The 57,355-nt window shown below is 64.7% G+C and carries 47 protein-coding genes, 1 tRNA gene and 1 other RNA gene (2 of these 49 running past the window's edge); 20 read left to right on the top strand and 29 right to left on the bottom strand.

Annotated elements, in window-relative coordinates:
- Together ACEN9F_RS28485 and ACEN9F_RS28480 are read right to left on the bottom strand one after the other, a co-directional pair.
- A protein-coding gene (locus tag ACEN9F_RS28485) for an EamA family transporter (RefSeq protein WP_413425650.1) crosses the window boundary here: on the bottom strand, window positions 1-623 show its 5' portion. It extends 226 nt beyond the left edge of the window; the window shows 623 of its 849 coding nt (coding positions 1-623); the start codon lies at window positions 621-623; its stop codon lies off the left edge, out of view.
- A 1-nt stretch (window position 624) separates the two neighbouring features.
- Entirely contained in the window at window positions 625-4,032 is a 3,408-nt protein-coding gene (locus ACEN9F_RS28480; protein WP_413425648.1) for a DUF748 domain-containing protein, read from the bottom strand.
- Window positions 4,033-4,104: 72 nt separating this feature from the next.
- Here ACEN9F_RS28480 and ACEN9F_RS28475 point away from each other — a divergent pair, with 72 nt between their 5' ends.
- Window positions 4,105-5,307: a serine hydrolase domain-containing protein gene (locus ACEN9F_RS28475; protein WP_413425646.1), complete on the top strand. Its 1,203-nt coding sequence runs from the start codon at window positions 4,105-4,107 to the stop codon at window positions 5,305-5,307.
- Between the two features lie 53 nt (window positions 5,308-5,360).
- Window positions 5,361-5,729 carry a hypothetical protein gene (locus ACEN9F_RS28470; protein ID WP_413425644.1) on the top strand — a complete coding sequence of 123 codons (369 nt, stop codon included), beginning with the start codon at window positions 5,361-5,363 and terminating at the stop codon, window positions 5,727-5,729.
- A gap of 259 nt (window positions 5,730-5,988) precedes the next feature.
- On the opposite strand, the gene paoC is transcribed toward ACEN9F_RS28470, so the two are convergent.
- The 4 genes from paoC to ACEN9F_RS28450 all read right to left on the bottom strand — a co-directional run bounded on the left by paoC (window position 5,989) and on the right by ACEN9F_RS28450 (window position 10,608).
- Window positions 5,989-8,181, bottom strand: a complete 2,193-nt coding sequence (gene paoC, locus ACEN9F_RS28465; protein ID WP_413425642.1) for an aldehyde oxidoreductase molybdenum-binding subunit PaoC — start codon at window positions 8,179-8,181, stop codon at window positions 5,989-5,991.
- A 4-nt stretch (window positions 8,182-8,185) separates the two neighbouring features.
- Window positions 8,186-9,139, bottom strand: a complete 954-nt coding sequence (locus tag ACEN9F_RS28460) for an FAD binding domain-containing protein (protein WP_413425640.1) — start codon at window positions 9,137-9,139, stop codon at window positions 8,186-8,188.
- Window positions 9,136-9,777, bottom strand: a complete 642-nt coding sequence (paoA, locus tag ACEN9F_RS28455; protein ID WP_413425638.1) for an aldehyde dehydrogenase iron-sulfur subunit PaoA — start codon at window positions 9,775-9,777, stop codon at window positions 9,136-9,138. Before paoA ends, ACEN9F_RS28460 begins: the two co-directional genes overlap by 4 nt.
- A gap of 75 nt (window positions 9,778-9,852) precedes the next feature.
- Window positions 9,853-10,608, bottom strand: a complete 756-nt coding sequence (locus ACEN9F_RS28450) for an SDR family oxidoreductase (RefSeq protein WP_413425636.1) — start codon at window positions 10,606-10,608, stop codon at window positions 9,853-9,855.
- Between the two features lie 96 nt (window positions 10,609-10,704).
- On the opposite strand from ACEN9F_RS28450, the gene ACEN9F_RS28445 reads away from it, so the two are divergent.
- Together ACEN9F_RS28445 and ACEN9F_RS28440 are read left to right on the top strand one after the other, a co-directional pair.
- On the top strand, window positions 10,705-11,628 hold the full coding sequence (locus tag ACEN9F_RS28445; protein WP_413425634.1) for an AraC family transcriptional regulator: 924 nt from the start codon (window positions 10,705-10,707) through the stop codon (window positions 11,626-11,628).
- Between the two features lie 42 nt (window positions 11,629-11,670).
- Window positions 11,671-13,686, top strand: coding sequence for a DUF4910 domain-containing protein (locus ACEN9F_RS28440; protein ID WP_413425632.1), 2,016 nt, complete (start codon window positions 11,671-11,673; stop codon window positions 13,684-13,686).
- Here the strand turns inward: ACEN9F_RS28440 and ACEN9F_RS28435 are convergent.
- The gene (locus tag ACEN9F_RS28435; RefSeq protein WP_413425630.1) at window positions 13,673-15,136 is read right to left on the bottom strand and encodes a hypothetical protein; all 1,464 of its coding nucleotides are present in this window, start codon (window positions 15,134-15,136) and stop codon (window positions 13,673-13,675) included. The genes ACEN9F_RS28440 and ACEN9F_RS28435 overlap by 14 nt on opposite strands.
- Window positions 15,137-15,472: 336 nt before the next feature.
- Between ACEN9F_RS28435 and ACEN9F_RS28430 the strand changes: the two genes are divergently transcribed.
- Window positions 15,473-16,558, top strand: coding sequence for a thioredoxin family protein (locus ACEN9F_RS28430; protein WP_413425628.1), 1,086 nt, complete (start codon window positions 15,473-15,475; stop codon window positions 16,556-16,558).
- 177 nt (window positions 16,559-16,735) lie between these two features.
- Here ACEN9F_RS28430 and ACEN9F_RS28425 read toward each other — a convergent pair whose 3' ends face one another.
- The 6 genes from ACEN9F_RS28425 to ACEN9F_RS28400 form a co-directional block, all read right to left on the bottom strand.
- On the bottom strand, window positions 16,736-18,199 hold the full coding sequence (locus ACEN9F_RS28425; RefSeq protein WP_413425626.1) for a carboxylesterase/lipase family protein: 1,464 nt from the start codon (window positions 18,197-18,199) through the stop codon (window positions 16,736-16,738).
- A gap of 365 nt (window positions 18,200-18,564) precedes the next feature.
- Window positions 18,565-18,654 (bottom strand) — tRNA-Ser (locus ACEN9F_RS28420).
- Between the two features lie 50 nt (window positions 18,655-18,704).
- A complete protein-coding gene (locus tag ACEN9F_RS28415; protein WP_413425624.1) occupies window positions 18,705-20,789 on the bottom strand; it encodes a putative bifunctional diguanylate cyclase/phosphodiesterase in 2,085 nt (694 codons plus the stop codon).
- Window positions 20,790-20,792: 3 nt separating this feature from the next.
- Window positions 20,793-21,962 carry an EAL and HDOD domain-containing protein gene (locus ACEN9F_RS28410; protein ID WP_413425622.1) on the bottom strand — a complete coding sequence of 390 codons (1,170 nt, stop codon included), beginning with the start codon at window positions 21,960-21,962 and terminating at the stop codon, window positions 20,793-20,795.
- A 273-nt stretch (window positions 21,963-22,235) separates the two neighbouring features.
- Window positions 22,236-22,853: a response regulator gene (locus ACEN9F_RS28405; protein WP_413425620.1), complete on the bottom strand. Its 618-nt coding sequence runs from the start codon at window positions 22,851-22,853 to the stop codon at window positions 22,236-22,238.
- Between the two features lie 9 nt (window positions 22,854-22,862).
- Complete coding sequence (locus tag ACEN9F_RS28400; protein ID WP_413425618.1) at window positions 22,863-24,224, bottom strand: cache domain-containing protein; 1,362 nt, start codon at window positions 24,222-24,224, stop codon at window positions 22,863-22,865.
- Window positions 24,225-24,487: 263 nt separating this feature from the next.
- Between ACEN9F_RS28400 and ACEN9F_RS28395 the strand changes: the two genes are divergently transcribed.
- From ACEN9F_RS28395 to ACEN9F_RS28365, 7 genes are all read left to right on the top strand, one after another.
- The gene (locus tag ACEN9F_RS28395; RefSeq protein WP_413425616.1) at window positions 24,488-26,569 is read left to right on the top strand and encodes a carbon starvation CstA family protein; all 2,082 of its coding nucleotides are present in this window, start codon (window positions 24,488-24,490) and stop codon (window positions 26,567-26,569) included.
- Entirely contained in the window at window positions 26,569-26,769 is a 201-nt protein-coding gene (locus ACEN9F_RS28390; RefSeq protein ID WP_413425614.1) for a YbdD/YjiX family protein, read from the top strand. Before ACEN9F_RS28395 ends, ACEN9F_RS28390 begins: the two co-directional genes overlap by 1 nt.
- A 114-nt stretch (window positions 26,770-26,883) precedes the next feature.
- Window positions 26,884-27,753: a ThiF family adenylyltransferase gene (locus ACEN9F_RS28385; protein ID WP_413425612.1), complete on the top strand. Its 870-nt coding sequence runs from the start codon at window positions 26,884-26,886 to the stop codon at window positions 27,751-27,753.
- Window positions 27,750-28,850 (top strand): nitroreductase family protein, encoded by a 1,101-nt coding sequence (locus tag ACEN9F_RS28380; protein ID WP_413425610.1) that lies wholly within the window; start codon window positions 27,750-27,752, stop codon window positions 28,848-28,850. Before ACEN9F_RS28385 ends, ACEN9F_RS28380 begins: the two co-directional genes overlap by 4 nt.
- On the top strand, window positions 28,850-29,530 hold the full coding sequence (locus ACEN9F_RS28375; protein WP_413425608.1) for an acyltransferase: 681 nt from the start codon (window positions 28,850-28,852) through the stop codon (window positions 29,528-29,530). Before ACEN9F_RS28380 ends, ACEN9F_RS28375 begins: the two co-directional genes overlap by 1 nt.
- A 145-nt stretch (window positions 29,531-29,675) precedes the next feature.
- Complete coding sequence (locus ACEN9F_RS28370; RefSeq protein ID WP_413425607.1) at window positions 29,676-30,605, top strand: PEP-CTERM sorting domain-containing protein; 930 nt, start codon at window positions 29,676-29,678, stop codon at window positions 30,603-30,605.
- A 228-nt stretch (window positions 30,606-30,833) separates the two neighbouring features.
- On the top strand, window positions 30,834-31,766 hold the full coding sequence (locus ACEN9F_RS28365; protein ID WP_413425605.1) for a PEP-CTERM sorting domain-containing protein: 933 nt from the start codon (window positions 30,834-30,836) through the stop codon (window positions 31,764-31,766).
- Here the strand turns inward: ACEN9F_RS28365 and ACEN9F_RS28360 are convergent.
- On the bottom strand, window positions 31,763-32,968 hold the full coding sequence (locus ACEN9F_RS28360) for a glycosyltransferase (protein WP_413425603.1): 1,206 nt from the start codon (window positions 32,966-32,968) through the stop codon (window positions 31,763-31,765). The genes ACEN9F_RS28365 and ACEN9F_RS28360 overlap by 4 nt on opposite strands.
- A gap of 184 nt (window positions 32,969-33,152) precedes the next feature.
- On the opposite strand from ACEN9F_RS28360, the gene ACEN9F_RS28355 reads away from it, so the two are divergent.
- The 3 genes from ACEN9F_RS28355 to ACEN9F_RS28345 are packed head-to-tail and all read left to right on the top strand — an operon-like array spanning window position 33,153 to window position 38,480.
- Window positions 33,153-36,035, top strand: coding sequence for a response regulator (locus ACEN9F_RS28355; RefSeq protein ID WP_413425601.1), 2,883 nt, complete (start codon window positions 33,153-33,155; stop codon window positions 36,033-36,035).
- A 1-nt stretch (window position 36,036) separates the two neighbouring features.
- The gene (locus ACEN9F_RS28350; RefSeq protein ID WP_413425600.1) at window positions 36,037-38,190 is read left to right on the top strand and encodes a putative bifunctional diguanylate cyclase/phosphodiesterase; all 2,154 of its coding nucleotides are present in this window, start codon (window positions 36,037-36,039) and stop codon (window positions 38,188-38,190) included.
- Window positions 38,191-38,192: 2 nt separating this feature from the next.
- Entirely contained in the window at window positions 38,193-38,480 is a 288-nt protein-coding gene (locus ACEN9F_RS28345; RefSeq protein ID WP_413425598.1) for a hypothetical protein, read from the top strand.
- Window positions 38,481-38,483: 3 nt separating this feature from the next.
- Here the strand turns inward: ACEN9F_RS28345 and ACEN9F_RS28340 are convergent, their stop codons facing one another.
- The 4 genes from ACEN9F_RS28340 to dnaX are packed head-to-tail and all read right to left on the bottom strand — an operon-like array spanning window position 38,484 to window position 43,255.
- Window positions 38,484-39,698, bottom strand: coding sequence for a CaiB/BaiF CoA transferase family protein (locus ACEN9F_RS28340; RefSeq protein ID WP_413425596.1), 1,215 nt, complete (start codon window positions 39,696-39,698; stop codon window positions 38,484-38,486).
- Window positions 39,695-40,285 (bottom strand): recombination mediator RecR, encoded by a 591-nt coding sequence (recR, locus tag ACEN9F_RS28335; protein ID WP_413425595.1) that lies wholly within the window; start codon window positions 40,283-40,285, stop codon window positions 39,695-39,697. Before recR ends, ACEN9F_RS28340 begins: the two co-directional genes overlap by 4 nt.
- 21 nt (window positions 40,286-40,306) lie before the next feature.
- Window positions 40,307-40,633 (bottom strand): YbaB/EbfC family nucleoid-associated protein, encoded by a 327-nt coding sequence (locus ACEN9F_RS28330; RefSeq protein WP_070272932.1) that lies wholly within the window; start codon window positions 40,631-40,633, stop codon window positions 40,307-40,309.
- A gap of 36 nt (window positions 40,634-40,669) precedes the next feature.
- The gene (dnaX, locus tag ACEN9F_RS28325) at window positions 40,670-43,255 is read right to left on the bottom strand and encodes a DNA polymerase III subunit gamma/tau (protein WP_413425592.1); all 2,586 of its coding nucleotides are present in this window, start codon (window positions 43,253-43,255) and stop codon (window positions 40,670-40,672) included.
- Between the two features lie 116 nt (window positions 43,256-43,371).
- Here dnaX and ACEN9F_RS28320 point away from each other — a divergent pair, with 116 nt between their 5' ends.
- Window positions 43,372-44,025, top strand: coding sequence for a hypothetical protein (locus ACEN9F_RS28320; RefSeq protein ID WP_413425590.1), 654 nt, complete (start codon window positions 43,372-43,374; stop codon window positions 44,023-44,025).
- Window positions 44,026-44,066: 41 nt separating this feature from the next.
- On the opposite strand, the gene ffs is transcribed toward ACEN9F_RS28320, so the two are convergent.
- Window positions 44,067-44,165: signal recognition particle sRNA small type (ffs, locus tag ACEN9F_RS28315), an RNA gene on the bottom strand.
- Between the two features lie 15 nt (window positions 44,166-44,180).
- Complete coding sequence (ubiD, locus tag ACEN9F_RS28310; protein ID WP_413425588.1) at window positions 44,181-45,665, bottom strand: 4-hydroxy-3-polyprenylbenzoate decarboxylase; 1,485 nt, start codon at window positions 45,663-45,665, stop codon at window positions 44,181-44,183.
- A gap of 526 nt (window positions 45,666-46,191) precedes the next feature.
- Here ubiD and ACEN9F_RS28305 point away from each other — a divergent pair.
- Window positions 46,192-47,049 carry a transglycosylase SLT domain-containing protein gene (locus ACEN9F_RS28305; protein WP_413427202.1) on the top strand — a complete coding sequence of 286 codons (858 nt, stop codon included), beginning with the start codon at window positions 46,192-46,194 and terminating at the stop codon, window positions 47,047-47,049.
- A 58-nt stretch (window positions 47,050-47,107) separates the two neighbouring features.
- Here ACEN9F_RS28305 and ACEN9F_RS28300 read toward each other — a convergent pair whose 3' ends face one another.
- From ACEN9F_RS28300 to ribBA, 4 genes are all read right to left on the bottom strand, one after another.
- Window positions 47,108-47,704, bottom strand: coding sequence for a hypothetical protein (locus tag ACEN9F_RS28300; RefSeq protein ID WP_413425586.1), 597 nt, complete (start codon window positions 47,702-47,704; stop codon window positions 47,108-47,110).
- 203 nt (window positions 47,705-47,907) lie between these two features.
- A complete protein-coding gene (nusB, locus tag ACEN9F_RS28295) occupies window positions 47,908-48,378 on the bottom strand; it encodes a transcription antitermination factor NusB (RefSeq protein WP_413425584.1) in 471 nt (156 codons plus the stop codon).
- A 32-nt stretch (window positions 48,379-48,410) separates the two neighbouring features.
- Entirely contained in the window at window positions 48,411-48,899 is a 489-nt protein-coding gene (gene ribH / locus ACEN9F_RS28290) for a 6,7-dimethyl-8-ribityllumazine synthase (protein ID WP_413425582.1), read from the bottom strand.
- 27 nt (window positions 48,900-48,926) lie between these two features.
- A complete protein-coding gene (ribBA, locus tag ACEN9F_RS28285; protein ID WP_413425580.1) occupies window positions 48,927-50,036 on the bottom strand; it encodes a bifunctional 3,4-dihydroxy-2-butanone-4-phosphate synthase/GTP cyclohydrolase II in 1,110 nt (369 codons plus the stop codon).
- A gap of 386 nt (window positions 50,037-50,422) precedes the next feature.
- Here ribBA and ACEN9F_RS28280 point away from each other — a divergent pair, with 386 nt between their 5' ends.
- Window positions 50,423-50,797, top strand: coding sequence for a hypothetical protein (locus ACEN9F_RS28280; protein ID WP_413425578.1), 375 nt, complete (start codon window positions 50,423-50,425; stop codon window positions 50,795-50,797).
- Here the strand turns inward: ACEN9F_RS28280 and ACEN9F_RS28275 are convergent.
- Window positions 50,794-51,831 carry an ROK family protein gene (locus ACEN9F_RS28275; protein ID WP_413425577.1) on the bottom strand — a complete coding sequence of 346 codons (1,038 nt, stop codon included), beginning with the start codon at window positions 51,829-51,831 and terminating at the stop codon, window positions 50,794-50,796. The two genes, ACEN9F_RS28280 and ACEN9F_RS28275, sit on opposite strands and share 4 nt — an antisense overlap.
- 181 nt (window positions 51,832-52,012) lie before the next feature.
- On the opposite strand from ACEN9F_RS28275, the gene ACEN9F_RS28270 reads away from it, so the two are divergent.
- Window positions 52,013-52,279 (top strand): SemiSWEET transporter, encoded by a 267-nt coding sequence (locus ACEN9F_RS28270; RefSeq protein ID WP_413425575.1) that lies wholly within the window; start codon window positions 52,013-52,015, stop codon window positions 52,277-52,279.
- Window positions 52,276-53,712, top strand: coding sequence for a mannitol dehydrogenase family protein (locus tag ACEN9F_RS28265; RefSeq protein WP_413425573.1), 1,437 nt, complete (start codon window positions 52,276-52,278; stop codon window positions 53,710-53,712). Before ACEN9F_RS28270 ends, ACEN9F_RS28265 begins: the two co-directional genes overlap by 4 nt.
- A gap of 35 nt (window positions 53,713-53,747) precedes the next feature.
- On the opposite strand, the gene ACEN9F_RS28260 is transcribed toward ACEN9F_RS28265, so the two are convergent.
- The 4 genes from ACEN9F_RS28260 to ribD form a co-directional block, all read right to left on the bottom strand.
- The gene (locus tag ACEN9F_RS28260; RefSeq protein WP_413425571.1) at window positions 53,748-55,187 is read right to left on the bottom strand and encodes a hypothetical protein; all 1,440 of its coding nucleotides are present in this window, start codon (window positions 55,185-55,187) and stop codon (window positions 53,748-53,750) included.
- 53 nt (window positions 55,188-55,240) lie between these two features.
- Window positions 55,241-55,654 (bottom strand): hypothetical protein, encoded by a 414-nt coding sequence (locus ACEN9F_RS28255; protein ID WP_413425570.1) that lies wholly within the window; start codon window positions 55,652-55,654, stop codon window positions 55,241-55,243.
- Between the two features lie 64 nt (window positions 55,655-55,718).
- Window positions 55,719-56,354: a riboflavin synthase gene (locus ACEN9F_RS28250; RefSeq protein ID WP_413425568.1), complete on the bottom strand. Its 636-nt coding sequence runs from the start codon at window positions 56,352-56,354 to the stop codon at window positions 55,719-55,721.
- Window positions 56,355-56,369: 15 nt separating this feature from the next.
- Window positions 56,370-57,355 carry the 3' portion of a bifunctional diaminohydroxyphosphoribosylaminopyrimidine deaminase/5-amino-6-(5-phosphoribosylamino)uracil reductase RibD gene (gene ribD / locus ACEN9F_RS28245; RefSeq protein ID WP_413425566.1) on the bottom strand. The gene runs 130 nt beyond the window's last position, so 986 of the gene's 1,116 nt are visible here — the last part of the coding sequence; its start codon lies off the right edge, out of view; the stop codon is at window positions 56,370-56,372.

The raw sequence follows: 57,355 nt of genomic DNA, 5'->3' as shown, positions 1-57,355 counted from the left end.
ATGTAGTTCGGCGTCAGCAGCACCGCGCCCGAATACCAGGCGCCGACCGGCAGGATGAACAGCGACGCCGCCAGCATGCCCCACGCCACCGACTGCCCGCCATGCATCACCGACACCCGCTTGCCGAACACGATGTACAGCGCCCAGCACACCGCCGCGCCCGCCGCATAGGCGACGCCGATCGGATCGAGCTGTTCCACGCCGCCGTGTATCGGCAGCAGGAAATACAAGCCCACCACCGCCAGCAACACCGCCGCGACATCGCGCGGACGGCGCGACGACAGCACCGCCACCGTCAGCGGCCCCGCCACTTCGATCGCCACCGCGATGCCCAGCGGGATGCGGCTGAAGGAGCGGTAGATCAGCAGATTCATCAGCCCGATCACGCTGCCGTAGACGGCCACGTTGCAGGCCTGCGCCCACGTCAGCCGCGTGCGCCACGGACGAAACACCAGCATCATCAGCAAGGCCGCGAAGCCGACCCGATAGGCCGTCACGCCCTCGACGCCGATCAGCGGGAACAAATGCTTGGCCACCGCCGCGCCCGCGTTGAGCGAGAGCTGGCTGCACAGCAGCGCGAAGCCGGCCAGCAGCGCGCTGTGGCTCTTTTTATCTTCGATCATCTTAGTTGGCCGACAGTCCCAACTTGAGTGCGATCGGCTTGCCTGCGCCGCCGTCGGTCGCCGCCGGTGCGGAGGCCTGGGCGGCGGCCGGCGCCACGCCAGCCTCCTTCAGCGCCGCCATGATCGCGCCGGAGCGCCGCGCGCCCAGCTGCGGCAAGGCATCCGCCGGCAACGGCTGGTTCTGCTCCAGGCGTTCCTGCAGCTTGGCGTAGAAGGCGCTGGCATCCGCCACCTGCGGCTCGCCCTGCACCAGCTTGCCCAGGCGCTGCAGGATCGGCAGCTTCTTCTGCGCGGCGTCATCGCCGCCTGCGCCAACCGGGCCTGCCGCCGCTTCCGCCGCCTTCTTCTGCTTGTCCAGTTCGGGGGCGCCGAAACGCTCGGCGTACAGATCGCGCAGCGCGCCGCGCACCTTGCGCTGGCCGATGTCCAGCGGTCCCGGCTGCTCGCCCGGCGCCAGCTTGATCTCGGCGCGCGTCACCACCACGCGGCGCAACGCCTGCGCGCGCAAGGCGGCGCCATCGGCCGCCTCGTTGTACAGGCCCGGCACCGACAATTTCAGCTGCGGCTTCTTGGCCAGGATCTGCGCCACCTGCTGCAGCTTCTCGCGTTCCGGCGGCAGCACCGTATCGCTGCCGGCGTCGAAATCGATCGACTCCAGCTTGTCGCCGCTGACGCCGAACAGGCTGCCCAGCGCACGGAACGGCGACGTGACGATCTTGGTCATGATGTTGCCGATCGCCTTCCACACGATCGAACCATAGCTGAACTGCGGATCGTTCATATTGCCCGAGACGGGCACGCCGAGGTCGATGCGGCCGTCGCTGTCCTTGAGGATGGCCAGCGCCAGTTCCAGCGGCAGCTTGAGCGCATCCGGACTGTCGATGCGCTCGCCCAGCGTCAGGTTATCGAGCACGATCTTGTTGTTGCCTTCAAGCTGGCTGTTGCGGACCTTGTATTCCAGGTCCAGCGAGATCTTGCCCTGTGCGATCTTGTAGCCCGCGAACTTCATGCTGTATGGCGAGGCCGACACCATGTCCACGTTCTTGAACACCACGTTCAGATCGGTGTTATCGGTCGGCACGAAGGGATTCAATTGGCCGCGTATGCGCGCCAGGCCGAACTCATCGACGCGGCCATCCAGCTCGATCTGGCTGCGCGCGTCGCGCTTGGACGACAGGCCGGTGATGATGCCGCTCAACTCATAAATCTTGGCGCCGAATTGCGGGCGCAGGCTCAGGTCGGTGAAGTCCAGCTTGGCGTTCTGGAAGCGCACGCGGCGCACGCGGATCGGGAACGGCTCGCTGGCGGTGGCTGGCTTGGCCGCAGGCGCGGGGGCAGCAGGCGCGGTGGATGCGGGCTGCTTGACCAGCAGGCGCCCGGCGTTGAAGCTGCGGTCGTTGTCGATGATCAGGATCGCATTCGGCTCGACCACGCGCAGCTCCGCCACGTCCAGCAGATCCGGTGTCAGGCTCAATGCCAGCTTGTCCGCGCGCACGGATTTCCAGTGCGCGAAGTGATCGTTGTCCTCTTCGTTCAGCGCCAGCTCGGCGACCTCGAACGAGCCGTCATAGCGCAAGGCGGGATTGGCCTTGCCGCCGGCGCCTGTGCGCAGGCGTCCTTGCGCGGAGATGCTGCCGTCGGCGATCTTCAGCTTGACGTACTTGGCCAGCATCGGCTGCACCGGCGAGATCGCCAGCTTGCTCAGTTTCAGTTCGGTGTCCACCGCGCCGGTGGACGGGACCACCTTGCCATTGGCGGTCAGCTGGCCGCCTTCGCGCAGGCGCACGCCGCCCTGGAAGGCCAACGGTTTCTTCAGATCGGTGCCGGCGTCGGTCAGCTTCAGGTTGAAGTCTTGCAGATTGGCCTTGATGCCGGTGCTCGCATCGTCGTAGCGGGCGCCAAACTTGTTCAGCTCGACCGACTTGACGCTGGCCACCCACGGCGCTTCTTCAGCGGCAGGCTTCGCCGCCGGTGCAGTGGCGCTACCGGCGCCGGCTTTCGGCAAGCGGCTCAGGAATAGGAACTGGCCCTTGGCATCGCGCGACAGATCGAGCTGGCCGCCGTCCGCATACAAGCGGTCCAGGGTGGCGCGGCGCGCGGCCAGGTCCAGCGTACCGCCTTCAAAGCCCAGCTGCCCCAGCTTGAACGGCGTCATCGTGCCGCTCGCCAGCGCCAGATTATCCATCGAGAACGACGCATCGGCGATGTTGATCTTGTCGCCGTCCATTTGCGCCTGCAGCTTGAGTTTCACGTTATCCGTGCTGACCTTCAGCGCCGGGCTGACGGTTTCGTCGATAGCATTGAGCGCAAAGCCATCCAGTGCGATCTGCTTGAAAGCGACTTTCCAGCCCCCCTCTTTCGTTGCGGGCTTGGCCGGAACCGGCGCCGCGGTTGCAGCCTTCGCCGGTGCAGGCACCGCCAGGCCGGCCAGATCCAGCTCGCCCTTGGCATCGCGGCGCAAGGCCAGCGCGCCGCCGTTGACATGCAGAGCGCCCACGCTCACGCTGCGCTTGAGCAGATCGACGCCGACATCGCCGACATCGAACTGCTTCAAATTCACAAACGCCTCGGTCGCGCCATCGCGCTTGATGGCCAGGTCGTTCAATGCCAGGCCGGCGCCGGCCAGGCCCGCATCCAGCTTGCCGTCCTTGTAGGAGAATTTGTAGGGCAGCTTGGCCGACAGGCGGCCGCTCGTCACCTCCACCCGCGCGAAGGACTTCAGATAACGCGCCATCCCGGGCAAGGTCACATTCTCCAGCGACAGCTGGCCGTTGCCGGCAATCGGGTTCAGCGAGGCCGCGCCTTTCCAGCGCAGCTTGCCGCCCAGGCCGGCGTCGGCGCTCAGCGTATAGTCGCCGTTTTCATCCGGCAGCGTACTCAGGTTGTTCAGCGAAAAGGTGATCGGCGTATAAGTGTCCTTGTAGCCGGCATGGCGGTCGTCCATATCCACCTTGCCCTGCTCCAGCGCGAAGTGCTCGATCACCAGGCGCGGCATGCCGGAATCGCTATCGTCCTTCTTGCGCTTGTTCAGCGTGTCCATGAAGGCCGCGATATTGAACTTGCCGTCCGGCGCGATCGCCAGCTGCACGGCCGGCGCGGTAATGCGGATCTCGGCAAAGCTCCAGGCGCGGCGGAACAGCGAGCGCCATTGCATCTCGACCGCCAGCCCATCGACGCCGAACAATGGCGCGCCGCTGGCTTCGGTCAGGCGGAAATCTTTCGCCGCCAGCCGCAGCGTGAAGGGGTTGAAGCTGACGTCGCCGATGGTCGCCTTGCGCTCCAGCTCAGTCTCGACGAACTTCGGCAACTGGCTCTTGATCACGCTAGGCAGCAGCCACCCACCGGCCAGTGCATACACGCCCAAGGCGCCCGCAGCACCTATCCCCCATCGCTTCCATCGTATCGTCAAGACTTTCCCCTGATTTGTTATTCATGCCACAGGTGACAGTATAGCAAGTGAAACGAGCTACAATAAATCACCATGCCTCCACTCCCCCTGCTCCGTTGCGCGGCGTTGACCGTCACACTGCTGCTTGGCGCCTGCGCCGCTGCCCCACGCGAGCGGCCGGAACTGGATGCCGAGATGCAGCGCCTGATGGCGGCCGCCAAGGTGCCCGGGCTGGCGCTGGCGGTGATCGAGCGCGGCCAGGTCGTGTACCGGCACGCCTACGGCTATGCGAATCTGGCGGAGCAGGCGCCGCTGCGCACCGACACCATCATGTACGGCGCCTCGCTGACCAAGGCCGCGTTTGCGTACATGGTCATGCAACTGGTGGACGAAAACCTGCTGTCCCTCGATGCCCCGCTGCCTGCGCTGTTGAAGAAACCCCTGCCCGATTATCCCGCCTTTGCAGACTTGAGGATCGACGAGCGCTGGAAGCTGCTGACGCCGCGCATGCTGTTATCCCACACCAGCGGCCTGCTCAACTGGCGCTTCATCAACGAGGATGGCAAGCTGGACTTCAAGTATCCGCCCGGCAGCCGCTACGTCTATTCCGGCGAAGGCTTGCAGATATTGCAGATCGTGGTCGAGGAGCGCACCGGCGTCCCGCTGCAAACGCTGATGCAGCAGCGCGTGTTCGACCGCTTCGGCATGCGCGATACCAGCATGGTGTGGCGCGACGACTTCGCCGGCCGCACCACCACACACTACGGACGCGCCGGCACCGTCATCGCGCACAAGCGCCGCAGCGGCGCCCGCGCCGCCGGATCGATGGACACCACGCTCAACGACTACGCCAGCTTCATGGCCGGCGTGCTGCGTGGCGAGGGACTGTCGAAGGCGGTACGCACGCAGATGCTGTCGCCGCAACTGGCGATCGTATCTCTAAAACAGTTTCCTTCGCATTGGCCGGGCGACACCACCGCATGGCGCGGCATGGGTTTATCGATCGGCCTGGGCTGGCCGCTGTACGACTCGCCGATGGGACCGGCCTTCTTCAAGGAAGGCAATGACGACGGCACGAATAATTTCGCGCTGGGTTTTGTGAACCAGCAGAACGGTATCGTTATGCTCAGCAACAGCTCCAACGCTGAAAGCATGTTCTTCCCGGCAGTGGAATTTATCTACGGCAAGACCTGCCTGCCGTGGTTCTGGATGAATTACATTCCATACGACAAGCCTGAGCTGATGAAACCGGAAGCGCGCGAGCATCCCGTGCTCAGCGCAGGTTGCGGCGGCTAAAGGTTTGAGCGAAATCGGCCGATAACCTCGGTATATTTACCGTAGGAATCATCATGAAGATCGAGTCCACATCGCGCATCGCCGGCAGCTCCAGCACGGTCGAAACCACGACAGCGCGCGCTGTCATCCTCAAGCAAATCAACGCCCTGCAAAAGACCGAGGCGGGCCTTTCCGAAGAGCTCGCCAAGCTGGGAAACGACACCGCCTCGATTGAAGCACGCATCGCCTTGCAACAACAGATCCAGGGCATCGAAGCCCAGATCAAGGCGTTGCAGATAGCGCTGTTGCAAACCGATACCGACCGCAACGTGCAAGTCATCAAGCCAGCCGAGGAAGAGGTCAAGCAGATTCCTGCCGCGCCAACAGCGCAGCAGGATAAGCGCACGGAAACGCTCGGCAGCCTGGTCGATACGATGGCTTGAAGGCCTAGGCCTCAGGCATGCCCCGCAAGTGTTCTATGTCGGAAACCGCGTGTCGCCACGCGATCTCGGTATCAACAACGGGTACGGTTTGAAGGTCAAGATGTATATCCTTGAGCACTTTATTGCCCAAGGAAATCCTGTAATGCAATGCCGTATATTCGACATCGTAGGTTTTTTTGAGACCTTGCCGACGAGTGTAGGTGTCATGGGAAGCAGGCATGATATCCCCCTTACAAAGTGTCAGTACAGGATAGCACAATCACACCGCAGGCATTTTTGCCAGCAGCTTATCGAGCGTGACCGGATAGTCGCGCACGCGCACGCCGGTGGCGTTGTAGACGGCATTGGCGATCGCCGCCGCCACGCCGCAGATGCCCAGCTCGCCCACACCCTTGGCTTTCATCGGTGAAGAGACCGGATCGTTTTCCTCAAGGAAGATCACCTCCTGGTGCGGAATGTCGGCGTGCACCGGCACCTCGTAGCTGGCCAGGTCGTGGTTGACGAAGAAGCCTGTGCGCTTGTCGATCACCAGATCCTCCATCAAGGCCGCGCCGACGCCCATCGTCATCGCGCCGATCACCTGGCTGCGCGCCGACTTGGGATTGAGGATGCGGCCCGCCGCGCACACGGCCAGCATGCGCCGCACGCGCGTCTCGCCGGTGGCGGCATCGACGCCGACCTCGACGAAGTGCGCGCCAAAGGTCGATTGCTGGAATTTCTTGTCCAGGTCGCCGTACTCCATCACATCCTCGGCAACCAGATCGCCGCCCTCGGCCGCCTTGCGCAAGACCTGCGAGCGGCCACCGGCGCGCACCGTGCCATCGACGAATTCCGCCTCGGCCGGATTCACGCCCAGCTTCTGCGCCACCGCCTCGCGCAGCTTGACGCAGGCCGCGTACACGCCCGCGGTCGAACTGTTGGCGCCCCACTGCCCGCCGGAACCGGCCGACACCGGAAAGTCCGAATCGCCCAGCTTCACCACCACCTGGTCCAGCGTCACGCCCATCATCTCGGCGGCGGTCTGCGCGATGATGGTGTAGGTGCCGGTGCCGATGTCGGTCATATCGGTTTCGACCGTGACGATGCCCTTGCCGTCCAGCCGCACGCGCGCCGCCGACTTCTGCACCAGGTTGTTGCGGAACGCCGCCGCCATGCCCATGCCGACCAGCCAGCGGCCGTCGCGCATCTTGGCGGGCTGCGGACTGCGCGTGCTCCAGCCAAACTTGTCGGCACCGGTGCGCAGGCACTCGACCAGCCGGCGCTGCGAAAATTTTCGTTCGCGCTTGGATGGATCCACCGTCGTGTCGTTGATGATGCGGAAGGTGACCGGATCGATCTTCAGCTTCTCGGCCATCTCGTCCATCGCGATCTCCAGCGCCATCAGGCCCGGCGCCTCGCCCGGCGCGCGCATCGCGTTTCCCTCGGGCAGATCGAGCACGGCCAGCCGCATCTTCGTCATGCGGTTGGGGCCCGCGTACAACAGCTTGGTCTGCTGCACCGCCGTCTCCGGGCCGCCGCCGGGCAGGTCGCCCGACCAGCTCTCATGGCCGATGGCGCTGATCTTGCCCTCCCTGCTGGCGCCGATGCGGATACGTTGTATCGTCGCCGGCCGGTGTGTGGTGTTGTTGATCATCATGGGACGCGCCAGCGCCACCTTGACCGGGCGCTGCGCCGCCTTCGCGCCCAGCGCTGCCAGCAACGCTTCCGAGCGCAGGAACAGCTTGCCGCCGAAACCGCCGCCGATATACGGCGACACCAGCCTCACGTTCTCCTTGGAGATACCTAGCGTCTTGGCCACGTCGCCACGGCTCCAGTCCACCATCTGGTTCGCGGTCCACAGCGTGACCTTTTCGCCATCCCAGGCCGCGATGGTGGCATGCGGCTCCATCATCGCGTGCGACTGGTCGGGCGTGGTGTAGCTGGCGTCCAGCCGCACCGGCGACGCTGCGAATGCGCCGGCGAAGTCGCCGACCTTGCTGTCCTTGTTATCCTTTTCGGATGGCACCTTGGCCGTATCCTTGGCGCGCGCCAGGTCGTAAGCGCCCTTTTGTTTGTCGTACTTGACGTGCACCAGCGCCGCGGCGGCCCGCGCCTGCTCGAAGGTCTCCGCCACCACCAGGCCTATCGCTTGATGGTAGTGCTGGATCTCCGGCCCGCCGAGCAGCTTGGCGGTATTGAAGTTCCCCTTGCCCAGCTTGCCCGCGTTCTCCGCCGTGACAATGGCCAGCACGCCGGGCGCGCGTTTGGCTTCGCTCACATCCATGGAGACGATGCGTCCCTTGGCGATGGCGGCGCCGATCACATAGCCGTAGGCTGGGTTCGGGGTCTGGTGTTCGTAGGCATACGGCGCGGTGCCGGTGGTCTTGAGCGGGCCGTCGATCCGGTCCGTGGCGCGGCCGACGACCTTGAGCTGATCGATGGGATTGGTGGTGGCGGGCGTAGTGAATTTCATGGGATCAGCCTTTCTTCGCTTCGGCCAGCACCGACACCAGCGTGCGCTGCACCAGCGGTATCTTGAACGCGCTCTCGGCGCTCGGTTTGGCGCCGGCCAGCAACTGCTCCGCCACCGCCTTGGCGCCCTGCGGCATGCTGGCGTCGGCCGCCGGCATGCGCCACGGCTTGTGCGCGACGCCACCCAACGCGACGCGCCCGCTGCCGTCCGCCTGCACGATGGCGGCCACCGAGATCAGCGCGAACGCATAGGACGCACGGTCGCGCACCTTGCGGTACACATGCGTGCCGCCGAACGGCTTGGGCAGGGTCACGCCGGTGATCAGTTCGCCCGGTGCCAGCGCGGTCTCGATATGCGGCGTGCTGCCCGGCAGGCGGTGGAAGTCGGCGATGGGAATGGTGCGCGTCGAGCCATCGGGACGCACGGTCTCCACGCCGGCGTCCAGCAGTTGCATGGCCACCGCCATATCGCTGGGATGCGTGGCGATACACGCCTCGCTGGCGCCAAGGATGGCGTGATTGCGGCTGTAGCCGCCGATGGCCGAACAACCGCTGCCAGGCTGCCGCTTGTTGCACGGCTGATTGGTATCGTAGAAGTATGGACAGCGCGTGCGCTGCAGCAGGTTGCCCGCCGTGGTCGCCTTGTTGCGCAACTGCGCCGACGCCCCGGCCAGCAAGGCGCGCGACAGCACCGCATAGTCGCGCCGCACGCGCTCGTTGGCGGCCAGGTCGGTGTTGCGCACCAGCGCGCCGATGCGCAAGCCGCCTTGCGAGGTTTGCTCGATCTTGTCGAGCTCCAGGCCGTTCACGTCGATCAAGTGGGTGGGGGTCTCGATCTCCAGCTTCATCAGGTCCAGCAGGTTGGTACCGCCGGCGATGAACCTGGCGCCCGGCGTGCGCGCCGCAGCGGTGGCGGCTTCGGCGGGCGTCTTCGCGCGCTGGTAAGTGAAGGCTCTCATGCCGCCCTCCCCGCCACTTCGGTGATGGCATCGATGATGTTGGAGTAGGCGCCACAGCGGCAGATGTTGCCGCTCATGCGCTCACGCAGTTCCTCGGCGCTTACCAGCGGGCGCGCGTTCAGGTCCGCGCTCACATGGCTGGGAATGCCTTGCTTGATTTCATCCAGCGCCGCCACGGCGGAACAGATCTGCCCCGGCGTACAGTAGCCGCACTGGTAGCCGTCATGCTTGACGAAGGCGGCCTGCATCGCATGCAGCTTGGTCGGCGTGCCGAGGCCTTCGATGGTGGTGATCTTGGCGCCGTCATGCATCACCGCAAGAGTCAGGCAGGAATTGATGCGCCGGCCATCGACGATGACGGTGCAGGCGCCGCACTGGCCGTGGTCGCAGCCTTTCTTGGTGCCGGTCAGATGCAGATGTTCACGCAGGGCATCGAGCAGCGTGGTGCGCGTGTCGACCTCCAGCGCGTGCTGCTTGCCGTTGACTTGAAAGGAAAATTTGTTGATGGATGGCGGCGGACTGGCGCCTGCCGGCACCTGTGCTTCCGCCGTCAGCGGCACTGCCGCCGACGTGGCGGACAGCGCGCCCGCGATTAACAGATTGCGCCGGGTAATGCTGATATCGCTGAGGTCGTTCATCTTGTGCGTATCCTTAGGCTGATATACGTGACAATGAAACATCAACACCGATAGTAGATGCATTACCGCTGAAGGTTAAACACTGTTGGAGCGCCTGGCCGCCAGCGCGACGGCGTCGGCGCCGGCCGGAAAATGAAGCTGTCCCGTCTCATCGTTCGCGGCGCGCAGCACCGCTACGGCGACATCGGCCTCGGTGGTGACCGCCGACGGTTGAGTGAATGCGGCGAAGATGGATTGCGCAAATGGCGCATACGCCTCGGGAATCAAACCGTCCATGCGCGAGCCGGTGTTGTTGGTAAAGGCGGTCGTCGGTCCATAGCCCGGCTCGACCAGTTTGACGCGCACGCCGAAGGCCTCCAGCTCGAACGCCAGCGACGCGGTAAAGCCTTCGACCGCGACCTTGCTTGCGGTGTAGGCGGCCACCATCGGCATCGGCGTCAGCGTGGCGCTCGACGTCACATTCACCACCACACCGGATTGGCGTGCGCGGAACTGCGGCAGCACCGCCTGCGTCATCGCCATGGTGCCGAAGGTATTCGTCTCGAACACCTCGCGCACCGTCGCCATCGGCGTGGCCTCGAAGGCGCCAAACAGCCCGATGCCGGCGTTATTGACCAGTACATCGATAGGTCCGCTGGCTTCCAGCACGGCGGCGATGCTTTCGGGCTTGGTCACATCGAGCGCCAGCACGCGCAGCCGGTCGGATGGCTCGAACAAGCCCTCGCGCGGTGTGCGCATGGTGGCGATCACGTTCCAACCCTGCGCATGGAAATGACGCGCGGTCTCCAGGCCGTAGCCGGACGAGCAACCGGTAATCAGTACTGTTTTCATGGTGTTTCCTTGGTGGTTTCGATGGAGTCACTTTAATGGCATTGATCAGGATGATCTATAATCCAATATCCAAATTTAGTTATCAATCGTCCAAACATGATCGATCCACTCACAGCGGTCATCACGCTGCTGCGGCCGCGCACCGTGTTCTCCAAGGAAATCAGCGGCGCCGGGCGTTGGGGTGTGCGCTACTCCGACTTTGGCCAGCCGAGCTTCTGCGCGGTGCTGGAGGGCAGCTGCCTGTTGGCGGTGGACGGCCAGCCGGCGCTCACGCTCGAAGCGGGCGACTTCGTGCTGCTGCCTTCCACGCCCGGATTTACGATGTCCGGCTTCGAACCGGCGACACCGGTACAGATCGATCCCAAGGTGGCGCCCGCGCCGACCGAAGACGTGCGTCACGGCGCGCCCGACGGTCCGCCAGACGTCCGCCTGCTGGGCGGCTACTTCATCTTCGACTCGCCCGATGCGGGATTGCTGGTATCGCTATTGCCGGCGCAAATGCATGTGCGCGGCGCCGAGCGCCTGGCGCTGCTGGTGAAGATGGTCGGCGAGGAATCGAGCGGGCAGCAGGCCGGCCGCGACCTGGTGCTCACGCGCCTGGTGGAAGTGCTGCTGATTGAAGCATTGCGCTGGACCTCGGCGACGGACTCCCCGCCCGGCCTGCTGCGCGGCCTGGCGGACGCGCGGCTGGCGGCGGCGATGCGTCACATGCACGGCGATCCCGCGCATGGCTGGACGGTCGAGCAACTGGCGAAGAAGGCGGCGTTGTCGCGCTCCGCATTCTATGAACGCTTCACCGAAGCAGTGGGACTGCCGCCGATGGAATATCTGCTCGCCTGGCGCATGGCAGTGGCGAAGGACTTGCTGCGCAGTCAGGACATAGGGCTCACCGAAGTCGCCGAGCGCGTCGGCTATGGCTCGGCCAGCGCCTTCAGCACGGCGTTCAGCCGCCACGTCGGCCTGCCGCCCGGCCGCTACGCCCGCGCCGACGCCATCGTTGCATCAGGCGCAATGCTGTGACAGTATGGCCTGATTAGCCACCTCATCGGTCAGGAGCCACACTTGTCCAAGCATTCGTCCTTGCTCGTCATATTGCTTGCCGTTTCGACGGCCGGCGCCGCGGAACGCCACATCCCCTTCTGGCCGGACGCCGTGCCCGCCGCCATCCACGCCGAGATCGACGGTCAGGCCGCGCTGGAGACCGTGCGCACGCTGGGCCGCTACCACCGCGTGCACGGCTCGCCCGGCTACGCGGCGGCGGCCAAGTGGGTGCAGGAACAGGCGCAGGCGGCCGGCATGCGCGACGCGGTGGTCGAACATTTTCCGTCGGATGGCAAGACCAGGTACGCGCACTTCCGCAGCTATCTCGGCTGGGACGCCAAGTCGGCGCAGCTGGATGAAATAGGCCCGAACAGCCGGCCCGTGGCCCGCTTCCCGGAGCTGCCGGTGGCGCTGGCCGATTACAGCCAGAACGCCGACGTCAAGGCGGAACTGGTTAGCGTCGGCAGCGGCGCGTCCGCCGCCGACTATCAGGGCCTGGATGTCAAAGGAAAACTGGTGCTGGCCAGCGGCCCGCTGCCGCTGGTGCACAAGCAGGCGGTCGAGGAACGTGGCGCGCTCGGCATCCTGTCCGACTATCCAAACCAGACCACCGCGTGGTCCGGCGACGACCAGGATCTGGTGCGCTGGGGCCACCTGTCGCCGTACCAAACCAAGAACAGCTTTGCCTTCATGCTGTCCAAACGCCAGGCCAACGCCTACCGCGCACGCCTGGCCGCAGCCGAGAAGATCAGCATGCACGCCGTGGTCCACGCGCAGATGACGCCAGCCTCGCTGGACGTGGTCAGCGCCACCATCCCCGGCAGCGATCCATCCGCAGGCGAAGTCGTGCTGACGGCGCACCTGTGCCACCAATCGGCCGGCGCCAACGACAACGCCTCCGGCAGCGCCGCCATCCTGCAAGTGGCGCGCACGCTCAACCGGGCGATTCAATCCGGCGCCATCGCGCGGCCGCGCCTCACCATCCGCTTCCTGTGGACGCCGGAGATCGCGGGATCGCAAGCGTGGCTGGCCAGCCATCCCGAGCTGAAGGGCAAGATCGTCGGCGGCATCCATATGGACATGGTCGGCGCGCTGCTCGGCACCACGCACAGCACCTTCCACCTGTCGCGCACCGCGCAGACGCTGCCGCATGTGCTCAACGATATCGGCAAGGCCTTCTTCGACGAAGTGACCAAGGCTTCCGCGCAGTATGCGGAACGCGGCGGCGATCCCTACGCCGGCTTCGCCACGCCGGGCGGCTCACGCGACGTCTTCATCGGCGACATGCGGCCGATGGAACTGGGCAGCGATCATGAAGTGTTCCAGTCGTCCGGCTGGGGTGTGCCGATGCTGTACTTCCACGACTGGCCGGACGTCACCATCCACACCAGCAAGGACCAGCCGGAGAATCTCGACGCCACCAAGCTGGGGCGCGTGACGTATCTGGGCGCGGGCATCGCCTACACGCTGGCCGCGCTGCCCGACGCCGAGGCCCCGCGCCTGCTGACCATGGCGCGCTACGACGGCGAGCAGGAACTGGCGCAGGCACGCCTGCGCATGGCGCTCAGCGACAATCCGCGCGACGGCGCATTGGCCGTGCGCGAAACACTGACGATGAATCGCACCAAACTACAAACAGTGGCTCGACGTTGGCCCGCCACGAACGCAGCCGCCAACACGCTAACCGATCAGTTGAAAGCCCATGGCGTGACGCTGCCTGCATCGACAACCGTCGACGCGCGCGTGCCGGTGCCCGCACCCACCGTGCGCGGCCCGCTCGGCATCTACTACTACGACCACGTCAGCGCCACGTTGGCAGAGCGAGACAAAGACGAAGCATCCCTGCCGGCGATGCCCGAGTTCCGCGAAGGAGACGCGGACCTGATGTTATACGAAGCGATGAACCTGGCCGATGGCAAACGCTCGATCACCGACATCCGCGACATCATCACCGGCCGCTACATGCCCATACCGCAAGCGCTGATCGCCGCCCATTTCGAGCGGCTGGCAAGCGTGGGGATCATCACCTGGCGATAATGACAGGCAGTCCGTGGTGGGCCAGCACTTCCCGCAAATGCGCATAACGGTCTGGCGAACTTCCAAGCAGTTTCGCCAGACTGGAAATAACAGGCTCCGATGACAAGTACGCCAATTGCCCGGCATCGGGCTGCTCATACCAACGTCCCGACGTCTGCATCCATTCTTTCAAAGAACGATCCAACCTCAGGTTGATTGATTCCTCAACACTACGTTGCAGACTTAAGCGCGCGATGCAATCCAGCCAGATCCATTTTTTGCTTTCAGCAAACAGCAGCAGCAACTCAACATCCCCAAGTTCCTCCAGCCTGCTCTGAATCGTTGTGAACGGCATGTAAGCCCCGTGCTTGCGAACCAGCTGTAAAGCGAACCTTCGAATACCAGGCGCCGCATCGGCCAAAGCTCGGCTGGCCACAAGGTCCTTGTCATGTTCCGCCAACTTTGCCCACGCGGCCAGCGCAGCCAGGCGTATCGAGATGCGGTCGCTATCCAGGAAGGACTGGACTAGTCCGACATCATCCTTGTGACGCAGACTTGCCAGCGCAGACAGCGAGATACGCACTACCTTCGTCACATGGCATTGCTGCTGGAGAATATTGCGATAGTGTGCGCGCAAGTCAAAATCCAGCGGAGCAAGGTAGCTCATTGCAACCGAGCGTACCGACGCTTGGACGTCGCTCAAAGCATCTATCGCGATCGCCAAACGCAACTCGTCCTCCATTGCCAATAACGCTCTGATTGCAATGGTCCTGACCGACCCGAAGTGCGATCTGGCCGCCATGCGATACTGCGCACCTTGTTTTTCACGCGGTAGTCTCGCACAAAGTTCAGCGGCATGGTTCGCGAGGACGATGTCGTCATTCCGACTCAAGATCAGCTCGATCAACGCTGTCGCTTCGAGCAGTTCGTACCTGTCGAGGATCTGCACGCACGCGCGGGCAACTTTCACATCAGGACCTTGCGCCGCCGCGACTAATTCACCGGCGGCGACAGTTTGGATCAACGCGAGCTCAAATTGCTTCATCCATTCGCCGTGATTGACTCGTCCTGCACTGTGCAATCGCAGTATAGGCGGCAGCACAGATAATAACTGCGGAGCGGAGACGAATGGCAACAGCGTCATCAACGCTTGTCTTGCCAGATCGCGGATTTGCGGTACCCAGTCGTTGAGACGATCGACGACTAGCGGCAGCGATTCTGGCCATGCCAGTTCGACACACCGTCGGAGCGCCGCTTCGCGCACGTAACCTGAGTAGTGGCGACAGCCCTCCTCCAAATCGCTTACTGTATCCGCATTACGGGCAATCCAGATTGCGGGTGCCAGATAGCTTGGGGTCGTATCTGTTGGCGGCTCACCGGCCGCGGGAAGGGAGCTCTCCGCTGTACGCACTGCGGAATTGACGTGGACCGGTGTTTTTGCCTTACCGAATAATGCTCTGAAAATATTCATATAAAAAGCTACTAGCTCCCAGGTCTTTACTCAACGATTTTCTTGTTAATCTTTCTGCATCATACCCAGAAGCTTGGCAGATTGCGATAGTCCGTTGGCGATGGCCGAGTCCGTGACGGAGACGCTAATCTGATCTCGTACGAAGGGATGAACCCGGCCAGCTTGAATCGTTTGCTGGCGATAGCTAACTGCATATCGATAAAATTCTCTTCCGATTTAATCGGATTCGATGTAATATTAATCGCATACGCTTAAATAGCCTCCTAAAACAGGTGGCTTTCGGTTAAAAACGACAATCTATCGTGGGTCTCGACAATGAATACACGCACTCCAACAATGAACACACGCCGCTGGTCGATCATCGCTGCCCTTACCGCCGCCGCTAGCGCGCTAGCCATGCTGGCCGTCGCAGGCACGAATGCGGCGTCGGCGGAACCGGCGCCGATCCGCAGCAGCTTGCCGGTCGAAGGCCGGATGGCAGGCTTCAATGGCGCGACGACCTGGCTCAATTCGGCGCCGCTGTCGCCGCAGCAATTACGCGGCAAAGTCGTGCTGGTCGATTTCTGGACCTACTCGTGCATCAACTGTATCCGCACGGTGCCCCATATCCGCGCCTGGGCGGCAAAGTACCGCGACCAGGGCCTGGTGGTGGTCGGCGTGCACACGCCTGAGTTCAAGTTCGAGGAAGACCTGGTCAACATCAACGCCGCCGTCGGCCGCTTCCAGATCGACTATCCGGTCGCAGTCGACAGCAATCAGAAAATCTGGCAGGCGTGGGGCAACCGTTACTGGCCGGCGCTGTACCTGGTCGATGCCAACGGCAAGATTCGCCATCACCAGTTCGGCGAGGGCGGATACGACACCATGGAGCGGGCGATTCAATCGCTGCTGGCGGAAGCGGGCCTCGGCGCGGCCGATGGCAAGCTGGTCAATCCAGCGGCGAACGGCGAGCAGATGGCGCCCGACCTGGCGAGCGTGGGATCGGATGAGGCGTACGTGGGCTACAGCAAGGCATCCGGTTTCCGCTCGACGCCGAAGCTGCTCGAAGACCGTCCGCAGACTTATGCGGTCGACCAGTTGGGCCTGAACCAGTGGGGCCTGTCCGGCCGCTGGGTGGTCGGTGCGGAGAGCGCCGTACCCGACGAGCCAGGCGCCGCGCTGGTGCATCAGTTCAGCGCGCGCGACCTGCACCTGGTGATGGGGCCCGGCACGCCCGGCGGCAAGGTCAGGATCAAAGTCACGCTCGACGGCCGCGCTCCCGGCGCCGACCATGGCGCCGACATCGATGCCGATGGCAACGGCGTGGTCGATGCGACCCGCTTGTATCAATTGGTGCGCCAGGCCGGTAGGGTAAAACAGCGGCGCTTCGAGGTGCGCTTCCTGGACAAGGGCGCGCAAACCTTCGCGTTCACTTTCGGTTGATCCGGCTTGCCCGGCATCGCGCTGGGCATTTTCGATCCTCTCAATGCGCCCTAGGCCTTTAACATGGCGCCCAATTGCTGCTTCGTTTTTCAGCGTGCTGGCAACTGAATCCCTTGTCCACTGGCGTTAGTCCCTGCGATGCGCCGGCCGCAGCTGTCGGGATGCTTTCGCGCTCCGCTAACGCCCCTTGGCGCTGGAGATAACGTCCAGGCGCGCGCGGCGCGGATCCGGCCCCGCCGCCGAACCGGCGACGCCAAAATCCATCAGCGGTTCGTCCGGCCCATTGAACGACGCCCAGCCCGGATCGCCCTGCTTCATGAAGCGCACCCAGGCGCCATGGACCGCAGCGCCGACGGCCTTGTCCTCCGTACTAGCCGCCGCGTCCAGATTGTCGAAGACGTAGGCTATTTCCGATGCATGCGGCGCGCCGGGCAGCGTCGCCCGGTCCTTGCTGGCGACATAGGAGAAGCGATAGCTCCACGATGGCCGATGCTGCCGCGCATAGTAGCGTGCCGCTTCCACATAGCCGCTGTCGGACAGTATCTGCACCAGCGTCTCGGCGGCGCCGACGTGCTCCAGGTCGTACACGATCCGGGCGGCGGCGGCTTGGGCCGGGTAGGCTTGGAGCAGCCGGGACAGCTCGGCTTCGGCGGCCTGGCTGCCATAGAACTCCGGCGGATAAGGCGCCTCTTCCCGGCTGTTGGCGCCGGACAGATAGGGAACCTGGGCTTCGCGCCCCTGCTTGAACACCTGCCCAGGCTGTTCGCGCAAGGTACGCCCGTCCAGCATCACGGAACCGAACAAGCCGTCGCGCACCTCGCGGCCCAGCGCGTCATATCCCAGCTGCCCCACGATGGCGGAGGCCGGCAAAGCGCGCAGCTCCGCCAGATCGCGGGCGCCGACGGAAGCGGCGAAACGTTGCCCGGCCGCGATGGCATCGGCCAGCGGCGACATCTGGCCTTCCCCGCCCGATTCGGCAATGGCGGCGGCAAACAAGCCCCGCGCCTCCGGCATGGTCATGAGGGCAGTCACGGCCATGGCGCCGGAGGACTCGCCGAAGATTGTCACCCGCCCGGGATCGCCGCCGAAGCTGGCGATGTTGTCGCGTACCCAGCGCAAGGCGGCCACCATGTCCATATAGCCGAAATTGCCGCCTTTGCCTTCCAGTTCATCATAGGCAAAAAAGCCCAGCCGGCCGATGCGGTAGTTGATCGAGACCAGGATCACGCCGTCGCGTGCGAAATTGGCGCCGTCGTACCCGCGCTGCCGGCTGCCGCCGGCAATCCCGGCGCCGCCATGGATCCACACGGCGACCGGCAGCTTGCCGTCGGCGCGGGCCGGCGTCCATAGGTTGAGGGACAGGCAATCTTCCGACTGCGGCTGAATGGGCTCCGCCTGGGGACACGCGGGGCCGAAGTCATCCGCCTTGCGCGCCGCCTTCCACGGCTGCACGGGCGCGGGCGGCTGCCAGCGCAGGTGGCCGGTGGGCGAGGCGGCATATGGAATGCCTTTGAAGCTGAGGATGCCATCCTGTTCCAGGCCCTGCACCGGGCCGGCCAGCGTCTGACGCAGCGGGGCTGCCGCCGCCAGGGGAATAACGCAGCAGAGCATGGCCAATATGAGCGACTTGCTTGTGGTCATTTTAGCTTAACGGGAATGTTGTTCTAAAGATGCATTACACACCGATTGCACAGCAATGCATATCAATTAGATGAATCAGCCGGAGCTTTTTCCACGCAGGCTCGGGGCAGGTCCAAAACATGGACACGAGTTAAGCCGTTGATGGATCGAATGGATGAGGAACGCGCGCCTTCGGCGCTCGAGGCTGTGCGCTGCGCGCACAGCAGTTGGGCGATTCGGAGCGGGATGGCCCTGCAGGGCCATGCCCTTCGAATCTCACACGCAGGGCGCGCAGGCGCCCTGCTCGCTTCCGCCAAGAAATAAAAAAACCGCCAGCCTGAACGCGCTCAAGATCGCGCTCAGTGCTGGCAGTTTTTTGTATTTCTTGGCGGAAGCGGTGAGATTCGAACTCACGAACAGTTTAACCCATCGCCAGTTTTCAAGACTGGTGCCTTCAACCACTCGGCCACGCTTCCTAAGTTGTGCAGCATTATACAGATTTCACCCCTGATCGGGGCTAAAACCCTCAAGCGGCCCGGCTGGCCTGCCCCGGCAACCAGTTCTCGCGCAGCGCCAGCTCGAACGCTTCCGCATCCAGCGGCTTGGAGAACAGATACCCCTGCACCTCGTCGCAGCCCGAATTCTTCAGGAACGCCAGTTGCTCGACCGTCTCCACGCCCTCGGCGATCACCTTGTGCTTGAGCTGCTGGGCGATGCTGATGATGGTGTTGGCAATCGCGCAATCATTGGCGTCGCCAGGGATGCCGATCGTGAACGAGCGGTCGATCTTCAAGGTGTCGATCGGGAAGCGCTTCAGGTACGACAAGCTCGAATACCCGGTGCCGAAATCATCCAGCGACAAGGTCACGCCGGTGGCCGTGATGCGGTCCATGATGCCGATCACGCGGTCGATGTTGTGCATCAGCGTGCTTTCGGTGATTTCCAGCTCCAGCCACGAAGGTTCCAGCCCGTAGCGCTTGAGCGTCTCGGTGACCCGCCCCGGCAAGGTCGAGGTGAATTCGCGCGCCGAGACGTTGACCGCCAGCCGGATCGGCGGCAACCCCGCGTCCTTCCACACCTGCGCCTGTGCGCAGGCCGCTTCCAGCACCCATTCGCCGACCTGCACCACCAACCCGGTGGCTTCGGCCAGCGGGATGAATTCGGCCGGCGGCACCAGGCCCCGCTCCGGGTGACGCCAGCGCACCAGCGCTTCGGCGCCGATGATCTTGCCACTGGCGATGGCGTACTTGGGCTGGTAGTGCAGCAGCAACTCGCCGTTGCCGAGCGCGTGGCGCAGCCCCGATTCGATGCGCATGCGCTCCTGCATGCCCTGGTTCATGTCCTGGCTGTAGAAGGCGACGTGATCGCCTTCCGCCCCGCCCTCCTGCTTGGCGCGGTACATGGCGATGTCGGCCAGGCGCAGCAGCGTTTCGGCGTCGTGGCCGTCCTGCGGGTAGACGCTGATGCCGATGCTGCCGCCCACGCGCAAATCGTGGCCGTCGATGACGATCGGCGTGTTGAGCGTGGCCAGCAGTTTTTGCGCGACCATGCTGGCTTCGAAATGCTGGCCGATGTCGAACAGGCCGACCGCGAATTCGTCGCCGCCCAGCCGCGCCACCAGGTCCTGGTCGCGCAGCACGGTGCGGAAGCGGCGCGCGACTTCGACCAGCAGTTCGTCGCCGATCTTGCGGCCCAAGGTGTCGTTGATCAGCTTGAAGCGGTTGAGGTCGATGAACAGGATGCAGCCGTGCTCTTTGTTGCGCTGCGCGACCATCAGCGCCTGGTCGACCAGCTTGGTCAGCAGGCTGCGGTTCGGCAGGCTGGTCAGCGCGTCGTAGTAGGCCAGGTGGTGGATGCGCTCCTCCGCCATCTTGCGTTCGGTGATGTCGGTCAGGTAAGCGATCAGGCCGACCGAGCGGTCGTTGATGTCGCACAGCGGCGATAGCGACAGGCTGGCCCAGAACACTTCGCCGGATTTTTTCTTGCGCCGCACTTCCATCAGCCGCCCGCCCTGCTCCAGGAAGTGGTCGTCGAAGCTCATGTCTTCGTCGTCGTACAGGAACAGGATGTTGCGCCCCACCGCTTCGACCGCGCTGTAGCCGAACAGCCGTTCCGCGCCCTTGTTCCAGCTGATGATGAAGCCGTTCATGTCCATCGTCAGCACGGATTCGTGGATCTGGTCGAGGATCTGCGCCTGGTGCTGCAACTGCGCTTCCATTTGCGCGTAGGCGTGCGTGGAGCGCTGCGCGACCGAGTGTACCTGCAGCACGCTGGCGGCCAGGCCGGCCAGGCTGGCCAGTTGCTGGCGGTCGGTCTCGCTGTAATGCGCGCGGCCCGAGACCACGAAGCGGCCGAAGTACTGGTCGTCGAAGTAAATGTCCTGGATCAGGCTGGGCACGGCGTCGTCGTTGGCGGCGACGATTTCTTCGATCGGCGGATGCAGCAGCAGCGCGACGGCATCGGCCGGCAGGTAGTCGCCCAGTGGGCTGTTGAGCACGCCACGCACGATGCGCCCCAGTTCCTCGCTCAGCGCGGGGCCGCGCAGGCGCAGCACCGCGTCGCATAGCGCCGCGCTGCTGGTGAGGAAGTCGGAGACGGGATGCGTGAGCATGGCTTAGATGTTCCTGCTCACCTGGATCGCCCAGTGGTAAGCCTGCAGCTGCGCTTGCCAATAGGTTTCATGGTCGATGCCGGCCTGCTCCAGGCTGGCGCTGTCGTGCCGTTCGACCAGCTGCAGCAGCTCGCCCAGCGGGCCGGCGCGGTCCAGCAGCGCCATGACGACGTCGAGGTCGAGGCTGAGCGCGGCGACGATTTCCGTCATCGGCATGGCCAGCAGCACGTCCAGCAGCGAGAACACGCCGGCCACGAAGGCCATGTCCTGCTGGTCGCGGTCCCAGCCCAGCGCTTTGCTCAGCACTTCCATTTGCGACGCGCGCACCGCCGCCAGCGGCAGCAGCGGATTGGACAGGCCGTCATCCTGCTGGCGCGCGTACAGCAGCAGTTGCAGCCAGCGCTGCAGCTGGCGCCGGCCCAGCACGTTGATGGCCTGGCCGAAGCTGTGGATCGGCGAGCTGAGCGCGAACGCGGCCGAGTTCACCAGTTTCAACAAATGGTAGGACAGCGCCGGATCCTGCTTGAGCAGCACTTCCAGTTCGCGCGAGTCGGCGTCGCGGGCCAGCAGGCCCAGCAGCGCGAGCAGGCGCTTGCGCGAAGTGCCGTCGCCGACGCTCATGTCGTGCGACGGATGCAGCGCGAAGTCGCCGGTGAACCAGCTGAAGCCGGCCTTGGCGCATTCGGCGATGCGCGCTTCGCTGTGCATGCCGGTGGCCAGGTGCGGGCCGGGCTGGGCCACCAGCGCCAGCACCGGCGGCATGACGACCGAGGCGTCGACCATCAGCGCGCGGGCGCTGCACATGGTGGCGGCCGAGCCGTCGGCCACGCCCTCGACCATGATGCGGTAGCCCGCCTCGGCATAGCCGGCGAGTTTCTTTTGCACGGCGGCGTCGGCGCAGGTGGCGGCCGGCACGCGCAGGATGATGCGGTTGGCCGGCAAGGTCGACAGTTGCGACAGTTCCAGCAGTTGCGGATTCGGAACGGCGAGGATGCAATCCAGCGGCGCCAAGGCGGCGAAGGCATCGGGCGTCTTCAGCAGCGTCAACGCTGCCTGGAAGGCGTCGCCCGCGTCGGCGGACAGTTCGAAAGTCAGGGCCACCCACTCGTTGTGAGCGTTGGACACTGCTTGTAATTCCACCAGTGGAAACGGGCTGATTTCAGGCGCAGACATCAATATCTCATCGGGAGTTGTGCGCGCAATCTTAGATCGGCTATTAACTTAAAGCAACCAATTACCATGAGAACAGTAGTGTGATTATCAATATTACCAGTATAAGACCAATCGACTGCGACGCGAAACGTTTTCTTTTACACAATTACAATAATCTGCGGTCGGACTGGAATATATCAGATATTGCCGTGCAAACACGTACAGTTAGAAATTGCTCAACTGTATTAGAAGCGGGCGTCGGCTTTTTTGCTACACGGGCAAGGTTGATAGCGCTCACTGCGCGTGTTGCACGGCAAACCGTATCAATTCGGCCTGCCCTTCGATGCCCAGCTTGCGCTTGATATTGAGGCGGTGGGTTTCCACGGTGCGCACGCTGAGGTCGAGCGCGCGGGCGATCTGCTTGTTCGATTCGCCGTTGGCGATGTGGCGCAGCACCTCGTGCTCGCGCGAGGTCAGCTGGTTGTCCTGGGTATGCGGCTGGGCCAGCTGGCGGGCCAGCGCGGCGCTGTAATAGATGCCGCCGGACATCACGGTCTCGATCGCGACCACGATGTCCTTGCCGGGCGCGTCCTTGAGCACGTAGCCGCGCGCGCCGGCCTGGATCGCCTGCGACACGTATTCCAGCTTGTCGTGCATCGACAGGATCAGCACGGCGATGCGCGGGAAGGCTTGCTTGAACTGGGCCGTGGCCTCGATGCCGTTGGTGCCGCGCATATTAATATCCATCAACACCAGGTCGATGTCGCAGCGCGCCGCCTGTTCCAGCGCCTCGGCAGCGCCGCCGGCCTCGGCCACCACCTCGAACTGCGGCATGGCTTCCAGGCGCGCGCGCAGGCCGTCGCGCACCAGGGGGTGGTCGTCGACCAGCAGGATTTTGATCGTAGTTGTCATGGCGATTCTTTATACGTGGTTGCCGGCGTAGGCGGTCACGACCGTGCCGCCGGCCGAGGAAACGATGTCGAAGCGGCCGCCGATGGCGTCCATCCGCTCCATCATATTGCGCAATCCGATGCCGCGCTTGGGATGCTCGGCGATGCCGTCGGCGTCGAAGCCGGCGCCGTCGTCCTGGATGCGCAGCGTGACCCCGCCCGCCGCCTCCGCCAGGCTGATGTCGATGCGGCTGGCGCCGGCGTGGCGCTCGATATTGGTCAGCGCTTCCTGCGACAGCCGGAACAACACGGTGTTGGCGACGTCGGACAGGCCGTCGGTGCAGCCCGATGCCTCGAAGTGTACCGGAGTGCCGCTGCTGAGGGTGTACTCCTGGCCGAGGTGGTGCAGCGCGGCCGCCAGGCCCAGGTCGTCCAGGATGGCCGGGCGCAGGTTGTGCGAAATGCGGCGCACCTCGCCCATCACGTTGCTGAGCTGGTCGGCCGCGTGCTCGAACATCGCCTGCGCCGCCTGCTGCTGCTCGGGCTTGCTGGACGACAGGCGGACGATGCCGGCCTCGATCTGCAGCTTGATCGACACCAGCCACTGGCTGATGCCGTCATGCAAGTCGCGCGACAGCCGCGCCCGCTCCTCCTCCTGCGACTCGACCACGCGCTGCGCCAGCACCTTGAGCTTGGCGTCGGCCACGCGCAGCTCGCTGATGTTCAGCGCCAGGCCGGAGCTGGCCACCGCCACCGCGGCGGCGATCGCGATGCCGGCGATCCACAGCATGGTGCTGTGGATGTTGGCGGACTGCTGGACGTCGATCTTGGCCAGCGCCTGGTCGACGTCGTCCAGGTAGATGCCGGTGCCCATCATCCAGCCCCATTTCGGCATGGCGATCACGTAGCCCAGCTTGGCCACCGGCTTGTGGGTGGACGGCTTGATCCACATATAGCGCTCCAGCCCGCCGCCCGCGCGGGCCCGCTGCAGCAGGTTCTGGATGGTCGGGCTGCCCTTGTCGTCGCGCAGCTCGAACAGGTTCTGGCCCACCAGCTCGGGCTGGCGCGGGTGCATCAGCGTATTGCCGTCCATATCGTAGAGGAAGAAATAGCCATCGTCGCCATAGCTGAGCGAGGACAGGATGCGCATCGCCTCCAGGCGGGTATCGGCATCGTTGCGGCCCGACTCGTAGAGGTGGGAGATCGAATGCGAGGCCAGCGCCACGTAGTGTTTGAGCTCGGCCTCCTTGCTGCTCAGGTAGGCCTGCTGGATGGTCGCGCGCTGCTGCTCGGCCAGCAGGACGGACTGGTGCCGGACCGCCAGGGCGATCGCGCACAGCGCCAGGATCAGCGGCGTGATGGCCAGGAAAATGACTTTTTGCCGCAACTTCATGATGCCGCGCTCCTCCAACATGCTAGTAGCCGCGATTCTACGCCCCCGAGGCGCCCCGGACCTACGTAGTTGTACGCACCGATAGTGCGTATTGGTGCGCTTGTCCCCGTTATCAGCTTCGTGAATACTGATCATAAGCTGCCGGGATGCCCATCAAAGCAGCGCCCGACCATCGCACTCCGGGGTCAGGTCCAGAATCCGGACACGAGCTCATGTCCGGATTCTGGACCTGACCCCGGAGTGAGGACAACCTTGGAGGAAGCATGAAAGCTCTACAAACCACAGGCCAGACACTGGCCAGCAAGCTGGGCTGGGCCGCGCTTGCGCTGGCCGGCGCTTCGGCGCTGGGCGTGATCGCCTTGAAACGCGGCGAGTCGATCAGCGCCGTCTGGATCGTGATCGCCGCCGTCTGCGTTTACCTGATCGCCTACCGCTACTACAGCCTGTACATCGCCGACAAGGTGCTGGGACTGGACGCCCGCCGCATGACCCCGGCCAACAAGCTGAACGATGGCCTCGATCACGTGCCGACCAATAAGTACGTGCTGTTCGGCCACCACTTCGCGGCGATCGCCGGCGCCGGTCCGCTGGTCGGCCCGGTGCTGGCCGCGCAGATGGGCTATCTGCCGGGCATGCTGTGGATCCTGGCCGGCGTGGTGTTCGCCGGCGCCGTGCAGGACTTCATCGTGCTGTTCATTTCCATGCGCCGCGACGGCCGCTCGCTGGGCGACCTGATCAAGTCGGAGCTGGGCCAGATCCCCGGCATGATCGCGCTGCTGGGCACCTTCATGATCATGGTCATCATCCTGGCGGTGCTGGCGCTGATCGTGGTCAAGGCGCTGACCCATTCGCCGTGGGGCAGCTTCACCGTGATGGCCACCATCCCGATCGCGCTGTTCATGGGCGTGTACTCGCGCTACATCCGCGTCGGCCGCATCGGCGAAGTGTCGATCATCGGCTTCATCCTGCTGATGGCGGCCATCTTCGGCGGCCAGTACGTGCAGGAAAACGCGGCGCTGGCGCCGATGTTCGACTTCACCGGCACCGAGCTGACCTGGATGCTGATCGGCTACGGCTTCGTCGCCTCGGTGCTGCCGGTGTGGCTGCTGCTGGCGCCGCGCGACTACCTGTCGACCTTCCTCAAGATCGGCACCATCGTCGGCCTGGCGATCGGCATCATCGTCGTCGCGCCCTACCTGAAAATGCCGGCCATCACCAAGTTCATCGACGGCTCCGGCCCGGTCTGGTCGGGCTCGATGTTCCCCTTCCTGTTCATCACCATCGCCTGCGGCGCCGTGTCCGGCTTCCACGCGCTGATCGCGTCGGGCACCACGCCGAAGATGATCGAGAATGAAACCCACGCCCGCTTCATCGGCTACGGCGCGATGCTGATGGAATCGTTCGTCGCCATCATGGCGCTGGTGGCCGCCTCGACCATCGAGCCCGGCATCTACTTCGCGATGAACAGCCCGGCCGCGCTGATCGGCACCACCGCCGAGTCGGCCGCGACGGCGATCTCGCAGTGGGGCTTCTACGTCACGCCGGAAATGCTGCTGCAGACCGCCAGGGATGTCGGCGAGCACAGCATCATCTCGCGCGCCGGCGGCGCCCCGACCCTGGCGGTCGGCATGGCCCACATCCTGTCGAACGTGATCGGCGGCCAGACCATGATGGCCTTCTGGTACCACTTCGCCATCCTGTTCGAGGCGCTGTTCATCCTGACCGCCGTCGACGCCGGCACCCGCGCCGGCCGCTTCATGCTGCAGGACTTGCTGGGCGCCTTCGTGCCGGCCATGAAGCAGACCGAGAACGTGTTCGCCAACCTGACCGCGACCGGCCTGTGCGTGGCGGCCTGGGGCTACTTCCTGTACCAGGGCGTGGTCGATCCGCTGGGCGGCATCAATACGCTGTGGCCGCTGTTCGGCATCGCCAACCAGATGCTGGCCGCGATCGCGCTGATCCTCGGCACCTGCGTGCTGTTCAAGATGAAGCGCGGCAAGTACGCGTGGGTGACGATGATCCCGACCGTGTGGTTGCTGCTGTGCACGCTGACCGCGGGCTGGCAGAAGATCTTCGACGCCAATCCCAAGGTCGGCTTCCTGGCCCACGCCGCCAAGTACCAGGCGGCCATGGATGAAGGCAAGCTGCTGGCGCCGGCCAAGTCGGTAGCGCAGATGCATCAGATTATCTTCAACGATTACCTGGATGCATCGCTGGCCGGCTTCTTCGTCATCGTCGTGCTGAGCGTGCTGGTGTTCGGCGTGCGCACCGTGCTGGCGGCGCGCGCCAACGACAAGCCGACCGCCCAGGAAAGCCCGATGGTCCTGACGCCCAAGGTGCAGTGATGTTGGGCGACATCGCCAAGGCCGGCCGTTACCTCGGGCAAAGCATGCGCCTGATGATGGGCCTGCCGGACTACGACGTCTATGTGAGCCATCGGGAAGCCACCCATCCCGATGAGCCCATCATGACCTACGAGGAATTCTTCCGCGAACGCCAGGAAGCCCGCTACGGCGGCGCCGGCAAGCGCGGCGGCTGCTGCTAGCAACCCAACAACCGGGGATCTGACCCCGGTTTTTTTTCGTCCGGCGCGGAACTTCCTGCCGCGCCCGTGTGTCTAACTTTGTTGAGCCGCGCAGTCGGCGGACGATGGAGACCCATGACATACCCATTTTCTTACGAGCAGGCGTTCGCCCGCAACATCGGCTGGCTTACGCCGGCGGAACAATCGGTACTGCGCGACAAGCGCATCGCCATCGCCGGCGTGGGCGGCGTCGGCGGCGTGCACTTGCTGACCCTGGCGCGGCTGGGGGTGGGCGCGTTTCACATCGCCGACTTCGATACCTTCGACCTCGCCAATTTCAACCGCCAGGTCGGCGCCATGATGTCCACGCTGGGCCGGCCCAAGGTCGATGTGCTGGCCGAGATGGCGCTCGACATCAATCCCGACATCAAGCTCACCTGTTTTCCCCAAGGCGTCAACAGCAACAACCTGGCCGCCTTCTTCGACGGTGTAGACTTGTACGTCGACGGCCTCGATTTCTTTGCCTTCGGCGCCCGCCAGGCGACCTTCGCCGCCTGCGCGCGGCTGGGCATCCCGGCCGTCACGGCGGCGCCGCTGGGCATGGGCACGGCGGTGCTGAATTTCCTGCCGGGGCAGATGACGTTCGAGGAATATTTCGGCTGGGGCGACCGGCCGGACGACGAAAAGGCGCTGCGCTTCCTGGTCGGGCTGGCGCCGGCCGGCCTGCACGGCGGCTACCTGGTCGATCCGTCGGCCATCAATCTCAAGGAGCAGCGCGGGCCGTCCACCATCATGGGCTGCCAGCTGTGCGCCGGCGCCGCCGCCACCGAGGCGCTGAAGATCCTGCTGGGGCGCGGCGAGGTGCTGGCGGCCCCACGCGGCTGGCAGTTCGACGGCTATCGTAACAAGCTGGTGCGCACATGGCGCCCCGGCGGCAACCGCCATCCGCTGCAACGGCTGGCGATGATGCTGGTGCGGCGGCGCCGGCCGGGAGGTCAGTCATGAGCAAGATGGAGCAGCATCTGGACGCCACGCTGGAACAGATCCTCGAACTGGCGCGCTGGGCGCCCAGCGGCGACAACACGCAACCGTGGCGCTTCGAGATCCTCGACGCCCGCCGGCTGGTGGTGCACGGCCACGACACGCGCGATCATTGCGTCTACGACCTGGACGGTCATCCGAGCCAGATCTCGATCGGCGCGCTGCTGGAGACGATGGCGATCGCCGCCAGCACCTTCCAGCTGGAGATGCGCTCGATGCGCCACCTGGAGGCGCCCGACAGCCGCCCCACCATCAGCGTCGAGTTCGTGCCGGCGCCGGCGCTGGAAGCCGATCCTCTGGCCGATGCCATCCTGCCGCGCAGCGTGCAGCGCCGCCCGCTCAGCCGCCGTCCGCTGACGCCGTCGGAGAAGGCCGCGCTGGCGGCCACGCTGCCGCCCGGCTACCAGGTGCGGTGGCTGGAAGGCGGCCAGCGCATGGCGGCGGCGCGGCTGATGTTCCGCAACGCCAAGCTGCGGCTGACCATGCCGGAGGCGCACCAGGTGCACCAGTCCATCATCGAGTGGAACGCCCGCTACAGCGAGGACCGCATTCCCGACCAGGCGCTGGGCGTGGACACCATGACCGCCAGGCTGATGCGCTGGATCATGCAGGATTGGCGGCGCGTCCAGTTCTTCAACACCTGGCTGGCCGGCACCGTGGCGCCGCGGCTGCAGATGGACCTGATCCCCGGCCTGGCCTGCGCCGCGCATTTCGTGCTGACGGCGCCGCGCCGGCCGCAGCGCATCGACGACTACATCGCCGCCGGCCGCGCCATGCAGCGCTTCTGGCTGACCGCCACCGCGCAAAGCCTGCAATTGCAGCCGGAGCTGACGCCGCTGATCTTTTCGCGCTACGTGCGCGAGGAGCGCGTGTTCTCCTGCACGCCCGGCATGCAGGAACGCGCGGCCGAACTGTCGCGCCAAGGCGAGGCGCTGGTCGGCAAGCCGGCGTGGGAGGCGGCGGTGTTCATGGGCCGCATCGGCGCCGGCGAGCCGGCCAAGGCGCGTTCGCTGCGGCGGCCGCTGCGCGAGCTGCTGGTCGGGCCGGAGAGGAGCAGCTGATGCGCGCCATCAAGCCCGGCCAGATCGCCGTCTTCATGAGCCTGCTGGTGCTGATCCTGCTGCTGGGCGCGGGCACCACCGCGCTGCTGTTCGGCGGCCTGCCGCTGGGCGATTTCCGCGGCGTGCTGCTGCTGCTCATCGGCGTGGTGCTGACCTACCTGTACGCCTTCCTGGTGTACCGCGGCTTCCTGTTCGCGCTGCCGCTGCACGAGGGCGAGGTGGCCGAGAACTCGCGCCACGAGCTGATCGCCAACGTCAACATCCTGTTCTACCTGCTGCTGTTCAATTCGCTGATCCGCACGCACTTCATCCCGGTGCCTTTGCTGCGCCTGGTCTACCTGGCGCTGGGCGCCGAGCTGGGCGCCAACACCTACAGCGCCGGCGTGCTGCTCGACCCGCCGCTGACCCGCATCGGCAGCAACACCATCATCGGCCACGACGCCGTGATCTTCGCGCACGTCATCGAAGGCAGCAAGCTGGAGCTGAAAGCGGTGACCATCGGCGACACCGTGACCATCGGCGCGACCGCCGTGGTGATGGCCGGCGTGCGGATCGGCGACAACGCCATCGTCTCGGCCGGCGCCGTGGTGACCAAGGACACGCAGATCGCGGCCGGCGAAATCTGGGGCGGCATCCCGGCCCGCCGGCTCAAGGCCGCGCCCGCCGCCATGTCCGGCTGACGGAATTCTTTACAGCGTGCGCGCCGCCCGCGCACCGCGCAGGCGCAAGTGCTTGATTTCACAAGGAACGCCAGCACTGGCAAGGGTTTTGCTCTATAGGGTTATACGAGCCCGATTCCCGGATTCGCATTTTCCAGGAGCATCCATGAAAACATTGAAACCCGCGTTGGCTGCCGCCATGCTCGCCAGTGCGCTGGCAGCACCGGTGGCCGCCCTCGCCGGCCCCACCGTGGGGCTGGACCCGACCGGCGCCGGCGCCTACAGCACCTATGCCGACCTGTGGACCAACGTCACCGATACCGGCCTGGCCACCAACTTCATTCCCGGCCTGACCGTCGGCGGCCCCGGCGGCGCCGCGCCCTACCTGACCGAACTGCGTTCGCAGATGGTGATCGGCACTATGTCGAACAGCAACATCCCCGCCATCGTCACGCCGGCCGGCCTGAACGCCACCTTTGAAATCAGCAAGGTCGTGCGCTTCGAGGAACTGGTCGATTCACAAACCCCCACCACCGCCCACTTCACGCTGCCGGCCGCCCAGTCGGCCGCGATGGACGTCGACCCGATCCGCGCCGGCGTGCAAAACCTGGCGATCTACTTCGACAACATCACCGACGGCAGCAAGGCCGTGCCGGGCAACGGCGCCGGCAGCGTGCGCTGCTACGGCGCCGGTTCGACCTCGGGCGGCTGCGGCGCCGGCGGCATCGACGGCGACGGCATCCTCATCCTGTCGGGCCACCTGGTGTTCAACGACGCCAGCTTCACGGCGTCCGGCCCGATCGGCACCGGTTCCTTCGATTCGCGCTTCCAGATCGACTATGTCGATCCCGCCTATCTGGACATCGTGACCGGCTCCATCTTCCAGGACAAGATCACCGGCACCACCAACGTGCCATCGTTCTTCACGCCAACGGAGATGTGGGATGGCGCGACGCCAACCACCGTGCCGTTCCTGAAGGTCGATTCGTCGCAAAGCTTTGCCGCCGCCGCCATTCCAGAACCGGCCACGCTGGCGTTGATGGGCCTGGGTTTTGCCGGCCTGGCGCTGGGTCGCCGCCGCAAAGTGCAGTCCTGAACCGAACCGCGGCAGCAGCGGTCTTTACAGCGGACCCGGCGCAGCCAGCCGGCGTCCGCTTTTTTTATCGGCACGCCAGCCTGACGGAATTCTTTACAGCGGGCAGCCGCCGAGCACCGCGCAGGCGTCCAAGTGCTTGATTCCACAGCCATCGCCAAGCCTGGCAAGGCTTTTGCTCTGCAGGTCGTACGACCCCGATTCCCGGGGCCATTTCCAGGAGCACTCTCCATGAAAATCTTCAAGTCCGCATGGGCCGCCGCCATGCTCGCCGCCGCGCTGGCAGCGCCTGTGGCCGCCATCGCCGCTCCCGTCGTCGGCCTGGATCCCTCCGGCAGCGGCGTCTACAGCACCTATGCCGACCTGTGGACCAACGTCACCAACACCGGCCTGGCCACCGGCTTTGTTCCCGGCCGGACCGTCGGTCCCGGCGCCGCCGCGCCCTACCTGACCGAGCTGCGTTCGCAGATGGTGATCGGCACCATGTCGAACAGCAACATCCCCGCCATCGTCACGCCGGCCGGCCTGAACACGACCTTTGAGATCACCAAGGTGATACGCTTCCAGGAGCTGGTCGATGCGCAAACCCCCACCACCGCCCACTTCACGCTGCCGGCCAGCCAGTCCGCCGCGATGGACGTCGACCCGATCCGCGCCGGCGTGCAGAACATGGCGATCTACTTCGACAACATCACCGACGGCAGCCGCGCCGTGCCGGGCAACGGCGCCAGTTCCGTGCGCTGCTACGGCGCCGGTTCGAGCTCGGCCGGCTGCGGCGCCGGCGGCATCGACGGCGACGGCATCCTCATCCTGTCGGGCCACCTGGTGTTCAACGAGGCCAGCTTCACGGCGTCCGGCCCGGTGGGCACCGGCTCCTTCGATTCGCGCTTCCAGATCGACTATGTCGACCCCGCCTATCTGGACATCGTGACCGACGCCGTCTTCCTCGACAAGATCACCGGCACCACCAACGTGCCGTCGTTCTTCACCCCGTCCCACGTGTGGGATGGCGCGACGCCATCCACCGTGCCGTTCCTGAAGATCGATTCGTCACAGAGCTTCATCGCCGCCGCCATTCCGGAACCAGCCACGCTGGCGCTGATGGGCCTGAGCCTTGCCGGCCTGGCGCTGGGCCGCCGCAAACAGCCGGCGTCCGCTTTTTAACGCCACAGCAGCTGCGCCAGCAAGCCCGCCAGCCGCGCGCCGGCGTCGTAGCGCAGAAACTGCTGCGCCAGCTTGCCGGCCGCCTCGCGCGGGCCCGGCTGCTCCAGCAACTGCAGCGCGGTGTCGCGCAACTGCCCCTCGTTCAAGCGGTCCGAGCGCAGCAGGGCGCCGGCGCCGGCGGCCAGCACGCCGTGCATGTTCAGGTACTGGTCCAGGTTGCCCGCGATGCCCAGCACCGGCACGCCGGCCGTCAGCGCCTGCTGGCTGGTCGGGCTGCCGCCGTTGCAGATCACCAGGCCGGCGCGCTGCGCCGCCATCATCCCCGGCAGGTAGGTCGCCGCCCGCGCGTTGGACGGCAAGGGGCCGGGATCGACGGTGCCGGCGGTCGCCGCGATGACCGTGACCGGCAACGGCGCCAGCGCCTGCAACACCTTGGACAGCAAGGCGCCCTGCCCGGAGCTGCCCAGCGTCACGTAGACGATCTGCCGCGCGGCCGGCAGCGCGTCCCACCACGGCGGCAGGCCGGTGGGCGGCGACCACACCACGGGCCCCAGGTAGGAATGCGTGATCGGCATATCATGCGCGGGAAACATTTCCGGAATGTCCGAGTACAGCACGTGGTCGGCGTCGGTGTAGACGCGGCGCAGGTCGCGGCCCAGCGACGGCAGCCGGTAGGCGCGCCGCACCCGGTTCAGCGGCATGCTGTGCAAGGCGAACGCCAGCGGCTGCACCAGCCGGAACAGGCCGTCGGCCAGCGCGATCGGCAGCACCCGCGCCAGCCCGATGGCCGGCACGGTGTAGTGCTGCTCGACGTAGGGACTCCAGTAGGCGTTGATCAGCCCGACATACGGCACTTCCGCCAGCCGCGCGCTGACCGACAGCGACAGCCGGAAATCGCCGATCACCACATCCGGCCGCACCGCCTGCAGCATGCGCATGTCGTCCACCACATACTGCTGCAGGGTCGGCGCGTCGTACACCGGCTTGCCCGCCGCCAGCGCCGCCAGGAAGCGCGCGCTGGAGATGCTGCTGATGGTCCAGCTGCTGACGTGGCTCCCCTTGAAGAACATTTCGTAGCCCGGCGCGCAGGCGAAGTGCACGTCGTAGCGCTGCCGGTCCAGCGTTTGCGCCAGCGCCAGCGGGCGGCCGACATGCGCCAACGTCACCGCCTCGGCCACGAACAGGATCTTTTTGCGTTCCATGATCACAGCTTGCGTCGCGCAAGCCGGTGGGGCTTGATCTCGCGCAAACGTGCACTGTTAGACGCAGATCAATGCCCGCGCCCCTCGACCAATATACCTTTCCTATTGGCACTTACTGATCAGCTTGCTGCACCCGTCCGCGCCGACGCTTTCGACGCCCACCGTTTGCAACCGCTAACGCGCCATGTTCAACTTTGAACGATCCGGCCTGAGTCAGAGACTGACTATCATTTCCGCGCTGTCCACCGGCAGCGCGCTGATGCTGGTGTTCATCGCGTTTGCCGTCACATCCGTACTCAGCCACACCGACGACGAGCGCCAGCAACTGTCCACGCTGGCCGGCGTAATCGGCAACAACAGCAGGACGGCGCTGCTGTACGCCGACCGCAAGCAGGCCGAGCAGACGCTGGCCACGCTGGCGGTCGAGAGCGACATCCTGCAGGCGGCCTTGTACGGCAGCGACGGCAGGCTGCTGGCGCGCTATGTCGCCGCCGCCCTGCCACGGGAACAGGCCGCGCCGGCCGAATTACCGGCCGAGGGCGCCGATCTCCGCACCGAAAGCAGCGGGCCGCCATGGGCGCCTGCCATGCGCGTCTACCGCGCGGTGCGCAGCGACGACGCGGCCGGCGGCGCCGTGGCCGGGACGGTGATGGTGGAAGGCGCGCAGGCACGGATGTGGCTGGACATCCTGAAGAACCTGGGCGCCGCCGCCGTGGCCGCCGTGCTGTCGTTCATGACGGCGCTGCTGGCGGCGGCGCATTTCAAGGGCAGCTTCGCCGATCCGGTCGGCAAGCTGATCGCCGCGGCCCAGCAGGTCAGCCGCGGCCAGGCGACGCCGCGCATCAGCCATCACCGCAACGACGAGCTGGGCGCGCTGATCGACAGCTTCAACGACATGCTGGCGCAGGTGGAGGGCCGCGACGCCGCGCTGGCCCAGTACCGCGACCAGCTGGAACGCCAGGTCGGCGTGCGCACCGAGCAGCTGGAAAAGGCCAAGAACGCGGCGGAGGCGGCCAGCCAGGCCAAGAGCGCCTTCCTCGCCACCATGAGCCACGAGATCCGCACCCCGATGAACGGCGTGCTGGGCATGACCGAGCTGCTGCTGGCCACGCGCCTGTCCGAGCAGCAGCGCCACTACACCAGCATGGTCAAGCGCTCCGGCGAGCATCTGCTGGTCATCATCAACGACATCCTGGATTTTTCCAAGATCGAGGCCGGCAAGCTGACGGTGGAATACATCCATTTCAACTTCCGCGACCTGCTGGACGATATCGACAACGTGTTCTCGCCGCAGGCGCAGGCCAAGGGCATACGGCTGGAACTGGCCGTGGCCCACCACATCCCGGTCGCCATCTGCGGCGATCCCAACCGGCTGCGCCAGGTCATCTTCAACCTGCTGGGCAACGCCATCAAGTTCACCGAGAGCGGCAAGATCACGCTGCGGGTCGCGGTGGCGCAGGAAGACCCGCAATCGGTGGGCCTGCGCTTCGAGGTGCATGACACCGGCATCGGCGTCTCCAGCGAGGCGCGCGCGCGCATCTTCGATTCCTTCTCGCAGGCGGACGGCTCGACCACGCGCAAACACGGCGGCACCGGCCTCGGCCTGGCGATCTCAAAACAACTGGTGGAGCTGATGGGAGGCACGATAGGGGTGGATCATGCGCTAACTCAAGGGTCGATATTTTGGTTTGCCGTAAATTTCGATAAACGCCGCGTCGATCTCGACGATCCGTCCACCGCCACCCAGGGAATCCGCGCTTTGATTGTCGATGAAAACCCCGCCAGCCGCGCCGCGCTGGAACGGCAGCTGGCGGCCTGGCAAATCGCCAGCACCAGCGCCACCGCCACCAACACCCTGCCGCAACTGCGGCGGGCCGCGGCCAACGGCCATGCCTACGATGTGGTCGTGCTCGACATGGAGCTGTCGCGCACCAGCGGCCTGGCGCTGGCGGCGGCGATCCGCGCCGAGCCGGCACTGGCCGCCTCGCGGCTGTTGCTGTTGAGCACCGAGCGCCTGGCCGCCGACAGCGTGCAGCGGCGCGAGGCCGGCGTCGCCTTCCAGCTGATCAAGCCGCCGCGCGCCTGCGACCTGTACGACGCCATCGTCACGCCGGCCCGCCCGGGCGACAGCGGCCGCAATGTGCCGGCCGCGCGCATGCGCGAGCGCGTCCCGCCCGCAATCCCGGCGGCCGTCCCGGCCGCCGTCGCCCCCGCCGCCCCGCCGCTGACCGCGCTCAGCGCCAGCCCGACGCCGGCGCCCCGGGCGCGCAAGCGCCGCAAGGTGCTGCTGGCCGAGGACAACCCCGTCAATGTCGAGGTGGCCAGCGCCATGCTGGAAGGCCTGGGACTGGACGTCAGCCGCGCCTGCAACGGCGAGGAGGCGCTGCATTCGGTGCAGTCCGGCGATTTCGACCTGGTCCTGATGGATTGCCAGATGCCGGTGATGGACGGCTTTGCCGCCACCGCGGAAATCCGCCGCCACCAGCAGCAACAGCGCGGGCGGGCGCGCAACCTGCCGATCATCGCCATCACCGCCAACGCGCTGCAGGGCGACCGCGAATCCTGCCTGGCCGCCGGCATGGACGACTATCTGAGCAAGCCGTTCACCCAGCAGGCGCTGGGGCAAACCATCGCGCGCTGGATCAGCCTGCCGCGCATGGCGGCGCTGCCGGACGAGGCCGCGGCGGGGACGCCGCCGGCCGCCGCCCCGGACCAGCAGATCAACCGCCAGGCGCTCAACAACATCCGCGCCCTCAGCGCCACCCACGGCGATGCGCTGCTGGAGCGCGTGCTGCAAGCGTTTCTCGAAGACACGCCGACCCATTTGCAAACCATCCGGCAGGCGATTGCCAGCGGCAACGCCGTCCAGATGCGCAAGGCCGCCCACAGCCTCAAGTCCAGCAGCGCCAACGTCGGCGCCGATGCGCTGGCGCAGCGCGCCAAGGAACTGGAGCTGTTGGGCCGCAATAACACCACCGCCGGCGCCGCCGCATTGCTGGCTGAGATGGAACGATCTTTCCAGGCCGCGCGGCAGGCGTTGGGAGCTATCCTGGAAAAGGAAATATGACATGGCCATCCCCTCCTCCCCCAAGCGCGGCCTGGTACTGGTCGCCGACGACGATCCGATGATGCGCATGCTGATGCTGGAAATGCTGATGCAGGTGGGCCTGGACGCGATCGAGGCCGAAGACGGCGTCAAGGCCGTGGCCTGCTACCAAAGCATGGCGCCGGACCTGGTGCTGCTGGACGTCGAGATGCCCGGCATGGACGGCTTTGCCGTGTGCCGCGAAATCCGCCGGCTGGAATCGCACACCACCGTGCCCATCATCATGGTCACCGGCGGCGACGAACTGGAATCGGTGACCCAGGCCTACGAGGCCGGCGCCACCGACTTCGTCTCCAAGCCGATCAATTGGCCGATCCTCGGCCACCGCGTGCTGTACGTGCTGCGCGCCAGCGACGCCATCACCCGCCTGCGCATCGCCGACGCCCATCACCGCGCGGTGCTGGCGGCGATCCCCGACACCTTCTTCCGCATGAACAAGGATGGCTACTACCTGGATTACGAACAAGGCCACGAGGCCAGCGGCGTGTTTTCCAGCGACCAGTGCGTGGGCCGGCACCTGAGCCAGGTGCTGCCGGACGACATCGCCCAGCACATGCTGGAGCAGGTGCAGACGGTGCTCGACACCCAGCACATCCGCTCGCTGGACTACGAGCTGCCGCTTCCCGGCCCGGCCCCGCGCGCGCGCCAGGGCGAGCATCCGGCGCCGCTGCCGGTGCGGCATTTCGAGGCGCGGCTGGTGGCCACCGGTCCCGACGAAGTGCTGGGGCTGGTGCGCGACATCAGCGAGCGCAAGCGCACCGAGGAACAGATCCGCCGCCTGGCCTATTGCGACAGCCTGACCGGCATCCCCAACCGCCAGGCCTTCCTGGAAACGCTGGAGGCGGAGCTGGTGCGTTCGCGCAAGGCCAACAAGAAGTTCGCGGTGCTGTTCATGGACCTGGACGCCTTCAAGCGCATCAACGACACGCTGGGGCACGACGTCGGCGACCACCTGCTCAAGGCCGTTTCCGAGCGGCTGCGCGAAACCACGCGCCCCAGCGACGTGGTGTCGCGCACCGAACTGGGCGGCAACAACCTGGCGCGACTGGGCGGCGACGAGTTCACCATCCTGATCCCCGACCTGGAGCGGGTCGAGAACGCGCTCAACGTCGCGCACCGCGTCAAGGAAGCGATGCGCCGCCCCTTCCTGCTGGACGCCCACGAAATCTTCGTCACGGCCAGCATCGGCATCTCGCTGTATCCCGAGGACGGCGAGGATTGCAACTCGCTGCTCAAGTATGCGGACACGGCGATGTACCACGCCAAGAACTGCGGCAAGAACAACGCCAAGCTGTACAGCTCGTCGCTGACGATGCAGATCATGAGCCATGTGAAGCTGGAGGTGGGCCTGCGCAAGGCGCTGCAGAACGACGAGCTGTATCTGCTGTACCAGCCGCAGATCGACGTCGCCAGCGCGCAGATCGTCGGCGTCGAAGCGCTGGTGCGCTGGCGCCATCCGGAGCGCGGCGTGATTTCGCCGACCGAGTTCATCCCGCTGGCCGAGGAGACCGGCCTGATCGTGCCGATCGGCGAATGGGTGCTGCGCACGGCCTGCCAGCAGGCGATGGCGTGGCAAGCGATAGGCAAGCGGCCGGTGCGGGTGGCGGTCAATCTGTCGGCCAAGCAGTTCAAGGATGAGAACCTGACGCAGATCGTGCTGTCGGCGCTGCACGACACCGGCCTGCCGGCCGAGCTGCTGGAACTGGAGCTGACCGAAGGCACGCTGATGGATGACGCCCGCGCCACCATGGTGACCCTGGAACAGCTGCGCGGCATCGGCGTGTACCTGTCGATCGACGATTTCGGCACCGGCTACTCGTCGATGAACTACCTGAAGCGCTTCGACGTGCGCGCGCTCAAGATCGACAAGAGCTTCATCAGCGGCCTGCCGCTGGACTCCGAAAACGCCGCCATCACGCGCGCCATCATCGCCATGGCGCACGGCCTGAAGATGGCGGTGGTGGCCGAAGGCGTCGAGACCGACGCCCAGCTGGTGCTGCTGGAGGAATACGGCTGCGACATGGTCCAGGGCTACTACCTCGGCCATCCCTCGCCGCCCGAATCGATCAACCTGATGCTGTCCAATCAATGCGCGCTGGATGAACCGACGATCTGAATATGCTGTCGGAAACTGGCGAGCCAGCGGAAACCGTTTCGCTGGAGCCCGATCCGCATCACGAAATGATGATGCTTGCGAAGGAATTGAAGCTACAAAAACTCCTGAGCTTCTCCGATTACTATGCCGATGCCGATCTCCCTGCGGCCAAGCTGCCGGCGTTGGCGCAGGAAATTTCCACACTTGAGAAACTTGTACCATCTGAACTAACTGAGTTCATCACCGAATTCAAGGCACTGATCGGCTTGGCAATCGCAATGGGCAAGCCCTTATGCGCCATTCCTGACTGAGCGCTACAACACCCCATCCCGTTTCATGGCGGCGATGTCCTCAGTGCTGTAGCCCAGCGATTGCAGTACTTCGTCGTTGTGCTGGCCCAGCGTCGGGCCTATCCATTTGGTGTGACCCGGCGTGGCCGACAGCTTGGGCGAGATCGCCGGCAGCTTGACCGGCGTGCCGTCGGCGAAGTGGTGCTGCTCGAACATTCCGCGCGCCAGGAACTGCGGATCGACCATCATGTCGCGCACCGAGTAGATCTTGCCGGCCGGAACGTCGGCCGCCTGCAGCACCGTCAAGGCGCCGTCGATGTCCTGCGTATCGCACCAGGCCTGGATCGCGTCGTCGATCTCCTGCGTGCGCTTGACGCGGCCGTCGTTGCGCTCCAGCCCGGCATCGCCCGCCATGTCGATGCGGCCCATCGCCAGCATCAGGCGCTTGAAGATGGCGTCGCCGTTGCCGGCGATGACGATGTTCTCGCCGTCTTTGGTCGTGTAGGTGTTGGAAGGCACGATGCCAGGCAGCGCGCCGCCGGTGCGCTCGCGCACCACGCCGGCGTGGTCGAATTCCGGCACCAGCGATTCCATCAGGTTGAATACGGATTCGTACAGCGCGACGTCGACCATCTGGCCCTCGCCCTTCAGGCGGCCGCCGGTGGCGTCGCGATGGCGCAAGGCCATCATCGCGCCGATCACGCCGTGCAGCGCGGCGACCGAATCGCCGATCGAGACGCCGACGCGCACCGGCGGCCGGTCCGCATGGCCGGATACATAGCGCAAGCCGCCCATCGATTCGCCGATCGCGCCGAAGCCCGGCAGATCCTTCATCGGCCCGGTCTGGCCAAAGCCCGACAGCCGCACCATGATGGTCGACGGATTCACCGCCTTCAACTGCTCGTAGCCGATGTCCCACTTCTCCAGCACGCCGGGGCGGTAGTTCTCGATGATGATGTCGGCTTCCAGCGCCAGCTGGCGCGCGATGGCGCGGCCGCGCGCGTGTTTCAGGTTCAAGGTCAGCGATTTCTTATTGCGCGATTGCACCGACCACCACAGCGACGTGCCATCCTTCAGCACCCGCCATTTGCGGATCGGATCGCCGCCGTCGGGCGACTCGACCTTGATCACCTCGGCGCCGAACTCCGCCAGCATGCGCGCACAAAAAGGGCCCGCGATCAGCGTGCCCAGTTCCAGTACCTTGATGCCGGCCAACGGGCCGGAAGTGTTCTTAGTCATGTCGCCCTTCGATCCAGCATCGCGCGGGCGATGGTGCCCGCGTCCACGTATTCCAGTTCGCCGCCGACCGGCACGCCGCGCGCCAGGCGGCTGACGCGCAAGCCGCGCGCCTTCAGCATCTCGCTGATGTAGTGCGCGGTGGCCTCGCCCTCGTTGGTGAAGTTGGTGGCCAGCACCACTTCATCGACCAGGCCGTCGGCGGCGCGTGCGATCAGCTTTTCCAGGTGAATATCTTTCGGGCCGATGCCGTCCAGCGGCGACAGGCGGCCCATCAGCACGAAGTACAAGCCCTTGTAGGTCAGGGTCTGCTCGATCATCAGCTGATCGGCGGGCGTCTCCACCACGCACAGCAGGCGGCGGTCGCGCTGCTCGTCGTTGCAGGTGTCGCAGACGTCTTCTTCGGTGAAGGTATTGCACAACGCGCAGTGGTGCACGGCGTGGACCGCCTGGTGCAGCGCGCGCGACAGCATGTCCGCGCCTTCGCGGTCATGCTGCAGCAGGTGAAACGCCATCCGTTGCGCCGACTTGGGGCCGACGCCGGGCAGACGGCGCAAGGCTTCCGTCAGGAATTCCAGCGATTTGGACATAGCCTTAAACCGGGCCGCTCCTTAGAACGGCATCTTGAAGCCGGCCGGCAGGTTCATGCCGGCGGTCAGGCCGCCCAGCTTCTCGGCGGAGGTGGCTTCTGCCTTGCGCACGGCGTCGTTGAAGGCGGCGGCCACCAGGTCTTCCAGCATGTCCTTGTCGTCGGCCAGCAGCGACGGGTCGATCGAGACGCGCTTGACGTCGTTCTTGCAGGTCATGACAACCTTCACCAGGCCGGCGCCGGACTGGCCTTCGACTTCGATCAGGGCCAGCGCGTCCTGCGCCTTCTTCATGTTGTCCTGCATTGCTTGCGCTTGTTTCATCAAGCCAGCCAGTTGGTTCTTCATCATGATGGAGTTCTCCAGGTTTTTAAGTTAAGGATGTGATCAGGCCGATGCAGCGGCTTGCGCCGCCGGCGGCACGATGGAGCCAGGCACCACCCAGGCGTCGAGCTCGCGGATCATGCTGTTCACAAAGGGATCCGTGGCGACCGTCTCTTCGGCGGCACGCTGGCAGGCTGCGCGGTGCGCGGCCGCTTCGGCGCTGGCGGTGTACCAGACGGCGCCCAGTTCGGTATCGACGCGCACTGCGCGGCCGAAGCGTTCGGCCAATGCGGCCGTCAGTTTTTCGACGTTGCCCGGCGTGCGCCAGGTTTCGATCGGCACGCGGACCTTGAACACGACGGCGTTGCCGTCGATGCCGCATTCGATCAGTTCGGCCTGCATGGCCAGTTGCTGGGCCACGCCGCGCAACGGCAGCGCGGCGGCGACCGCCGGCCAGTTGCCGTCCCAGTTCAATTCAGGCACCGGGGTGATAACGTAGGCGTACGGGGCCTTGGCCGGCGCCGCCGCCGCGCGCGGTGGCGCAACGAAGGCTTGCACTTCATCGGCATAGCCGCCTTGCGCGGCGCCTGGCGCGGCATGTGCGGCATGTGCGGTATGCGTGGCCGCCGGCGCTACGGCGCTGTCGTCGGAAAATTCGGTGACCCAGGGCGGCAGGTCGTCTTCATCGCTGGCCTGCTGCTGGACCGACTGCGCGGCTGGCGCGGCGTACTGCGGCGCGGCGGCCGGCGGCATTGCTTGCGCCGCAGGCTGCACGGCTTGACGGACAGGCGCCTCCAGGACGGCAGCTTGAGCGTCGCCGCCCATGCTCGCCGCCGGTGGCATGTCTTCCCACGGTGCAGGCGCGCGCGGCGCGGCCGCCATCTGAGCGCTGGACGCAGGCGGGGCCGGCGGCGTGTAAGACGCGGCAGGTGCTGGTGGTTGCGGTGCCGATTGCACAGGCTGCGGCGGCACGGCTGGCGTCGATGCATATGACGCCGGCTGCGCTGCCGAGGCTGGCGACGCGTCCGGCGCGACACCGCTCTCCCGGGCGGCAGCGGCGGCGCGGGCGGCGCCCGGCTTGGACGCTGCACGCGCGGCTTCCAGCGCGGCGTTGATGGCTGCGCGGGCTGGACTCATCGGCCCCGATGGCGCTGCAGGCGCGGGAGCAGGCGCCGGTGCGGCTGCGGCCGGTGCGATGGCGGCCGGTGCGGGGGCGGCGGGTGCTGGCGCCGCTGCAACAGGCGCCGGAGCGGCCAATGCGTGTGCGCTGGCGGCCGGAGCGACAGGCGCGGTTGGTGCGGGAGCCGATGCCGGCGCGCCCCACGCGGACGGCGCCGCGCTGGCCGGAGCCTGTGCTGGCGCCGGCGCTTCGGCGCGCGCCATCGCGGCGGCGGCGCCGGCGACCACGGCCGGCGGCGTCACGCTGGCGTGGCTGGCTTGTACATGCGCGGCCGCGCGCGCGGGGGGCGCGGCGGCGGCGCGAACCGCAGCCACTGCCGCCTGGCGCGACATCGCCGGCGCGGCGGCAGGTTGCCCCTCCGCCCCGCCTACGCCGGGCCGAAAGGCCAGCATGCGCAGCAAGGTCATCGAGAAGCCCGCATATTCATCCGGCGCCAAACCAAGTTCATTCCGGCCGTGCACGGCGATCTGATAATACAGCTGCACTTCTTCCGCATCGAAGGCGGCGGCCAGGCGCACGACATCGGCGTACTCCGGCAAATCTTCCGGCAGCGCGGCAGGCACGGTCTGCGCCAGCGCGATCCGGTGCAGCAAGGTGCCCAGGTCCTGCAAGGCGCCGTTGTACGACAGGCTGCGCGTGGCCATCTCATCGGCCACGGCCAGCAGATCGGCGCCATCCTGCGCCGCCAATGCATCGAGCAGGCGGATCAGGTAAGACTGATCCAGCGCGCCCAGCATGCCCTGCACCGCATCCAGCGTCACCTCGCCGGCCGCATAGGCGATCGCCTGGTCGGTCAGCGACAGCGCATCGCGCATCGAACCATGGGCGCCGGCGGCCAGCAGGCGCAGGGCCGGCTGCTCGAAGGCGATGCCTTCCTGGCCCAGGATATTTTCCAGATGGCCGATGATATGGCCCGGCGGCATCTGCTTCAGATTGAATTGCAGACAGCGCGACAGCACCGTCACCGGAATCTTTTGCGGATCGGTGGTCGCGAGGATGAATTTGACGTGCTCCGGCGGTTCCTCCAGCGTCTTCAGCATCGAGTTGAAGGCGTGGTTGGTCAGCATGTGCACCTCATCGATCATATAGACCTTGAAGCGTGCATTGCTCGGCGCGTACACCGCCTGTTCCAGCAACTGCGCCATCTCGTCGACGCCGCGGTTGGACGCCGCATCCATCTCGATGTAATCGACAAAGCGGCCCGCGTCGATCGCGGTGCAAGCCTCGCACACGCCGCACGGCGTCGGCGTGATGCCGCCGTTTCCGTCCGGGCCGACGCAGTTGAGCGACTTGGCCAGGATGCGCGACAAGGTGGTCTTGCCGACCCCGCGCGTTCCGGTGAACAGATAAGCATGGTGCAGGCGGCCACTGTGCAAGGCGTGCGTCAAGGCGCGCACGACGTGCTCCTGGCCGACGAGCGTCTCGAAGTTCTTGGGGCGGTATTTACGGGCGAGGACTTGATAGGACATGCTGGGATTTTACCGTAGATAGCGGGTGCCAAAGCGGCAATTGTAACAAGTCGAGACCGGATTAGGTAAGTCCACCTTCCTGCCTTACAATTTGTTTTTCTTTTAACATGACAAAAATGAAAAAACTCGCCCTGATCCCTGTGCTGTTCCTGGCCCTGAGCGCGCACGCCGCCGAGCGCGAATGGGTGCCTTATAAGAAGCTGGTCGAAGACCTGCGCCTCGACCGCTTCTACGCCATGCCCGCCGCCGAGCGCGACAAGGTCAACCTGTACCTGACCATCAAGCCGAACAACAAGAGCTACAAGCCGTCGGACGTGGTGCTGACCGCGGTGCGCGGCAACGACCGCCAGCCGCTGCCGGCGCTGTCGCCCGAGTTCCGCATGACGCTGGTGCCCGACGCCAAGTGGATGACGGCCGACACCAAGATCATGACCAGCCTGCCGAAGGAAGAAAAGTCCACCGTCGGCTGGGACGCGACCACCACCCTGCCCGAGGGGCTGCAATGGCAATACACGCCGGTGATGAGCAGCGTCGAACAGATGAATCATGCGATCAAGAAGATGGCGGGCGCGCTGAGCCTGTTCGCGCCGAGCGCCAAGTTCGTGGTGTTCAAGTTTAACAAGCCGGCGCAGCTGAAAGTCGGCGCCACGGTATATAACACCGACGCCAAAAACCAGATCAGGCTCAAGCCCGAGTCGGCGCTGCTGAAGGAGAATCCGCTGATGGTCGCCAGCGAGCGGCCGTTCGAGGCCCTGCTGGATGATGAGTAAATAAAAAAAGCTGCCTAATGGCAGCTTTTCTATTTCCCGAAGGAGGCGAGCCTGATCTGCGGCACTTATGGTTAATAGCCGTGGCTGCTTCGTTCCCGACCTGACCAGGTTAGCCATGCCACAATGCGCAGGGGCCCGCCAGACGTAATTATAACCTACAGGCCCAACTCCTGCCAAATCTGATCCACCCGTGCTTTCACTTCCGGCGTCATGCTGATCGTCGTACCCCATTCGCGGCTGGTTTCACCCGGCCACTTGTTGGTCGCGTCGATGCCCATCTTGCTGCCCAGCCCGCTCACCGGCGAGGCGAAGTCCAGGTAATCGATCGGCGTGTTGTCGACCAGCGTGGTGTCGCGGGTCGGGTCGACACGGGTCGTGATCGCCCAGATCACCTCGTTCCAGTCGCGGATGTTGACGTCCTCGTCCACCACCACGATGAACTTGGTGTACATGAACTGGCGCAGGAAGCTCCACACGCCGAACATCACGCGCTTGGCGTGGCCGGCGTACTGCTTCTTGATCTGCACCACCGCCATCCGGTAGCTGCAGCCTTCGGCCGGCAAATGGAAATCGGTGATCTCGGTGAACTGCTTTTGCAGCAGCGGGATGAAGACCTCGTTCAGCGCCAGGCCCAGCACGGCCGGCTCGTCCGGCGGCTTGCCGGTATAAGTGGAGTGATAGATCGGATCGCGGCGCATCGTGATGCGGTCGATGGTGAACACAGGGAACGAGTCCTGCTCGTTGTAATAGCCGGTGTGGTCGCCATACGGCCCTTCCAGCGCATGCTCGTAGCCCGATGGATGGTTTTCATCAGGATAGATATGGCCTTCCAGCACAATCTCGGCCGACGCCGGCACGCGCAACTCGCTGCCGATGGCCTTGACCAGCTCGGTGCGGCTGCCGCGCAGCAGGCCGGCGAACTGGTATTCGGACAGGCTGTCCGGCACCGGCGTGACCGCACCTAATATAGTAGCGGGATCGGCGCCCAGCGCCACGCACACCGGATACGGTTTACCCTTGCTCTGTATGGCGTGCTCGCGGAAATCCAGCGCGCCGCCGCGATGCGCCAGCCAGCGCATGATGACCTTGTTCGGACCCAGCACCTGCTGGCGGTAGATGCCCAGGTTCTGGCGCTTCTTATTAGGTCCCTTGGTAATCACCAGGCCCCAGGTGATCAGCGGCGCGATGTCGCCGGGCCAGCAGTGCTGAATCGGCAACTTCGACAAATCGACATCGGCGCCCTCCCACACGATCTCCTGGCACGGCGCGCCGCGCAATTCCTTCGGCGCCATATCCCATACGGCCTTGACCAGCGAGCCCAGGCCCAGCAAGTCCTTGAAGTCCTTCGGCGGCTCCGGCTCTTTCAAGCGCGACAACACATGGCCGATCTTGCGCAGTTCGCTGACGTCGTTGGCGCCCATGCCGAGCGCCACGCGGCGGCCGGTGCCGAACAGATTGCCGAGCACCGGCATGCTGTGACCGGTCGGATTCTGGAACAGCAAGGCGGGGCCGCCGGCGCGCAAGGTACGGTCGCAAACCTCGGTCATCTCTAAATGCGGCGAAACAGGCAACAAAATGGGTTTTAGTTCGCCCATCCGTTGCAGTTGAGAAATAAAATCTCGCAGATCAGAATATTTCATCGTTTTTTAATATTTTCTTACATTAAAGCGTACTGTTTAAAAATACAGGTCAAGTAGTTGATTTTATTGGTTTTCCAGCGCACACATGCCGAAAAGTTAGATTTAAAAGTTATAGCTTTCAATCGCGTTAGTATTGACTTGATATAAAACGGCTTCTACAATTTGCCCTACTTGAAGAGGACACGGTCTCAGGACCTTATGTGAACCACATAAAGTTGTTGCTCATTCATTCACGGAGTCGGGGCTCCACATGACATTTTAAGGAGTGTTTTCAAAAGGCGTCTGCCTTACCCCCGAAAGAAGTTGTATTGCGACTGTATCGAATACCTCAGGGAAAGATCAGCTCTAGCAAGCAATGACGGCGTCCAACGCGCGCTCCCAGCGGCGACGGACGATGATATTTCTGATGCACGGCATGAGCACCCGGTTAGCTGCGTTTAACGCTGGCAGGGACCCGCTTTTACGGACATTTCAGGGGAACTCTATGATTAATCGCTTCACCGGTGCAACGATGTTTGCCCGCACCATGGCTCGCCAGCCAGCCGCGTGGTTCTCCACGACGCGCGTTTCGGCAAAGGGTGTGTTAACCACCGCCCAGCACACTTTGACCATTCTTGGTGTGACGCTCTTGGTAGTAATGGCAGTACTGTTTGTCCGTCCGGATCTGGCCAAAGCCTTGAGCGACAGCCTGAACCCGGCACCAGAAATCGAAGCGGTCGCCGTCGTGGCGCCACCGCTGTCGGCCTTGATGGAAGCGCCGGCCGCCGGCGCGCCAGCCGCCAGCAACGCCCCGCTGACCGCCGAAGAAAAGGCCCTGCTTGGCACGCAGAAGCAGCAGCAATGGGTGACGTCCTGGCTGTCCAAGCGTTACCGCGTAGCGGGCGACGCCGCCAACATGCTGGTGTCCACCGCCTACCTGACGGCGCGTGAAATCAAGCTCGACCCGCTGCTGATCCTGGCGGTGATGGCGATTGAATCGGGCCTGAATCCGTTCGCGGAAAGCCCGGTCGGCGCGCAAGGCCTGATGCAGGTGATGTCGAAAGTACACCACGACAAGTTCCAGGAAATGGGCGGCCTGCAAGCCGCGCTGAATCCGGTGGCGAATATCCGTGTCGGCTCGCTGATCCTCAAAGATTACGTGACTCGCGGCGGTTCCGTCGAAGCCGGCCTGAAGATCTATGTGGGCGCAGGCGCCTTCGAGCACGACGACGGCTACGGCTCGAAAGTGCTGGCAGAGTACAACCGCCTGAAGCAGGTTTCGGCAGGCAAGAAGGTTCCGACCATCACGCCGATGATGGCCGCCACGCCGCCTAAGCCGGCAGCGCCGGTCGCTGCGGCCCCGGCCGAGAAAACGGTCAACGGCACGCAAATCGCCGGCCTCTGATAGATAGCGGACGCAACAAGGAAAGCCACAGCGATGTGGCTTTTTTTACGCCTGCACGCTATGGGCAGGACATGATCTTGATCTTGCCGGTATCGCGGAATGGATCGCGGCCGCCGCTGAAGCCGTTCGACTCCTTGTAGAAGCACGCCGTGCCGCCGCCCGGCATGCGCCACTTGGTCATGCGCGTGCCGTCGGCCATGATCACCTCCTCCATCGCGCCGCTGCCGCCGCCGACGTAGGCCTTGCCGATGGCCGCCGCCAGCGCCGTGGTGTCGTTGACGATTTTCCGGTCGCGCTGGGTCCAGGCTTCCTTGCGCACTTGCTGGTCGGCGGCGAAAGCGCTTTTCAGCGCGCGCTGCTTGAGATCGTCCTCAGGCTTGGTTGGCAGTGCGAAAGGATCCGGCGGCGGGGCCTGGGTGATGGCTTGCGGCTGCCGTTCGAACTCGGGCGGGGCCGTGGCGGGCGCGATCGGCGGTGCAATCGCCGTCATCGGCGCCTGCGGCCGCCGGACACGCTCCGGCGCCTTCTGAGCGATCCTCGGCCGCTCCGGCGGCGGACGCGGCACCGGCGCAAGAATATAGCTAATCGCCGCGTGGACCACCACGGAGGCCGCCAGCGGCCGCTGTGGCGCCTGCCAGCACAGCAACGCCAGCACATGCGCGCCGCCGATCAGCGCCAGCCAGCCGCGCCGTTTCCAGGCCTGCGGGCCGGTAGGTCGGGTCAGTTCGATGATATCGCCTTGAGGTTATCTTAAAATCAAGCGATTCTGTTGCCCGCCATCCCACCCGTCAAATCAAATATAAAAAAAGCCACCGCAAGATACCTTGGGTGGCTTCCGACGATACCGCGTGCTGCGGATCAGCGTTTCTTGTCGGCCGCGACTTCGTCCGGACGCAGCTTGGGCGCCAGCTTGTCCAGCACGCCGTTGACATATTTGTGGCCATCGATCCCGCCGAAGGACTTGGTCAGCTCCACCGCCTCGTTGATGACGACGCGGTAAGGGATTTCCAGGTTGTTCTTCAGCTCGTACGCGCCGATCAGCAGCACGGCGTGCTCGACCGGCGACAGCTCGCCGATGCCGCGGTCGACCAGCGGCGCGAAGGTCTCGCGCAGCGCCACGGAATCCCGGATCGTACCGTACAGCAGCACGGTGAAGTGTTCGCCGTCGGCCTTATCGAAGCCGTGCGCGGCACGGATATGGTTCACCACGGTGGCGGCGTCTTCATTGTTCAGCAGCCACTGATACAAACCCTGCAGCGCAAACTCACGGGCGCGGTGGCGCGGCGTGCGGTTCTTGCTGGGGTTGGCGTGCAAAGTCTTCTCTGTCATGGTTGTTACCTACTCTTCTGTGTTCTGTTCAATTACTCGTCGTCGCCTTGATCCTGGTTCAACTCTTCCAGGGCGATGGTCAGGTTGGCCATCTCAACGGCGACGCGCGCCGCATCGGCGCCCTTGATGGCCATGCGCACTTCGGCCTGTTCATCGTTCTCGGTGGTCAGGATCGCGTTGGCGATCGGGATGCCGAAATCGAGGCCGATGCGGGTGATGCCCGCGCCCGATTCGTTCGACACCAGCTCGAAGTGGTAGGTTTCGCCGCGGATGATGGCGCCCAGCGCGATCAGCGCGTCGAACTGCTGCGACTCGGCCATCTTCTGCAGTACCAGCGGCACTTCCAGCGCGCCCGGCACGGTCACGTGCAGCACGTCCTCGTCGGCCACGCCCAGGTGTTTCAGTTCGGCCAGGCAAGCGGACAGCAGGCCGTGGCAAACGTCTTCGTTAAAACGGGCTTGCACGATGCCGATGCGCAGATCATCACCGGACAGGTTGGTTTCGTAGCTTCCTACGGTCATGGGGGGCCTCTTTTTATGTTGGGTGGATTAGTTAGGTTTGGCAACGTAGCCGGTGACTTCGAGGTCGAAGCCGGTCATCGATGGCATCTTGCGCGGGCTGGCCAGCAGCTGCATCTTGCAGACGCCGACTTCGCGCAGGATTTGCGCGCCGATGCCGTAGCTGCGCAGGTCCATACTGGCCGCGCGGCCTTTCGGCTTGCCTTCCGGCTTACCCAGCGCGTCGAACTGCGCGAAGAACTGCTCGGCCGTTTCTTCGCAATTGAGCAGCACGATCACGCCGCTGTCGGCCGCCTTGACCGCCGCCAGCGAGGACGACAGGTTCCACGAGTGGGTGGTCGCTTCCGATTCCAGGATGTCGAGGATGGAGACCGGCTGGTGCACGCGCACCAGGGTTTCCTTGCCTTTTTCGATCTGGCCGTGCACCAGCGCCAGGTGGGCCGAGCCGCTCGGCTTGTCGCGGAAGGCGATCATGCGGAAGTCGCCCTGCGCGGTCTTCAGCGGACGCTCGCCGATCTTCTCGACCAGCGACTCGTTGCGGCTGCGGTAATGGATCAGGTCGGCGATGGTGCCGATCTTCATGTCGTGTTCCTTGGCGAACTCCAGCAGGTCCGGCAGGCGCGCCATGGTGCCGTCGTCCTTCATGATCTCGCAGATCACGGAGGCCGGGGTCAGGCCCGCCATCGCGGTCAGGTCGCAGCCGGCTTCGGTATGGCCAGCGCGCATCAGCACGCCGCCCTTTTGCGCCTTCAGCGGGAAGATGTGGCCCGGCTGGACGATGTCCGACGGTTGCGCGTCCTTGGCCACGGCGACCTGGATGGTCTTGGCGCGGTCTGCCGCCGAGATGCCGGTGGTCACGCCTTCGGCCGCCTCGATCGAGACGGTGAAGTTGGTCCCGAAGGCGGTGCCGTTACGGGACGACATCATCGACAGATCGAGCTGGTCGCAGCGCTCTTCGGTCAGCGTCAGGCAGACCAGGCCGCGCGCATGCTTGACCATGAAATTGATGGCTTCCGGCGTCACGAAATCCGCCGCGAGCACCAGGTCACCTTCGTTTTCCCGGTCTTCTTCATCGACCAGGATCACCATGCGGCCAGCGCGCAATTCGGCGACGATTTCTTCGGTGCTGGAAATTGACATTTTTAATCCTTCTAAAGCTTAGCGAGAATGTTTCTTAACCCGCTATTTTAAAGGATTTACGCCTTCTCCACCGCAAAACCCCGCTTTTATCCGGCAAAAGACCAGTAGCTCATCCGCACTCTGGTTTTCTTGCAAACATTGCGGACGCCAGTCAGCTATTCGAGCGTCAATCAAACATGCCAATACTGACGCTTTACATGTAAAAACATGGTTTTTTACACGAATTTCACGACAAAAGAGCGAAAAAGACCACTTTTCCAGCAGGCATGCTATTTGCGATAACTCAATTATTCGCGATACCGCGCATACCTGTCCCGCCAAGGGTGAATGGCGGGGGCCTTTTCCAAGGCCTGATCAATAAGATATTTCTTTCAAGGAGATTCACCATGTCCGACAACAAATGCGACTGCAACCAACAAAACGAAGTGCGCGACCTGACCAAGGTGGCAAGCGCCCTGCCGGAAGGCGCCCAGCTGCAAGGCCAGACCCAGGTATTTGCCTTCCATCCCGACACCCTTGCGGCGCAAATCTCGGCCTGCGTTACCGCCAGCTATGACAATGGCAAAATTTGCGTCGGTTTCCCGCTCATCGGCAACATCTGCTTCGGCGTCTCCCTGCCCATCCCATCCGGCTCAACCGTGAAGGTTTGCATGGAAACCTGCGGCTTCCGCTTTGGCTTCCCGCCGTTCAAGGGGATCAAAGCCACCGTGTCCTTCAACGATCAATCGCTCTGGACCGGCACCATCTGGGGTAGCTGCTAAGCGCCCGGGGCGCGGCTTCCCGTCCGCGCCGCAGGCGCGAAGCTCGCGTGCAGCGACAGGTAGGCCGCGCCGATGACCTTGGCGTCGGCGCCAACCTCGCCCGCATGCAACGCCGGACGGGCCGCGCCCTCCCAGTTGTAGCGCTGCAGGGCGGTTTCCACTTCCACCAGCAGTCGCGCCAGCAGCGCGCGGTCGATCTTGCCGTCAATAATGACCCCATCCAGGTCCACCAGGCAGGCCGCGTTGCAGATCGCATAGGCGATAGCATCCGCCGCCGTGGCCAGCCAGGCCTCGCTTGACGCCAGCGTGACCAGTGACGCCACGCTCAGCAGCTGCATCGGCGCGCCATCCTGTCCGCGCGCGCCGGCCCGCAGCGGCATGGAACCGATGGCGCCGGCGTTGCCGTGCATGCCGGCATGGGGCCGGCCGTTGACCACCAGGCTGCCGCCGGTCAACGTATCGACAAAGATGTACAAGTAGCTGTCGAGGCTGCGCCCCCGCCCCGCCACCAGCTCGGCCACGCAGGCCGCCGCCGTATCCTTGGCGAACGTCACCGGCAAGCCGGTCAACGCCTGCATCCGCTGGCGGATGTCGACGCCGCTCCATGCCTGCGCATCCTCCACAGGCATGCGCAGCAGCCCTTGCCAGGCGCCGAAGTTCAGCGGCGCCGCCACACCCACGCCACAGATGCGCGCGGCGGCCTCCGCCCCCAGCGACTTGGCCGCGGCGTCCAGTTGCCGCGCTATCGCCGCAAAGACGGTCTCGACATCCGGGCTGTCGTAGCTGATCCCGGCGCGGAAGCGCGGCGCGCCGGTGAAATCGATCAGCGCCACCTCCAGTTCGCGGCGGCCGATCTGGATGCCGATCGCATAGGCGCCGTCCGGATCCAGCGCGATCGGCTGCGACGGCTGGCCCACCTTGCCGCGCAGGACGTCGAGCTTGCGCACCAGCTGCTCGTCGAGCAGCCGGTTGATGATGACCGACGCGGTCTGCGTGCTCAAGTCGGTCAGCCGCGCCAGGTCCGCCTTGGCCACGCTGCCGCGCAGGCGGATTTCCTGCAGCAGCAGGCGCTCGTTCGCGCCCAGCCGGCGCAGGTTAGGGATTGCAGTTTTGATATTAATTCCGCAGAAAAAGAGAGGTTTTGTTCATTTGTAGTATACTTCGTTCTTAATTAATAAATCAAACTGATTTATTAATAGCCATGAAAGGAGAATTATGCATTTTGATTCCACCCTCCTCGGCCTGATCGCCGCTTTCTGTACCACCATCGCGTTTATCCCCCAAGTGCTGCTGATCTGGCGGCGACGCTCCGCCAGCGGCGTATCGACCGGCATGTACTCACTGTTCTGCTTTGGCGTCTTCCTGTGGCTGTGCTACGGCATCAGCATCCGCGCCTGGCCCATCGCCATCAACAACGGCGTCACGCTGGTGCTGGCCTGCTCGGTCCTCGCCATGAAATGGCGTTTTCGAGGCAACCCATGATGAATAAACTATCGAACACCACCATTGCAACGCTGACCAGGCGCAATCCCGCGCTCGCCGTACCCGCCTACGACCGTAGCGCACTCAAAGCAGGCATCGCCCACATCGGCGTCGGCAATTTCCATCGGGTGCACCAGGCCGCGTACATCGACCGCTGCCTGCACCTGCCCGGCCATGCGGACTGGGCCATCTGCGGCATCGGCCTCGGCAACAGCCCGCAGGCGCGGACCAAGGCCGCAGCCCTGGCGCAGCAGGACCACCTGTACACGGTGACCGAATTCGGCGCCGACGGCCAGACCGGCACCCGTGTCATCGGCGCCATGATCGACTACCTGCACGCGCCGGCCAATCCGGAAGCGGTGCTGCGCCGCCTGGCCGATCCGGCGATCCGCATCGTCACGCTGACCATCACCGAAGGCGGCTACGACATCGCCCCGGAGCGCGACAACGCGCGCACCGCCTTCGGCTACATCGTCGAATCGCTGCGCCGCCGCCGGGACGCGGGCGTGGGCGGCTACACCGTGGTTTCCTGCGACAACTTGCGCAGCAACGGCGACACAGCGCGGCGCGCCGTGCTGGCCTGCGCGACGCAGCTGGATGCCGGCCTGGCCGAATGGATAGACGCCGAGGTGAGCTTCCCCAACAGCATGGTGGACCGCATCGCGCCGGGCATTTCGCCGCTGCGGGAACAATGCCTGAACGAGATCACCGGCGTGGACGACCTGCTGCCGGCGATGGCCGAGCCCTACACGCAATGGGTGCTGGAGGACCGCTTTGTCGCCGGACGTCCCGACTTTGCCGCCGCCGGCGTGGAGTTGCGGCCCGAAGCGGCGCCGTATGAAGCCATCAAGGGCCGCATGCTGAACGCCTCGCACATGCTGCTGGCGTATCCGGGACTGTTGCTGGGCTATCGCATCGTGCCGGAAGCCATGGCCGACGGGGACCTGGGCAAGCTGCTCAGGCATTTCATGGAAAACGACGTGATTCCGCTGCTGGCGCCGCCCGAGGGCGTGGTGCTGGATGAGTACAAGGAAAGCGTGCTGGCGCGCTTCGACAATCCGGCCATCGCCGACCAGCTGACGCGCGTGGCGCACGACGGCGCCGCCAAGATCCCGGTGTTTTACACCTCGACGCTGCAAGCCATGCTGCGGCAAGACCGCGACTGCCGCCGCGCCGCCTTCCTGCTGGCGTGCTTCCGCTTGTACCTGAACGGCGTCGATGCCTATGGCGGCCTGTTCGACGCGACCGAACCGCAAATCAACCAGACCGACTGGGCGCTGATCCGCAATGGTCCGCCGTCCGCGATCATGGACATCCGCGCGTTCAAGGCGCTGAAGCTGTCAGAGCATCCGGGCATGATGGCGGCGTTTCAATCCATCTGGCTGGACATCGCGCGGCAAGGCGTACGGCACGCCCTGCGCCACGCGCTGTAGGCCGTTTTCCGTTTTCTGGAAACGCTGATGGCCGCCTATTGCGGCAGGTCGAACGGCGTCATCTGCTCGCGCACCGGCGCGCCGCCCAACATCGGCTTGGGCTCGGTACCGTGGCGGATGACGATCATGTTCGCCGTCACGGTGATCGTCGAACCGGCGCCGCCGACCGGATTGAGGACCACCTGATGGTCGATCCCCTGGCAATTGGCGGCCGACGTGCAGACGTGGGTTGGTGACGACGGCACGATACTGTCAATTTCATAGCCGTAGCGCCGCAAGAAACGTTTCCCGGCCTTGGCATCGGTGTCGGCCAGCCCGGCCAGCACGAGCACCAGGAAGCGGTTCAGCGCATACGCATAGCTGGGGTGCGGTTCGCGCGTCAGCCACGTCACCTGCAAACCCGTCGTGAACATTTCCGGGCGCAAGACACGCTTCGCCAAAGCCGCCTTGTCCGTCGTCGCCCACCCCTTCATCAAAACGGCGACGGCGTCGGCGATGGTTTCATGCCACTTTTTCATCGCCTTGACGGGCGGCTGTGCCGGGCCGTGCCAAGCGTAGGCGCGCCGGCCTTCATCCTCCGCCGCCAGGATGACTGCGCACAGCGACGGCGGCGCGATGTCGAGGCGCGGGTTGACGGCATGGGCTTCCGTCTGGATTTTCTCGAACAGTTCGCGGCCGAAGTAACCCATCGTCAGAACACGCTGGACATCCTGCAATGCGCCGTCGCCGCCACCCGAAATCACGACACTGGATACCCGGGGCGGCAACTTGGCGCCACTACTGATGCCATCGTCGTCGGTCCAGAACGCCGGGCCGCTATAGCCGCTCCATCCTTGTGGCAGGCGGTTGTCGGCGGTCTGCTCGCGGCCAAAACCGATGCAGGACAGCACCGCGCAAAATGACTTGTGGGCCGAACCGTCAGGCCAGGGGCCGGGAACCGTGACGCCGCCAGCCGTATCTTTCATGCCGGCGACGAAATGCCACGCATCACAGGAAAGATGCAAGTCGATGCGGCCCCGGTGGCCCCGTCCGTTCAAGTACGTCAGCCAGTCTTGCCATGCCGTCATCCATGTGGCGACCAGGGCGGTTCCGGTCCCCTGTTGCTGCATCAGAGGGATGGTGCCAGGCGCGATGGGAAAGCTGCCATGCCGCCAATGCGGCTGCGGCCAGTCATATTCGGTGGGATCCACCCTGCGCCACGACGCCTGCTGGAGCGCGGCAAACGGCTGCGGCCTCAGCTCCAGAACCGTCACGGGGACGCCAAGATTGGCTGCCGTCATGGCCGCGTTCATGCCAGCGGCGCCAGCGCCCAATATCAACAAGGGCCGATCGCGCGCGATGATTTTGTCGTCGATCAGCCCGTGCGCCAGCAAACTGGAACGCATCAGCTGATCACGCACACTGCCCGTGCGGACGCCGGTCAGATCATAACGAAAGGGGGAAACACGATGAAATACCAGGACGGGATTGGTCACGGCTCCCTCATCTCATTGTTGTTCCCAAGGCCGGGAGCCAGCCTTGCGGGATGTTATAAGGACTTCGACTGTGCAAATTTAAGCAGGTTGGCGCGCGACGCCTTGCGGTTTTCCCAGTACTGCTTGATATAGTTGATCGCAGCGTCACGCAAAATCAAGGTGGGGCTTTTGTAGAAAGCGATACCGATATCGGCAAGTTGCATCGGCGTCAATTCAAAATCGGCCACGCGGCTCTCCGGCGAAATCACCACCAGGCCGGTCGATGCATTGCCTTGGGACATGGACTGCTGCAGGTCCTCAACCACGTACTTGAGCTCGCTGGTGTCTTCAAGAATGGCAAGGCACAGGCCATCCGTGCTGACGAGGTCAGTATGGAATCGCCCGGTCGCGTATTCGATACGTGGCCGTTTAGGCAATTCCGGCAACTCCACCGCTTTCATACTGCTGATAGACTCAGTCGCAAGCATGGCCTGACCCTCCGCACGAGATGATTCACTTATACCAGCGTGCATACGGAAGGTCAAGACGGGTTTATTTGCTGGCGGCGCCTACCGAAACCATGCGCTCGACATAGCGGGCGATCAGGTCGATTTCCAGGTTGACCTGCTTGCCGACCACCAAATGCTTCAGCGTGGTCATGGCGATGGTGTGCGGGATCAGGTTGATCGAGAACTGGCACACCAGGTCCTTGCCGCTGCCGATATCGTTGACGCGGTTCACCGTCAGCGACACGCCGTTGACCACGATCGAGCCTTTAAAAGCCAGGAACTTGGCCAGCTCGTGCGGCGCTTCGATCACCAATTCCCACGACTCGCCCACCGCTTCGAACTTGCGCACCACGCCCAGGCCGTCCACGTGGCCGGAGACCAGGTGGCCGCCAAGGCGCTCGCTCAGGGTCAGCGCCTTTTCCAGGTTCACTTCGGTCAGCGTATCGAGGCCGACGGTGCAGTTCAGGCTTTCGCGCGAGACATCGACGCGGAAGCTGCTGTCATCCTTTTCCACCACGGTCATGCAGGCGCCGTTGATGGCGATCGAGTCGCCCAGCGCGACATCGGCCAGCGGCAGGCCGCCGGCGTTGATGTCCAGGCGCACGCCCGCGAACGAGCCGCCTTCCAGCGGGGTGACCGATTCGATTTTGCCGATAGCGGCGACAATTCCAGTAAACATATGAGTAGCTTCTTCTTAACGAGTGAATCGGGCAAGGATACGCAAATCGGCGCCGATCTGCTGAACCTCGTGAAATTTCAAATTCCGTTTATGCGATAAATCCGTCAGCGCCGGCAGGGCGAACATGCCCTGCGCATCGCCGATCAAGGTGGGCGCCAGATAGACCAGCAACTCGTCGACGCAGCCTTCGCGTATCAGCGAGCCGTTCAACTTGCCGCCCGCCTCGACGTGCAGCTCGTTGATCTGGCGGCGGCCCAGCTCCCGCATCAGCTCCGGCAGATCCACCTTGCCGGACGCATTCGGCAACATGATGATCTCGGCGCCGGCAGCGCGCAGCGCCGCTTCCTTCTCGGGATGGCCGACCGCCGCCGCGATCCACGTCCCGCCTCCCTCCAATATCTTGGCGGAAAGGCTAATATCAAGCTTGCTGTCGACCACGATGCGGCGCGGCTGGCGCGGCGTCTCGACCGCGCGCACGTTCAGTTGCGGATCGTCGGCCTTGACGGTGCCGATGCCGGTCAGGATGGCGCAGGCGCGCGCGCGCCACGCATGGCCGTCGGCACGCGCTTCAGGTCCGGTGATCCACTGGCTGACGCCGTTATGCAGCGCCGTCATGCCATCCAGGCTGGCGGCGGTTTTCATACGCACCCACGGCAAGCCGCGCGTCATGCGCGAGAAAAAGCCGATATTCAATTCATAAGCTTGCTCGGCCAGCAAGCCGGTGCCGACTTCGATGCCGGCGGCGGCCAGCTTGGCCATGCCCTGCCCGGCCACCAGCGGATTCGGATCCTCCATCGCCGCCACCACCCGGCCCAGGCCGGCGCGCACCAGCGCGTCCGAGCAGGGCGGCGTGCGGCCGTAATGGTTGCACGGTTCCAGTGTGACATAGGCGGTGGCGCCGCGCACGTCGTGGCCGCGCGCCTGCGCATCCTTCAGGGCCTGGATTTCCGCATGGTCGGAGCCGGCCTGCTGCGTGACGCCGGCGCCGATCACCACGCCGT

It is taken from the genome of Duganella sp. CT11-25, from assembly GCF_047302815.1.
In the GTDB taxonomy this organism is placed as follows: Bacteria; Pseudomonadota; Gammaproteobacteria; order Burkholderiales; family Burkholderiaceae_D; genus Rugamonas.
Note: the sequence above shows the minus strand (reverse complement) of the source record. Positions and strands in the feature narration are given on the sequence as shown.

Coding starts and splice junctions, on each gene's coding strand:
- ACEN9F_RS28475 (WP_413425646.1), top strand. CDS start 4,105: ATGCCTCCACTCCCCCTGCTCCGTTGCGCGGCGTTGACCGTCACACTG.
- ACEN9F_RS28470 (WP_413425644.1), top strand. CDS start 5,361: ATGAAGATCGAGTCCACATCGCGCATCGCCGGCAGCTCCAGCACGGTC.
- paoC (WP_413425642.1), bottom strand. CDS start 8,181: ATGAAATTCACTACGCCCGCCACCACCAATCCCATCGATCAGCTCAAG.
- ACEN9F_RS28460 (WP_413425640.1), bottom strand. CDS start 9,139: ATGAGAGCCTTCACTTACCAGCGCGCGAAGACGCCCGCCGAAGCCGCC.
- paoA (WP_413425638.1), bottom strand. CDS start 9,777: ATGAACGACCTCAGCGATATCAGCATTACCCGGCGCAATCTGTTAATC.
- ACEN9F_RS28450 (WP_413425636.1), bottom strand. CDS start 10,608: ATGAAAACAGTACTGATTACCGGTTGCTCGTCCGGCTACGGCCTGGAG.
- ACEN9F_RS28445 (WP_413425634.1), top strand. CDS start 10,705: ATGATCGATCCACTCACAGCGGTCATCACGCTGCTGCGGCCGCGCACC.
- ACEN9F_RS28435 (WP_413425630.1), bottom strand. CDS start 15,136: ATGAATATTTTCAGAGCATTATTCGGTAAGGCAAAAACACCGGTCCAC.
- ACEN9F_RS28430 (WP_413425628.1), top strand. CDS start 15,473: ATGAACACACGCCGCTGGTCGATCATCGCTGCCCTTACCGCCGCCGCT.
- ACEN9F_RS28425 (WP_413425626.1), bottom strand. CDS start 18,199: ATGACCACAAGCAAGTCGCTCATATTGGCCATGCTCTGCTGCGTTATT.
- ACEN9F_RS28415 (WP_413425624.1), bottom strand. CDS start 20,789: ATGCTCACGCATCCCGTCTCCGACTTCCTCACCAGCAGCGCGGCGCTA.
- ACEN9F_RS28410 (WP_413425622.1), bottom strand. CDS start 21,962: ATGTCTGCGCCTGAAATCAGCCCGTTTCCACTGGTGGAATTACAAGCA.
- ACEN9F_RS28405 (WP_413425620.1), bottom strand. CDS start 22,853: ATGACAACTACGATCAAAATCCTGCTGGTCGACGACCACCCCCTGGTG.
- ACEN9F_RS28400 (WP_413425618.1), bottom strand. CDS start 24,224: ATGAAGTTGCGGCAAAAAGTCATTTTCCTGGCCATCACGCCGCTGATC.
- ACEN9F_RS28395 (WP_413425616.1), top strand. CDS start 24,488: ATGAAAGCTCTACAAACCACAGGCCAGACACTGGCCAGCAAGCTGGGC.
- ACEN9F_RS28390 (WP_413425614.1), top strand. CDS start 26,569: ATGTTGGGCGACATCGCCAAGGCCGGCCGTTACCTCGGGCAAAGCATG.
- ACEN9F_RS28385 (WP_413425612.1), top strand. CDS start 26,884: ATGACATACCCATTTTCTTACGAGCAGGCGTTCGCCCGCAACATCGGC.
- ACEN9F_RS28380 (WP_413425610.1), top strand. CDS start 27,750: ATGAGCAAGATGGAGCAGCATCTGGACGCCACGCTGGAACAGATCCTC.
- ACEN9F_RS28375 (WP_413425608.1), top strand. CDS start 28,850: ATGCGCGCCATCAAGCCCGGCCAGATCGCCGTCTTCATGAGCCTGCTG.
- ACEN9F_RS28370 (WP_413425607.1), top strand. CDS start 29,676: ATGAAAACATTGAAACCCGCGTTGGCTGCCGCCATGCTCGCCAGTGCG.
- ACEN9F_RS28365 (WP_413425605.1), top strand. CDS start 30,834: ATGAAAATCTTCAAGTCCGCATGGGCCGCCGCCATGCTCGCCGCCGCG.
- ACEN9F_RS28360 (WP_413425603.1), bottom strand. CDS start 32,968: ATGGAACGCAAAAAGATCCTGTTCGTGGCCGAGGCGGTGACGTTGGCG.
- ACEN9F_RS28355 (WP_413425601.1), top strand. CDS start 33,153: ATGTTCAACTTTGAACGATCCGGCCTGAGTCAGAGACTGACTATCATT.
- ACEN9F_RS28350 (WP_413425600.1), top strand. CDS start 36,037: ATGGCCATCCCCTCCTCCCCCAAGCGCGGCCTGGTACTGGTCGCCGAC.
- ACEN9F_RS28345 (WP_413425598.1), top strand. CDS start 38,193: ATGCTGTCGGAAACTGGCGAGCCAGCGGAAACCGTTTCGCTGGAGCCC.
- ACEN9F_RS28340 (WP_413425596.1), bottom strand. CDS start 39,698: ATGACTAAGAACACTTCCGGCCCGTTGGCCGGCATCAAGGTACTGGAA.
- recR (WP_413425595.1), bottom strand. CDS start 40,285: ATGTCCAAATCGCTGGAATTCCTGACGGAAGCCTTGCGCCGTCTGCCC.
- ACEN9F_RS28330 (WP_070272932.1), bottom strand. CDS start 40,633: ATGATGAAGAACCAACTGGCTGGCTTGATGAAACAAGCGCAAGCAATG.
- dnaX (WP_413425592.1), bottom strand. CDS start 43,255: ATGTCCTATCAAGTCCTCGCCCGTAAATACCGCCCCAAGAACTTCGAG.
- ACEN9F_RS28320 (WP_413425590.1), top strand. CDS start 43,372: ATGAAAAAACTCGCCCTGATCCCTGTGCTGTTCCTGGCCCTGAGCGCG.
- ubiD (WP_413425588.1), bottom strand. CDS start 45,665: ATGAAATATTCTGATCTGCGAGATTTTATTTCTCAACTGCAACGGATG.
- ACEN9F_RS28305 (WP_413427202.1), top strand. CDS start 46,192: ATGGCTCGCCAGCCAGCCGCGTGGTTCTCCACGACGCGCGTTTCGGCA.
- nusB (WP_413425584.1), bottom strand. CDS start 48,378: ATGACAGAGAAGACTTTGCACGCCAACCCCAGCAAGAACCGCACGCCG.
- ribH (WP_413425582.1), bottom strand. CDS start 48,899: ATGACCGTAGGAAGCTACGAAACCAACCTGTCCGGTGATGATCTGCGC.
- ribBA (WP_413425580.1), bottom strand. CDS start 50,036: ATGTCAATTTCCAGCACCGAAGAAATCGTCGCCGAATTGCGCGCTGGC.
- ACEN9F_RS28280 (WP_413425578.1), top strand. CDS start 50,423: ATGTCCGACAACAAATGCGACTGCAACCAACAAAACGAAGTGCGCGAC.
- ACEN9F_RS28270 (WP_413425575.1), top strand. CDS start 52,013: ATGCATTTTGATTCCACCCTCCTCGGCCTGATCGCCGCTTTCTGTACC.
- ACEN9F_RS28265 (WP_413425573.1), top strand. CDS start 52,276: ATGATGAATAAACTATCGAACACCACCATTGCAACGCTGACCAGGCGC.
- ACEN9F_RS28255 (WP_413425570.1), bottom strand. CDS start 55,654: ATGCTTGCGACTGAGTCTATCAGCAGTATGAAAGCGGTGGAGTTGCCG.
- ACEN9F_RS28250 (WP_413425568.1), bottom strand. CDS start 56,354: ATGTTTACTGGAATTGTCGCCGCTATCGGCAAAATCGAATCGGTCACC.